Annotated in this window: 47 protein-coding genes; 30 read left to right on the forward strand and 17 right to left on the reverse strand. The window is 59.0% G+C overall.

Translation table 11 applies throughout. The features are described from left to right. Window positions 1–145: 145 nt before the first annotated feature. The gene (locus AAEZ03_RS16865) at window positions 146–1,207 is read right to left on the reverse strand and encodes an RHS repeat-associated core domain-containing protein (protein WP_350580141.1); all 1,062 of its coding nucleotides are present in this window, start codon (window positions 1,205–1,207) and stop codon (window positions 146–148) included. Window positions 1,208–1,715: 508 nt separating this feature from the next. On the opposite strand from AAEZ03_RS16865, the gene AAEZ03_RS16870 reads away from it, so the two are divergent. Further along, on the forward strand, window positions 1,716–2,063 hold the full coding sequence (locus AAEZ03_RS16870) for a DUF6124 family protein (RefSeq protein ID WP_350580144.1): 348 nt from the start codon (window positions 1,716–1,718) through the stop codon (window positions 2,061–2,063). Between the two features lie 63 nt (window positions 2,064–2,126). On the opposite strand, the gene AAEZ03_RS16875 is transcribed toward AAEZ03_RS16870, so the two are convergent. Further along, window positions 2,127–3,215, reverse strand: coding sequence for an RHS repeat-associated core domain-containing protein (locus tag AAEZ03_RS16875; protein WP_350580146.1), 1,089 nt, complete (start codon window positions 3,213–3,215; stop codon window positions 2,127–2,129). 97 nt (window positions 3,216–3,312) lie between these two features. Then, on the reverse strand, window positions 3,313–4,689 hold the full coding sequence (locus AAEZ03_RS16880; RefSeq protein WP_350580148.1) for an L-serine ammonia-lyase: 1,377 nt from the start codon (window positions 4,687–4,689) through the stop codon (window positions 3,313–3,315). A 332-nt stretch (window positions 4,690–5,021) separates the two neighbouring features. On the opposite strand from AAEZ03_RS16880, the gene AAEZ03_RS16885 reads away from it, so the two are divergent. From AAEZ03_RS16885 to choV, 3 genes are all read left to right on the forward strand, one after another. Next, window positions 5,022–5,969 carry a choline ABC transporter substrate-binding protein gene (locus tag AAEZ03_RS16885; RefSeq protein WP_350580150.1) on the forward strand — a complete coding sequence of 316 codons (948 nt, stop codon included), beginning with the start codon at window positions 5,022–5,024 and terminating at the stop codon, window positions 5,967–5,969. 68 nt (window positions 5,970–6,037) lie between these two features. Next, a complete protein-coding gene (gene choW / locus AAEZ03_RS16890) occupies window positions 6,038–6,883 on the forward strand; it encodes a choline ABC transporter permease subunit (RefSeq protein ID WP_048373962.1) in 846 nt (281 codons plus the stop codon). Then, the gene (choV, locus tag AAEZ03_RS16895; protein ID WP_350580152.1) at window positions 6,880–8,058 is read left to right on the forward strand and encodes a choline ABC transporter ATP-binding protein; all 1,179 of its coding nucleotides are present in this window, start codon (window positions 6,880–6,882) and stop codon (window positions 8,056–8,058) included. The genes choW and choV overlap by 4 nt, the downstream gene beginning before the upstream one ends. Window positions 8,059–8,169: 111 nt before the next feature. Here choV and AAEZ03_RS16900 read toward each other — a convergent pair whose 3' ends face one another. After that, window positions 8,170–10,107, reverse strand: coding sequence for a BCCT family transporter (locus tag AAEZ03_RS16900; RefSeq protein ID WP_350580186.1), 1,938 nt, complete (start codon window positions 10,105–10,107; stop codon window positions 8,170–8,172). A 404-nt stretch (window positions 10,108–10,511) separates the two neighbouring features. On the opposite strand from AAEZ03_RS16900, the gene betI reads away from it, so the two are divergent. The 10 genes from betI (at window position 10,512) to AAEZ03_RS16950 (ending at window position 24,726) form a co-directional block, all read left to right on the forward strand. Next, window positions 10,512–11,105, forward strand: a complete 594-nt coding sequence (gene betI, locus AAEZ03_RS16905; protein ID WP_048373954.1) for a transcriptional regulator BetI — start codon at window positions 10,512–10,514, stop codon at window positions 11,103–11,105. A gap of 110 nt (window positions 11,106–11,215) precedes the next feature. Further along, complete coding sequence (gene betB / locus AAEZ03_RS16910) at window positions 11,216–12,688, forward strand: betaine-aldehyde dehydrogenase (RefSeq protein WP_123750845.1); 1,473 nt, start codon at window positions 11,216–11,218, stop codon at window positions 12,686–12,688. A gap of 124 nt (window positions 12,689–12,812) precedes the next feature. Then, the gene (gene betA / locus AAEZ03_RS16915; protein WP_048373952.1) at window positions 12,813–14,516 is read left to right on the forward strand and encodes a choline dehydrogenase; all 1,704 of its coding nucleotides are present in this window, start codon (window positions 12,813–12,815) and stop codon (window positions 14,514–14,516) included. Window positions 14,517–14,734: 218 nt separating this feature from the next. After that, complete coding sequence (locus AAEZ03_RS16920; RefSeq protein WP_048370833.1) at window positions 14,735–16,177, forward strand: TldD/PmbA family protein; 1,443 nt, start codon at window positions 14,735–14,737, stop codon at window positions 16,175–16,177. Next, on the forward strand, window positions 16,177–17,514 hold the full coding sequence (locus tag AAEZ03_RS16925) for a TldD/PmbA family protein (RefSeq protein ID WP_048370835.1): 1,338 nt from the start codon (window positions 16,177–16,179) through the stop codon (window positions 17,512–17,514). Before AAEZ03_RS16920 ends, AAEZ03_RS16925 begins: the two co-directional genes overlap by 1 nt. Window positions 17,515–17,651: 137 nt before the next feature. Continuing rightward, on the forward strand, window positions 17,652–19,082 hold the full coding sequence (gene mdtD / locus AAEZ03_RS16930) for a multidrug transporter subunit MdtD (RefSeq protein WP_048370838.1): 1,431 nt from the start codon (window positions 17,652–17,654) through the stop codon (window positions 19,080–19,082). A gap of 200 nt (window positions 19,083–19,282) precedes the next feature. Then, window positions 19,283–20,620, forward strand: coding sequence for an ATP-dependent RNA helicase DbpA (gene dbpA, locus AAEZ03_RS16935; protein WP_241486415.1), 1,338 nt, complete (start codon window positions 19,283–19,285; stop codon window positions 20,618–20,620). A 118-nt stretch (window positions 20,621–20,738) separates the two neighbouring features. Then, the gene (locus AAEZ03_RS16940) at window positions 20,739–21,917 is read left to right on the forward strand and encodes a BaiN/RdsA family NAD(P)/FAD-dependent oxidoreductase (protein WP_123750932.1); all 1,179 of its coding nucleotides are present in this window, start codon (window positions 20,739–20,741) and stop codon (window positions 21,915–21,917) included. 107 nt (window positions 21,918–22,024) lie between these two features. Beyond that, window positions 22,025–24,199: a YccS family putative transporter gene (gene yccS / locus AAEZ03_RS16945; RefSeq protein ID WP_048370844.1), complete on the forward strand. Its 2,175-nt coding sequence runs from the start codon at window positions 22,025–22,027 to the stop codon at window positions 24,197–24,199. A 74-nt stretch (window positions 24,200–24,273) separates the two neighbouring features. Continuing rightward, entirely contained in the window at window positions 24,274–24,726 is a 453-nt protein-coding gene (locus AAEZ03_RS16950) for a GNAT family N-acetyltransferase (RefSeq protein ID WP_123750840.1), read from the forward strand. Here the strand turns inward: AAEZ03_RS16950 and AAEZ03_RS16955 are convergent. Next, window positions 24,723–25,019, reverse strand: a complete 297-nt coding sequence (locus AAEZ03_RS16955; protein WP_123750839.1) for a winged helix-turn-helix domain-containing protein — start codon at window positions 25,017–25,019, stop codon at window positions 24,723–24,725. The two genes, AAEZ03_RS16950 and AAEZ03_RS16955, sit on opposite strands and share 4 nt — an antisense overlap. 42 nt (window positions 25,020–25,061) lie before the next feature. Further along, window positions 25,062–25,556: a YgjP-like metallopeptidase domain-containing protein gene (locus AAEZ03_RS16960; protein ID WP_048385012.1), complete on the reverse strand. Its 495-nt coding sequence runs from the start codon at window positions 25,554–25,556 to the stop codon at window positions 25,062–25,064. Between the two features lie 189 nt (window positions 25,557–25,745). On the opposite strand from AAEZ03_RS16960, the gene AAEZ03_RS16965 reads away from it, so the two are divergent. Continuing rightward, window positions 25,746–26,138 carry a hypothetical protein gene (locus AAEZ03_RS16965; protein ID WP_048385015.1) on the forward strand — a complete coding sequence of 131 codons (393 nt, stop codon included), beginning with the start codon at window positions 25,746–25,748 and terminating at the stop codon, window positions 26,136–26,138. Window positions 26,139–26,267: 129 nt separating this feature from the next. On the opposite strand, the gene fba is transcribed toward AAEZ03_RS16965, so the two are convergent. The 5 genes from fba to tkt form a co-directional block, all read right to left on the reverse strand. Continuing rightward, entirely contained in the window at window positions 26,268–27,332 is a 1,065-nt protein-coding gene (gene fba / locus AAEZ03_RS16970) for a class II fructose-bisphosphate aldolase (RefSeq protein WP_007913760.1), read from the reverse strand. 225 nt (window positions 27,333–27,557) lie between these two features. Then, window positions 27,558–27,776, reverse strand: a complete 219-nt coding sequence (locus AAEZ03_RS16975; protein WP_278941113.1) for a hypothetical protein — start codon at window positions 27,774–27,776, stop codon at window positions 27,558–27,560. A 32-nt stretch (window positions 27,777–27,808) separates the two neighbouring features. After that, complete coding sequence (locus AAEZ03_RS16980) at window positions 27,809–28,972, reverse strand: phosphoglycerate kinase (RefSeq protein ID WP_278941111.1); 1,164 nt, start codon at window positions 28,970–28,972, stop codon at window positions 27,809–27,811. A 26-nt stretch (window positions 28,973–28,998) separates the two neighbouring features. Next, window positions 28,999–30,054, reverse strand: a complete 1,056-nt coding sequence (gene epd, locus AAEZ03_RS16985; RefSeq protein WP_048370861.1) for an erythrose-4-phosphate dehydrogenase — start codon at window positions 30,052–30,054, stop codon at window positions 28,999–29,001. Window positions 30,055–30,175: 121 nt separating this feature from the next. Next, window positions 30,176–32,173 (reverse strand): transketolase, encoded by a 1,998-nt coding sequence (gene tkt / locus AAEZ03_RS16990; protein WP_153350593.1) that lies wholly within the window; start codon window positions 32,171–32,173, stop codon window positions 30,176–30,178. A gap of 261 nt (window positions 32,174–32,434) precedes the next feature. On the opposite strand from tkt, the gene AAEZ03_RS16995 reads away from it, so the two are divergent. The 4 genes from AAEZ03_RS16995 to AAEZ03_RS17010 all read left to right on the forward strand — a co-directional run bounded on the left by AAEZ03_RS16995 (window position 32,435) and on the right by AAEZ03_RS17010 (window position 36,996). Beyond that, the gene (locus AAEZ03_RS16995) at window positions 32,435–33,430 is read left to right on the forward strand and encodes an ArsR/SmtB family transcription factor (RefSeq protein WP_048370865.1); all 996 of its coding nucleotides are present in this window, start codon (window positions 32,435–32,437) and stop codon (window positions 33,428–33,430) included. A gap of 19 nt (window positions 33,431–33,449) precedes the next feature. Continuing rightward, complete coding sequence (gene metK, locus AAEZ03_RS17000; protein ID WP_048385023.1) at window positions 33,450–34,640, forward strand: methionine adenosyltransferase; 1,191 nt, start codon at window positions 33,450–33,452, stop codon at window positions 34,638–34,640. Between the two features lie 234 nt (window positions 34,641–34,874). After that, window positions 34,875–36,512, forward strand: coding sequence for an NAD-dependent DNA ligase LigB (gene ligB / locus AAEZ03_RS17005; protein ID WP_350580162.1), 1,638 nt, complete (start codon window positions 34,875–34,877; stop codon window positions 36,510–36,512). An 88-nt stretch (window positions 36,513–36,600) separates the two neighbouring features. Next, complete coding sequence (locus AAEZ03_RS17010; RefSeq protein WP_048370869.1) at window positions 36,601–36,996, forward strand: DUF1090 domain-containing protein; 396 nt, start codon at window positions 36,601–36,603, stop codon at window positions 36,994–36,996. A gap of 98 nt (window positions 36,997–37,094) precedes the next feature. Here the strand turns inward: AAEZ03_RS17010 and AAEZ03_RS17015 are convergent, their stop codons facing one another. Continuing rightward, window positions 37,095–37,544: a c-type cytochrome gene (locus tag AAEZ03_RS17015; protein ID WP_273221856.1), complete on the reverse strand. Its 450-nt coding sequence runs from the start codon at window positions 37,542–37,544 to the stop codon at window positions 37,095–37,097. 129 nt (window positions 37,545–37,673) lie between these two features. Here AAEZ03_RS17015 and mltA point away from each other — a divergent pair, with 129 nt between their 5' ends. After that, window positions 37,674–38,816, forward strand: a complete 1,143-nt coding sequence (mltA, locus tag AAEZ03_RS17020; RefSeq protein ID WP_153368282.1) for a murein transglycosylase A — start codon at window positions 37,674–37,676, stop codon at window positions 38,814–38,816. 187 nt (window positions 38,817–39,003) lie between these two features. Continuing rightward, a complete protein-coding gene (gene queC, locus AAEZ03_RS17025) occupies window positions 39,004–39,705 on the forward strand; it encodes a 7-cyano-7-deazaguanine synthase QueC (protein WP_350580166.1) in 702 nt (233 codons plus the stop codon). Between the two features lie 67 nt (window positions 39,706–39,772). On the opposite strand, the gene AAEZ03_RS17030 is transcribed toward queC, so the two are convergent. Then, window positions 39,773–40,648, reverse strand: coding sequence for a queuosine precursor transporter (locus tag AAEZ03_RS17030; RefSeq protein WP_273221861.1), 876 nt, complete (start codon window positions 40,646–40,648; stop codon window positions 39,773–39,775). Further along, window positions 40,638–41,237, reverse strand: a complete 600-nt coding sequence (locus tag AAEZ03_RS17035) for a helix-turn-helix transcriptional regulator (RefSeq protein WP_278940769.1) — start codon at window positions 41,235–41,237, stop codon at window positions 40,638–40,640. The genes AAEZ03_RS17030 and AAEZ03_RS17035 overlap by 11 nt, the downstream gene beginning before the upstream one ends. A 354-nt stretch (window positions 41,238–41,591) precedes the next feature. Here AAEZ03_RS17035 and AAEZ03_RS17040 point away from each other — a divergent pair, with 354 nt between their 5' ends. After that, complete coding sequence (locus tag AAEZ03_RS17040) at window positions 41,592–41,981, forward strand: DUF3077 domain-containing protein (protein ID WP_350580169.1); 390 nt, start codon at window positions 41,592–41,594, stop codon at window positions 41,979–41,981. 45 nt (window positions 41,982–42,026) lie between these two features. On the opposite strand, the gene AAEZ03_RS17045 is transcribed toward AAEZ03_RS17040, so the two are convergent. Then, on the reverse strand, window positions 42,027–42,413 hold the full coding sequence (locus AAEZ03_RS17045) for an MAPEG family protein (protein WP_153329421.1): 387 nt from the start codon (window positions 42,411–42,413) through the stop codon (window positions 42,027–42,029). A 309-nt stretch (window positions 42,414–42,722) separates the two neighbouring features. On the opposite strand from AAEZ03_RS17045, the gene AAEZ03_RS17050 reads away from it, so the two are divergent. The 3 genes from AAEZ03_RS17050 (at window position 42,723) to AAEZ03_RS17060 (ending at window position 46,507) form a co-directional block, all read left to right on the forward strand. Next, a complete protein-coding gene (locus tag AAEZ03_RS17050; RefSeq protein WP_273221868.1) occupies window positions 42,723–43,988 on the forward strand; it encodes a cation:proton antiporter in 1,266 nt (421 codons plus the stop codon). A 154-nt stretch (window positions 43,989–44,142) separates the two neighbouring features. Then, entirely contained in the window at window positions 44,143–44,514 is a 372-nt protein-coding gene (locus AAEZ03_RS17055) for a hypothetical protein (RefSeq protein ID WP_048370882.1), read from the forward strand. A gap of 1 nt (window position 44,515) precedes the next feature. Beyond that, the gene (locus AAEZ03_RS17060; protein WP_273221870.1) at window positions 44,516–46,507 is read left to right on the forward strand and encodes a pyrroloquinoline quinone-dependent dehydrogenase; all 1,992 of its coding nucleotides are present in this window, start codon (window positions 44,516–44,518) and stop codon (window positions 46,505–46,507) included. A gap of 183 nt (window positions 46,508–46,690) precedes the next feature. On the opposite strand, the gene AAEZ03_RS17065 is transcribed toward AAEZ03_RS17060, so the two are convergent. Continuing rightward, window positions 46,691–47,614, reverse strand: a complete 924-nt coding sequence (locus AAEZ03_RS17065; protein ID WP_350580175.1) for a LysR family transcriptional regulator — start codon at window positions 47,612–47,614, stop codon at window positions 46,691–46,693. Between the two features lie 24 nt (window positions 47,615–47,638). Between AAEZ03_RS17065 and AAEZ03_RS17070 the strand changes: the two genes are divergently transcribed. Genes AAEZ03_RS17070 through AAEZ03_RS17080 form a run of 3 tightly spaced genes read left to right on the forward strand, consistent with a single transcriptional unit; the run spans window position 47,639 to window position 50,274 of the window. Next, complete coding sequence (locus AAEZ03_RS17070; RefSeq protein WP_350580178.1) at window positions 47,639–48,964, forward strand: D-amino acid dehydrogenase; 1,326 nt, start codon at window positions 47,639–47,641, stop codon at window positions 48,962–48,964. Window positions 48,965–48,994: 30 nt separating this feature from the next. Then, entirely contained in the window at window positions 48,995–49,345 is a 351-nt protein-coding gene (locus tag AAEZ03_RS17075; RefSeq protein ID WP_123750824.1) for a RidA family protein, read from the forward strand. 26 nt (window positions 49,346–49,371) lie between these two features. Further along, the gene (locus AAEZ03_RS17080; RefSeq protein WP_048385050.1) at window positions 49,372–50,274 is read left to right on the forward strand and encodes a transporter substrate-binding domain-containing protein; all 903 of its coding nucleotides are present in this window, start codon (window positions 49,372–49,374) and stop codon (window positions 50,272–50,274) included. Between the two features lie 9 nt (window positions 50,275–50,283). Here AAEZ03_RS17080 and AAEZ03_RS17085 read toward each other — a convergent pair whose 3' ends face one another. Then, a complete protein-coding gene (locus tag AAEZ03_RS17085) occupies window positions 50,284–50,925 on the reverse strand; it encodes an HD domain-containing protein (protein ID WP_123750823.1) in 642 nt (213 codons plus the stop codon). Between AAEZ03_RS17085 and AAEZ03_RS17090 the strand changes: the two genes are divergently transcribed. Continuing rightward, the gene (locus AAEZ03_RS17090) at window positions 50,924–51,088 is read left to right on the forward strand and encodes a hypothetical protein (protein WP_185059640.1); all 165 of its coding nucleotides are present in this window, start codon (window positions 50,924–50,926) and stop codon (window positions 51,086–51,088) included. The genes AAEZ03_RS17085 and AAEZ03_RS17090 overlap by 2 nt on opposite strands. Window positions 51,089–51,116: 28 nt before the next feature. Continuing rightward, complete coding sequence (locus tag AAEZ03_RS17095) at window positions 51,117–52,082, forward strand: GlxA family transcriptional regulator (protein WP_350580183.1); 966 nt, start codon at window positions 51,117–51,119, stop codon at window positions 52,080–52,082. The last annotated feature ends 67 nt before the right edge of the window (window positions 52,083–52,149 follow it).

A 52,149-nucleotide genomic window follows, 5' to 3' on the forward strand; every position in this document is an offset into this window, starting at 1 on the left:
TGTATACGCTCGTCGTGTACAAGTACGCTCAGCTTGCACCGGCGCTGCACAGCTGCCTACTGGCAGATCTGCTAGGTCCCCCCCTGACTGTGGCGCTTTTTCGGCCGCAGTTTTAGGGTGGGCGTGCGATGAACGCAACTACTATTCACGTCTCCCGAATGGGGTTAAATACTTTTGATTTAAAAGATTGAAAAGAATTCTCCTGTCCTTTTGGCACGTTTACCCGCGACTTTAGAACAAACTCTTCTTTTGGAACATAGACACCGTCCATCTTCCCCAACGGCACACCATACCGATGCTCAAACAACACCTTTATCTGCTTCAAAGAATAAAGGGTCATCACATTATTCACATAACCTTTCACAGGAAGCCCTATGGCAGTCGACAGTTGCTGCGCATATGAACTTTCTGCCCCCATGGCTGTTTTACACGATATAAGCCTAATGGACGAATAGTCATCGAGACCGCTATCCTCAATGGAAGCCACCAACTTTTCGATCGAAAGGGCGCGATTATCCGCGCCATATACCATGCGTCCCTTAGAACTATGCCCGTTGATCACTAAACGGATATTTCCATCTTTCAACCTCTCTTTGGCCGCCAACACACTTGGTAAAAGCTCGGTAAATTCACTCAGCTTTACATACCCTTTTTTTGCACCTGAATAGCTGACCTTAGGAATAATGGTTGTAACTCCATTAAGCATTTTAAAAAAATAGCTAGCATGGCCAAGTGAATCGACTTGGTTTGCCGGGTCTCCCCCACAATACCCATACGCATTAATCCCGCCTTTCCCAAACGGGCTCCAACTGTCCGGGCTGTTAAAACGCATCAACACCGGGTTAAACGCCCGATACCCATTGCCCAACAAGTAATGCCCCGTCACCGGGTCAGCCCGTTCGCCATTAAAGCCCAGCACACTGGCCACGCCGCTTTCAGCCGGGCGATGGCCATACACGCTGTAAGCAATGGGTTGAGTTTTATCGGGGTTAACCGTGTGCAACACCGAACGTTGCAGGTCGGTGGCCAGCAGGTTGCTGCCACCCGCCCCGCCCTCGGCCAACACGTGATCGCCCACCTGAAACACACTGCGCTGCACCGCGCCCTCAATTTCGGTAGTCATGCGCGAGCGGTTGTAAAAGCGCCGAATACCCGCCGTCTGGATCAAGCGGTCCAGTGGGTCGTAGGCATAGAGGACTGTGGGCATGTGTATACGCTCGTCGTGTACAAGTACGCTCAGCTTGCACCGGCGCTGCACAGCTGCCTACTGGCAGATCTGCTAGGTATAAACCTCTGTACGAGCGAGCTTGCTCGCGATCTTTTAAAAGATCAAAAGATCGCGAGCAAGCTCGCTCCTACAAAAAACGTGAGCCCCCTTGGAACCGTGAAAATCAGCCGTTTCGTACGACGTTTCGCTTTCAATCCAAGGACACTTCCGAGAAAATCCCGTTCGCTTGCGTCCACTCCATTCGGGGCATAGTCTCGGCCATCGCTGCCAAAAACAGCGGTCGGGTTTAGTAGCCCGGTTTAGTTCGGCGCAAGGCGCCACCTCCGCGAGGCGCTTTTTTACGGCCTGCGTTTTATGGTGGTCGTGCGCAGGGCGCCTTCGGGCGCGCCGGGTCCCGAACTTACCGGTCTACTAACCTGCGTGCGGCTGCCACCTTCGTTTAGTAGCGACAGGTACAGCTCCTTTAATTAAGTTCGGAGTTGTAACCATGAAAAAACTGACACCCGATCCACCTGTCACATCCCCCGATGCCGTTGAGCGCACGTCACAGTTACTGGACCGTGCGGCGACTGATCGCGCCCTTGATTACTACCTGCACAACCATAAGCCTCCACGGCACATGGATCAGGCCATGTATGCCATACCCGGCAGCGTCAATTTAGAAGCGGCTTTGGCCCAGGCGTCAGACTTGTTGCGCTGTATGGTTGCTTCGGCGAGTGAGGCGGGGAATGGTTTGAGCGGCAATCAGCACGATGTGGTGCTGTCCATCGGGCACTTGGCGGAGCTGGCCAAGACCTTTGTCGATACATCGCTGGACCGTCTGGTCACGCACTAAACGGCACGCGCCTGAGTGCAAGCAGGCGCGTTAAAAGCACTGCGTATTGGATTGAAATCGGGCTTATCCGGGTGTAAAAGTTACTGGTCTATAGTAATCACTGGATAACCCTTGCCTGATAAGAGCTGCTCTATCTGAAACCATTGAACTCACGCGTACATAGCGAGCCATTGGATCGGCTGCGGTACTATCAACAACATCCAGCAGGTAACTTGAAGGCCTGCGCTGTACCTCCCCCTTGTAACCCGTTACGGGTACATTCAAATAATCAGAGAGTTCTTGAGCAAAAGATTTTCCCGTATAGCTGGCCACATCTGCAGAATGACACATTATTAAATTGACCTCTTTGGCCTTCTTCATAAGCCCATTTGACACTAGCGCTTTACCCAGTTCTTCTGCTGTAAACGCTTGGCCACTAGAAGCAATAACGCCTACCTGTTTACCACCGTGTTCATAAAAACCACCATGCCCTACTACCTCAAGCCTCGAGAATTTATGATCATTGGCTACTGTTCGGCCCGCATAAATATTCGGCATTAACACTTTAAAATCCATCATTAACTGGCTCTCCAGGTCGATTGAGCTACGTCTGGCAATGACGGGAGCCGCCTGTACTGCGAGAGATCTTTTACTCCCTGACTTAAACAACCAATTTTTCAACGCACGCCAAAAATGCCCGCTGGGATCAACCCGATTAACCGGATCGCCCCCCGCATACCCATAACTATTAATCCCGCCTCGCCCAAACGGGCTCCAACTGTCCGGGCTGTTAAAGCGCATCAACACCGGGTTAAACGCCCGATAGCCATTGCCCAATAAATAATGCCCCGTCACCGGGTCAGCCCGTTCGCCATTAAAGCCCAGCACACTGACCACACCGCTTTCAGCCGGGCGATGGCCATACGCGTTGTAAACAATCGGTCGGGTTTTATCGGGGTTTACTGCGTGCAACACCGAGCGTTGCAGGTCGGTGGCCAGCAGGTTGCTGCCACCCGTCTCGGCCTCGGCCAATACGTGATCGCCCACCTGAAACACACTGCGCGGCACAGAGCCCTGGATTTCGGTGGCTAAACGGGCCTGGTTGTAGAAGCGCTGGTGATCGGCAACGGCTGTCAGTCGATCAAGTGGGTCGTAACGGTAGAGGCGGAGCATAGACACATCCATAGGTCAGCAAATGCCATTACCTTGTGCCCTGCACGACTCATTGCCTACTGGCAGAACTGTTAGGTACAGCTCGCTCCTACAGCTATCAGCATTCCACGGCACTTACAGCCAGACCGCCGCGTGAGGTTTCTTTGTATTTGTCGTGCATGTCGGCGCCGGTGTCGCGCATGGTGCGGATCACCCGGTCCAGTGAAATGAAGTGCTGACCGTCCCCGCGCAGGGCCATTTGCGCGGCGTTGATGGCTTTGACCGCCGCAATGGCGTTGCGCTCGATACACGGCACTTGCACCAGCCCGCCCACCGGGTCGCAGGTGAGGCCCAGGTTATGCTCCAGACCAATTTCAGCGGCGTTGCACAGTTGCTCGGGGCTGGCCCCGAGGATTTGCGCCAACCCGGCCGCGGCCATGGCGCAGGCCGAACCGACCTCGCCCTGACAGCCCACTTCGGCGCCCGAAATCGAGGCGTTCTTTTTGCACAAAATGCCAATCGCCGCTGCGCTTAATAAGTAGTCGACGACGTTGGCTTCGCTGACCTCGTCGCTGAACTTCATAAAGTAGTGCAGCACTGCCGGGATGATGCCCGCCGCGCCGTTGGTGGGCGCCGTGACCATGCGCCCGCCCGCGGCGTTTTCTTCGTTGACCGCCAGGGCGAACAGGTTGACCCATTCCATGGCGCTCAAGGTTGAGCCGATCACGTTGGGCTTGCCCAGTTCCTGCAAGCTGCGGTGCAAACGGGCGGCGCGGCGGCGCACGTTGAGGCCGCCGGGCAGGATGCCTTCGTGTTTCAAGCCGTGCTCGACGCAGTCCTGCATGGCGCGCCAAAGCTTGATCAGGCCACAGCGGATTTCATCTTCGCTGCGCCAGGTGCGTTCGTTGGCCATCATCAAGGCGGCCACGCTCAGGTGATGTTCGCGGCACAAATCAAGCAGTTCCACAGCGCTGCCAAAGTCATAGGGCAATTCGGTACGGTCCATGTCCATGACACCGCTGGCCGCTTGCGCCGCATCCACCACAAAGCCGCCGCCCACCGAGTAGTAGGTGTCGCGGTGCAGTTCGCCGCTCGCCGTCTCGGCGATCAGGGTCATGGCGTTGGGGTGGAACGGCAGGTTTTCGTCGAGCAGGCGCATGTCGCTGGCCCACACAAACGGGATGGGCAAATAACCATCGAGCAGCAAGGTCTGGCTGTCGTGCAGCTCAGCGATGCGCGGGGCGATCTGCGCCGGGTCAATGGCGTCTGGCCACTCGCCCATCAGGCCCATGATCACGGCGTTGTCGCTGCCATGCCCGATGCCGGTGGCCGACAGGGAACCGTAAAGCTGCACCTCAATGCGTCGCACCTGTTGCAGTTGGTCGCGTTCGCGCAACCCCTGCACAAACAGCGCAGCAGCCCGCATGGGCCCCACGGTGTGGGAGCTGGAGGGGCCAATGCCGATCTTGAACAGGTCAAACACGCTGATAGCCATGGGGACGAGCCTCGTAATGAGTGCTTGCATCATGGTCGGTTTCCAGCCCCTGAAAACGTCCAGCAACGACTCGCTATTGTCTGCCAGCGCCGTCGCCGTTTTATGCGGATCAGACGCGGGAAAAGTGCGGTTTTTGGGGAGGAAACGTCCAAATGCGACCTCGCAGGTATCAGATACGACCCTGCCTGTACTGGATGCGACGCGGGCGGTAGGCGTTTGATTTTGGCTGTTACATGATCAGTCTCGACTCGATTGCCAGATGCCAACCGGCATCACCCGAGGGGGCGGCTTTTCGATCGAAAACTGCCACCCAGACACACAGGAGTCGTTGCATGAAACATTCCTACCCTTTGCTGTTGGCTGCCGTACTGAGTCTGCCCGCCATCGCCCAGGCCGCCGAGCCTGCGCAGTGCAGCACGGTTAATTTTTCGGACGTGGGCTGGACCGACATCACGGTCACCACGGCGGTCACCAGCGCAGTACTGGATGCACTGGGCTACAAAACCAAAACCACCATGATTTCGGTGCCGGTGACGTACAAGTCCCTGGCCGATGGCAAAAACATGGACGTCTTTTTGGGCAACTGGATGCCCACCATGGAAAACGACATCAAGGCCTACCGCGATGCGGGCACCGTTGAAACGGTGCGCGCCAACCTGGAAAACGCCAAGTACACCCTCGCCGTGCCGCAGGCGCTGTATGACAAGGGCCTTAAAGACTTCGCTGACCTGCCTAAATTCAAGAAGGAACTGGACGGCAAGATCTACGGGATCGAGCCGGGCAACGACGGCAATCGCACGATTCAAAGCATGATCGACAAGAACGCATTTGGCCTCAAGGACGCAGGCTTCAAGGTGGTTGAGTCGAGCGAAGCCGGGATGTTGTCGCAAGTCGAACGCGCTCAGCGGCGCGGCACCGACGTGGTGTTTTTGGGCTGGGAACCGCACCCCATGAACACCCGCTTCAAAATGAAGTACCTCACCGGTGGCGATGATTTTTTTGGCCCCAACTACGGCCAGGCCACCATCTACACCAACACCCGCAAAGGCTACACACAGGAATGCAGCAACGTTGGCCAGTTGCTGAAAAACCTGGTGTTCACCCTCGACATGGAAAGCACGCTGATGGGCAAGGTGCTGGACGACAAGATCAAGCCGGATGTGGCTGCCAAAGCCTGGCTTAAACAGAACCCGCAGGTGCTCGACACCTGGCTCGCGGGCGTGACCACGGTTGATGGCAAGCCGGGGCTTGAGGCGGTCAAGGCCAGCCTCGCGAAGTAATCGCGGACGCCAGGCGGCTTGCCGCGCTGGCCCCGTTTTAACTCCACTTGCATGCGGACGTTCATACCATGCTGATAGATCACAAAATCCCGTTGGGCGAGTACATCGCCGACTTCGTCGACTGGCTGACCAAACATGGCGCCAATATCTTCGATGCCATTGCGACCACACTCGAAGCCATGATCCATGGCGTAACGTTTGCGCTGACCTGGTTCAACCCGCTGGCGTTTATCGGGTTGATCGCATTGTTTGCCCACCTGATTCAACGCAAGTGGGGGCTTACGGTCTTTGTTGCGTTGTCGTTTTTGCTGATCCTCAACCTGGGGTATTGGCAAGAGACCATGGAAACCCTCGCGCAGGTGGTGTTTGCCACCTTTGTGTGCGTGATCATCGGTGTGCCGCTGGGCATCGTCGCCGCGCATAAACCGGCGGTGTATACGTGCATGCGCCCGGTGCTGGACTTGATGCAAACCGTGCCGACGTTTGTATACCTCATCCCTACCCTGACCCTGTTTGGTCTGGGGGTGGTGCCGGGGCTGATTTCGACCGTGGTGTTTGCGATTGCCGCGCCGATCCGCCTCACCTACCTGGGCATTCGTGACGTGCCCCATGAACTGCTGGATGCCGGCAAGGCGTTTGGCTGTTCGCGCCGCCAGTTGCTCACCCGTATCGAACTGCCCCACGCCATGCCGAGCATCGCGGCCGGGGTGACCCAGTGCATCATGCTGTCGCTGTCGATGGTAGTAATCGCCGCGCTGGTGGGTGCTGATGGCCTGGGCAAACCGGTGGTCAACGCCCTGAACACGGCTGACATCGCGCTGGGCTTTGAAGCCGGGCTGGCGATTGTGTTGTTGGCGATCATGCTCGACCGGATCTGCAAACAGCCGGACGCCAAAAAAGGAGCTGACGCATGAGTATTATTCGCTTCGACAAGGTTGACGTGATCTTCGCCAAAAAACCGCGTGAGGCGCTGAGGCTGCTGGATGAGGGCCTTTCGCGGGATCAGATCCTGAAAAAAACCGGGCAGATTGTCGGCGTTGAAAAGGCCAGCCTGGACATCGACAAAGGTGAAATCTGCGTGCTCATGGGCTTGTCCGGTTCGGGCAAATCCAGCTTGCTGCGCTGTATCAACGGCCTCAACACGGTGAGCCGTGGCCAGTTGTTTGTGGAGCACGAAGGCAAGCAAATCGACATCGCCTCGTGTACCCCCGCCGAGCTGAAAATGATGCGCACCAAGCGCATCGCCATGGTCTTTCAAAAGTTCGCCCTGATGCCCTGGCTGACGGTGCGCGAGAACATCAGCTTTGGCCTGGAAATGCAGGGCCGCCCTGAAAAAGAACGCAAGGCGCTGGTGGATGAAAAGCTGGAGTTGGTGGGCCTGAGCCAATGGCGCAATAAAAAGCCCGACGAATTGAGCGGCGGCATGCAGCAGCGTGTTGGCCTGGCGCGGGCGCTGGCGATGGACGCCGATATTCTGCTGATGGACGAACCCTTCTCGGCACTTGACCCGCTGATTCGTCAGGGCCTGCAAGACGAGTTGCTGGAACTGCAACGCAAGCTCAGCAAGACCATCGTGTTTGTCAGCCACGACCTGGATGAGGCGCTGAAACTGGGCAGCCGCATCGCGATCATGAAAGACGGCAAGATCATCCAGTACAGCAAGCCGGAAGAAATCGTGCTCAACCCGGCCGATGACTACGTGCGCACGTTTGTCGCGCACACCAACCCGCTGAACGTGTTGTGCGGGCGCAGCCTGATGCGCACGCTGGACAACTGTAAACGCATCAACGGCTCGGTGTGCATCGATCCGGGGGATGATTCGTGGATCGACCTGCACGAAGGCAACACCATCAAAGGCGTGCGCAATGGCGCGGGCGTGGTGGACTTACAACAGTGGCGCAGCGGGCAATCGGTCGACAGCCTGGGCCGCAGGCCGACGCTGGTGGACTCTAATATCGGCATGCGCGATGCGCTGCAAATTCGCTACCAGACCGGTAACAAACTGGTGCTGCACGACAATCAGAAAGTGGTGGGGATACTGGGTGATACCGAGTTGTACCACGCGTTGTTGGGCAAGAATTTGGGTTAAGCCATCATGTAGCCGCTGCCGAAGGCTGCGATAAGGACCGCAGGGCCTTCAACAGCAGGGTCGCTTCGCAACCCATCGCAGCCTGCGGCAGCGGCTACATGCTCGATGCTCTTAGCTGTAAACCCGCCCAAGGAGCTGGCGATGGCTTTCAAACTGGTCAAGCACATCGCGGCAGATTTGCTCGTCAGTGAAGCCCATCAAGTCGTACTCCTGGTTGCCGTTGTGCAGGTACACCTCGGCCCGGTAGTAACGGCTGCGCACTTCGTCTTGCCCCGAGTCGCTCGGCGCGGCCAGGTAGCCGTCCAGGCTCACTTCGTAGACAAACGGGTTGCCTTCTTCCATGTCTACCCGCACGCCCATGCAGCGCTTGGCGGCGCCCAACAGGGTTTGCACTTCCAGGCCTTGTGCACGCAGTTGCGCTGCCGCTTCTTCCAGTGCCGGGGTCACGTGCCTGTCCATAAAGCGCTGCACCACCGCTTGGGTCGGTTGCAGGTCCTGGGTGGTCAAACGCTCGCTGAAACCACGACGACCACGGGCCGCCAGTTCCGCTTGCTCTTGTTCCACCAGGGTGTCCTGGCGCATGGCTTTGTGCAGGCCAAACATAAACAGCACCAGCACCACCGAGAACGGCAGGCCCGCCAGCACCACCATGGTTTGCATGGCCGCAAAGTTACCGGCAAACAGCAAACCGATGGTCACCAGGGTGATCACCACCGACCAGAAAATGCGCAGCCAGTGCGGCGCGTCTTCGTCTACGTCGCCGCCTTTGCACGACAGGTTGGCCATCATCACCGCGCCCGAATCCGCCGGGGTCAGGAACAACACGAAGCCAACAAAAATCGACACACCAATCACGATTTTCGACGCGGGGTAATGCTCAAGCAGTTGGTAAATCGCCATCGACGGTTGTTCAAGGGCGGTTTTGCCCAGCTCTACCGCGCCCTGGTTCACCACCAGGTCCAGTGCCGAGTTACCGAAAATCGACAGCCACGCCAGGGTAAAGCCCAGCGGAATCAACAGCACGCCGGCTACCAGTTCACGCACGGTACGACCACGGGAAATACGCGCGATGAACATGCCCACAAATGGGGCCCAGGAAATCCACCAGGCCCAGTAGAACAGGGTCCACAGGCCCAGCCAGCCTTCGGTTTTCTTGCTGTCGCCTTCGTACACGTACAGGTCGAAGGTTTTCATGATGATGCCGTTGAGGTAATCACCCACGTTCTGCACAAAGCCGTTAAGCAGGTGCAAGGTAGGGCCAAACAGCAGCACGAAAATCAGCAGGCCGCTGAACAGGATGATGTTCAGGTTGGACAGCCGACGAATGCCGTTTTCAACACCCGAGACCGCCGCGATGGTGGCCACGGTGCTCATCACGATGATCACGATCAGCAGGTTGGTGTTGCTGTGCGCCATGCCGAAGAGGTTTTCCAGCCCGGACGACACTTGCATCGAGCCGATGCCCAGGTTGGTCACCAGGCCCAGCAGGGTCACGAACATGCCGAAGCCGTCGACCGCGTGGCCCGCCGCGCCTTTGACCCAACGCTCACCCATCAGCGGGTACAGCGCCGAACGCAGCGCCAGCGGCTGGTTGTGGCGATAGGCAAAGTACGCCACGGCCAACCCAACCAGTGCGTAGATCGCCCAGCCGTGCAGGCCCCAGTGCAAAAAGGTCAGTTGCAACGCCTGACGCGCCGCTTCATGGCTGGCCGACACGCCTTCTGGCGGGTTGAAGAAGTGGTCCAGCGGCTCGGACGCGCCGAAGTACAGCAAGGAAATGCCGATACCCGACGAGAACAGCATCCCGGCCCACGCGCCGTAACTGAAGTCGGGCTTGTCTTGCTTGGTGCCCAGTTTCAGTTTGCCGTAGGACGAGAACGCCAGGCCCACGACAAAAATCAGATAGGCGGCAATCACCACCATGTAGTACCAGCCGAAGCTGCGCGACAGCCACTCTTGGGCAACGCCCAGAATGTGCCCGGCTTCTTCAGGGAAGGCGATCAAGATGGCAGTCAACAACAGTATCAAGGCGGTAGAGGTGTAAAACACCCAACCATTGACCGTCACCTTTTGTGGCGGGGTCTTTATAAGAGAGGCAGAACTCATTGCACGGGTGCTCCAGGCAAGTGCGACACAAGGACTAAAGGCAACGCACCACTCGACCAATCGGTTACATAGCGACCAACGGTCGAGTGATATAAAGACACCGCTAAAAAAACCGGACCCTGCCTGTCCCTGTAGGAGCGAGCATCGCTCGCGCCTACCGGCTCTCTGCATCCGGCGGTATTTACCGTGTCGTTTTCGGCACTTGTTGTAGGAAAAGCACCACAGCACGCGACGAATTGTCGCAGATCTTATTCTTTGTTGATTGAACGTTCAATCAAAACAAAATAGACTGGCCGTCGTTCAGTGATTGTCATGCGCTGCGCGCCGGCCCCAAGGAGATGCACACAATGCCCAAGGTCGGTATGCAACCCATACGCCGCCAGCAGTTGATCGAAGCCACGTTGACGGCGGTCGATCAGGTCGGGATGGCAGATGCCAGCATTGCGCTAATCGCCCGTTTGGCGGGCGTTTCAAACGGCATCATCAGTCACTATTTCAAGGACAAGAACGGTCTGATCGCCGCCACCATGCGGTATCTGATGAACGTTTTGATCGATAACGTCGCCGAGCGCCGCCAAGCACTCGACGATGACAGCCCAAGGGCGCACTTGAAGGTGATCGTTGAAGGCAACTTTGACGCGAGCCAGGTCAGTGGCCCGGCGATGAAAACCTGGTTGGCCTTTTGGGCAGCCAGCATGCACCAACCGTCGTTGCACAGATTGCAGCGGATCAACGATCACCGCTTGTACTCCAATCTGTGCTGCCAATTTCGTCGCGTGTTGCCGCAGGCTCAAGCCCGCAACGCCGCACGGGGCCTGGCAGCGCTCATCGATGGTCTATGGTTGCGGGGTGCTCTGTCGGGTGACGCTTTCGACACCGAACAGGCACAACGCATCTGCTACGAATACATGGATCTACAACTGGCGAAACAGGTGAGTTAGGCCTCAATTAACGCTTAACCCCTGAACTGTCGTGAATCTGCGGTGCCACAGTTAGATGGCACCCGATTGACGATTAACGCCCACCACTTGTCTGCACTTGCGAGGATTTTATGGCCCGTTTCGAATTGCAAAAACTCTACATCGACGGCGGCTACACCGACGCCGGTAGCGACGCTACTTTCGATGCCATCAACCCGGCTAACGGCGAAGTCCTCGCACAAGTGCAACGTGCGACCAAGGAAGACGTCGAGCGCGCTGTTGTCAGCGCTGAAAAAGGCCAGAAAATCTGGGCCGCCATGACCTCCATGGAGCGTTCGCGCATTCTGCGTCGCGCCGTTGAGATCCTGCGCGAGCGCAACGATGAACTGGCGGCTCTGGAAACCCTGGACACCGGCAAGTCGTACTCCGAAACCCGTTACGTCGACATCGTCACCGGCGCCGACGTGCTGGAATACTACGCAGGCCTGGCGCCCGCCATCGAAGGCGAGCAGATCCCGCTGCGCACCACCTCTTTCGTTTACACCCGCCGCGAGCCGCTGGGCGTTGTGGCCGGTATTGGCGCCTGGAACTACCCGATCCAGATCGCCCTGTGGAAATCCGCACCCGCCCTGGCGGCCGGTAACGCCATGATCTTCAAGCCAAGCGAAGTCACCTCGCTGACCACCTTGAAGCTGGCCGAGATCTTCACTGAAGCGGGCCTGCCAGACGGCGTGTTCAACGTTCTGACCGGCAGCGGCCGTGAAGTCGGCACCTGGCTGACCGAGCACCCGCGCATCGAGAAAATCTCGTTCACCGGCGGCACCGACACCGGCAAAAAAGTGACCTCCAGCGCCACCAGCTCTTCCTTGAAGGAAGTGACCATGGAACTGGGCGGCAAGTCGCCACTGATCATTTTTGACGACGCTGACCTGGACCGCGCGGCTGACACCGCGATGATGGCCAACTTCTACAGCTCGGGCCAGGTGTGCACCAACGGCACCCGCGTGTTCGTGCCAACCGCACTCAAAGCCGCTTTCGAAGCCAAGATTCTGGAGCGCGTTGCGCGCATCCGCATCGGCAACCCGGAAGACGAAAACACCAACTTCGGCCCGCTGGTCAGCTTTGCTCACATGGAAAGCGTGCTGGGCTACATTGCCAAGGGTAAAGAAGAAGGTGCCCGCTTGCTGTGCGGCGGCGAACGTCTGACCGAAGGCGCACTGGGCAAAGGCGCCTTCGTGGCCCCGACCGTGTTCACTGACTGCACCGACGAGATGACCATCGTCAAAGAAGAAATCTTTGGCCCGGTGATGAGCATCCTGACGTACGACACCGAAGAAGAAGTGATCCGCCGCGCCAACGACACCGAGTTCGGCCTGGCCGCCGGTATCGTCACCAAAGACCTGAACCGCGCGCACCGCGTGATTCATCAGCTGGAAGCGGGCATTTGCTGGATCAACGCGTGGGGCGAGTCCGACGCAAAAATGCCGGTGGGCGGTTACAAGCAATCGGGCATTGGCCGTGAAAACGGCATCAGCTCGCTGGCCCAGTACACCCAGATCAAATCGGTACAGGTAGAGCTGGGCGATTACGTTTCGGTGTTCTAAGCCCTGTGGGAGCGGGCTTGCCCGCGATGGAATCGCTGCGGTCTGCCTGACAGACCGCGTCGCATGAATCGCGAGCAAGCCCGCTCCCACGGTTTGTGCCACAACTTCAAAGAGGGTGCATTTTATGTCCCAAGAATTCGACTACATCATCATTGGTGCCGGCTCTGCCGGTAACACCCTGGCGACCCGTCTGACTGAAGACCAAGGCGTCACCGTGCTGCTGCTTGAAGCAGGCGGCCCGGACTACCGTTTCGACTTCCGTACCCAAATGCCTGCCGCGCTGGCGTTCCCGCTGCAAGGCCGTCGCTATAACTGGGCGTTTGAAACCGACCCGGAACCGCACATGGACGGCCGCCGCATGGAATGTGGCCGCGGCAAGGGCCTGGGCGGTTCGTCGCTGATCAACGGTATGTGCTACATCCGTGGTAACGCGATGGACTACGACGGCTGGGCAAAAAACCCTGGCCTGGAAGACTGGTCGTACCTGGACTGCCTGCCGTATTTCCGCAAGGCAGAAACCCGCGACATCGGCCCCAACGATTACCACGGTGGCGATGGCCCGGTCAGTGTGACCACGCCTAAAGCCGGTAACAACGTGCTGTTCCACGCCATGGTTGAAGCAGGCGTGCAAGCCGGTTACCCGCGCACCGAAGACTTGAACGGCTACCAGCAAGAAGGCTTCGGCCCGATGGACCGTACCGTGACGCCAAACGGCCGTCGCGCCAGCACCGCTCGCGGTTACCTGGACATCGCCAAACAACGCCCGACGTTGACCATCGTCACCCACGCCCTGACCGACAAGATTATCTTTGAAGGCAAGCGTGCGGTCGGCGTGCATTACATGACCGGCGACAACCACGTGCGCATTGAAGCCAAGGCGCGCAAAGAAGTCCTACTGTGCAGCGGCGCCATCGGTTCGCCGACTGTACTGCAACGCTCGGGTGTAGGCCCGGCCGAACTGCTCAACAGCCTCGACATCCCGGTGGTGCATGACTTGCCGGGCGTTGGCCAGAACCTGCAAGACCACCTTGAGCTGTACCTGCAATACGCGTGCACTCAGCCGGTGTCGCTGTACCCGTCGCTGCTGTGGTGGAACCAGCCGGCCATTGGCGCCGAGTGGCTGTTCGCCGGCAAAGGCATTGGTGCCAGCAACCAGTTCGAAGCCGGTGGCTTTATCCGCACCCGCGAGCATTTCGACTGGCCGAACATTCAGTACCACTTCTTGCCGGTGGCGATTAACTACAACGGCAGCAACGGTGTGAAAGAGCACGGCTTCCAGGCGCACATGGGTTCCATGCGTTCGCCGAGCCGTGGCCGGGTCAACGTGAAGTCCCGCGACCCGCGTGAATACCCGAGCATCCTGTTCAACTACATGTCCACCGAGCAAGACTGGCAAGAGTTCCGCGACGGCATCCGCCTGACCCGTGAAATCATGCAGCAACCGGCACTGGACGCTTACCGTGGCCGTGAAATCAGCCCGGGCATCGACAAGCAGACCGACGAAGAGCTGGACACGTTTATCCGTGAACACGCCGAAACGGCCTTCCACCCGTCCTGCTCGTGCAAAATGGGCACCGACGAGATGGCCGTGGTTGACGGCGAAGGTCGCGTGCATGGCCTGCAAGGTCTGCGTGTGGTCGATGCCTCGATCATGCCGCTGATCACCACCGGTAACCTGAACGCGCCGACGATCATGATCGCCGAGAAAATCGCCGACAAGATCCGTGGCCGCCAGCCATTGCCGCGCAGCACCGCCGACTACTACGTCGCAGGCGATGCCCCGGTGCGTGGCAAGCCCCTGCGCGAAGTGAGCCGCACCGCGCAGTAACACCCCTGTAGCCGCTGCCGCAGGCTGCGATCGAGCCCGAAGGGGTCGCGCTTTTTAAAAGCGAAGACCCTGCGGGCCTTATCGCAGCCTGCGGCAGCGGCTACACACGTTTCATTCTCCCCCGCTTGCCCCCACCTCTACGCAGGCCTACTCTAGGGCCTCGTTTCGCGTCTCACTCCCCGCTGTACACCCGATTTCCCGCTTTCGGAGGTCCGTGCATGTTCGATTTCCACCCTCAGCTCAAGCAGCGCTTCGCCGCCCTGCGTACCCGAGCCGAGTTCTTTTCGCTGCGTTATGTACGTGAATCCGGGCAATACCTGTCGGTACGCAAGAACATCGCAGAACCGCCTTATTTCAATCACGATCAAGGGGCGATGCTGACCGTCCGGCTCAAGGGCGTGGAAGCCTACGCGGCCACCAACGATTTATCCCAGGCGGGGCTGCAAGCCGCGTTGGAACGTGCCGAAGCCCAGGCCCAGTTGATCGCCGACCACGCGCTGCTCGACCTGAGCCACGAGCCGGTGTCTAACGCCAAGTTTGATTACTGCTCGCCCGATCTCGACCAGGCGTTCCCGTCCCTGAGCGACTGCTATGCGCTGCTGGGCGCCGAGTCAGCCGCCGTGCCCAAGGACGAGCGACTGGTCAGTTGGGTCGCCTCGCTGGGGCTGACCCATGTCGAGCAGATCTACCTCAACAGTGCAGGCGCCGAGCTGCGTCAGGCGCAACGCTTTGTCTTCCCCGGCATGAGCGTGACCGCCTACGACGGCCAAGACAGCCAAAGCCGCACCCTGGGCCGCGATAACTTTGGCCAGCAAGGCGGCGCCGATGTGATCCGCCGCTGCGGGCTGATCGGCGCAGGCCCCACGGTGGCCGACCAGGCGCTGCAATTGCTGCTCGCCCCCAACACCCCGCAAGGCACCCGCGACCTGCTGCTGATGCCCGACCAGATGATCCTGCAGATCCACGAGTCCATCGGCCACCCGCTGGAGCTGGACCGGATCTTGGGTGACGAGCGCAATTACGCTGGCACCAGCTTCGTCAAAACCAGCGACTTCGGCAGCCTGCAATACGGCTCCAAACTGCTCAACGTGACGTTCGACCCGACGATTCCCGAGCAGCTCGCCAGTTACCGCTTTGACGATGACGGCACCCCGGCCAGCAAAGAATTCTTGATCCGCGAAGGTCTGCTCCTGCGCCCGCTGGGCGGCGCGCTGTCGCAGTTCCGCGCAGGCCTCGAAGGCGTGGCCAACAGCCGCGCGTGCAGCTGGAACCGCGCCCCGATTGACCGCATGGCCAACCTCAATATCGAGCCGGGCGATCAGTCCATGGCGCAGTTGATTGGCGGCATTGAGCACGGCATTTTGATGGCCAACAACCGCTCATGGTCGATTGACGATGCCCGCAACAAGTTCCAGTTCGGCTGCGAATGGGGCCAGTTGATCGAAAATGGCGAACTCAAGGGTGTGGTGAAAAACCCCAACTACCGGGGTATTTCCGAGCAGTTCTGGCGCAACCTCAGCGCCGTGGGCGACGCCAGCACCTTTAAAGTGCTGGGCACGCCCAACTGCGGCAAAGGTGAACCCAACCAGGTGATCCGCGTGGGGCACGCGTCCCCGGCCTGTGTGTTCAGTCAAATTGATGTGTTTGGAGGGGATGCCTGATGGGTACGCCAATGAGTCAGGCCGAGCAGTTCGAAGGGTTGGTGGCGTGGCTGCGCAAGGCGCTGGTCAGCCCCGAGCAATTCACCGTGGGCTACAACGCCGAAACCTCGGAATTTATTCGCTTCAACAAAGGCAAAGTGCGCCAGGCCGGTGTGGTTCAGCAGGCCAGCCTTAGCCTCAAGCTGATCAACGAAGGCCGCCATGCCAGCGTCAACGTGACCCTGGCCGGTGAGCCTGCGGTTGACCAACAACGCGTGGCCGATGCGCTGAAACAACTGCGCGACACCGTGCCGCTGCTGCCGGTCGACCCGTACCTGCTGCTCAACCCCGAGCCGTGGCACAGCCACACCGAGCAGGCCGAAGCGTTGCCGGACACGGCGCAGGTGCTGGATGAAATCCGCCGCGCCGCCCACGGGGTCGATCTGGTCGGCTTCTACGCCAGCGGCCCGATCAGCTACGGCTACGCCAGTTCGCAAGGCGCGTTGGGCTGGCATGAGGCCAACAGTTTCAACTTTGACTGGAGCCTGTTCCACAGCAACGGCCAAGCGGTTAAAGCCAGCTACGCCGGTGCCCAGTGGGACAGCGAGCGCTTCGCCCAGCGCATGCAACTGGCCCGCGAGCAGTTGGCGTTTCTCGACCGCCCGGCCCACGTGCTGGCCCCCGGCGAGTACCGCGCTTACCTGGCCCCTGCGGCACTGGAAGAAGTCATGAGCATGCTCTGCTGGGGCGGCTTCTCGGCCCAAGCGCTGGCCAGCAAATACAGCCCGCTGCAAAAGCTCTATGGCGGTGATGCCGAGCTGAGCCCGCTGGTGTCGCTGGACGAACACGTAAGCCAGTCGTTAAGCCCGGCGTTTTCCGGCGAGGGCTACCCGCGCCAGGACTTGTCGCTGGTCAAACACGGCAAGGCCGCCGAGCAACTGGTGAGTTCGCGCAGCGCGGCCGAATACGGCCTCAAGGTCAACGGCGCGCCGGGCAGCGAAGCACCCAGCGCACTGGCGATGGCGGCCGGTCAACTGGCGCAGGCCGATATCCTCAAGCAGTTGGGCACCGGGCTGTACATCAGCAACCTGTGGTACTTGAACTACTCTGATCAACCAGCAGCACGCCTGACCGGTATGACCCGGTTCGCCACGTTCTGGGTCGAAGACGGCGAGATCAAGGCCCCGGTGAATACCATGCGGTTTGATGACAGCGTGTACAGCCTGCTGGGTTCGCAACTAGAAGCACTGACGGCAGAGCGGGAGCTGCTGGTCTCGGCCAGCACCTACGACCAACGCCAGACTGCATCGAATCTATTGCCGGGTGCGGTGGTCAAAAAACTCACGCTCACGTTGTAAGAGGCAGCATCACTCCAAATTGTGGGAGCGGGCTTGCTCGCGATGGCAGCGGCACGATGATGCAGGCATACCGAGTCGCCTGCATCGCGAGCAAGCCCGCTCCCACAGGTTTTTGAATGATCACAACAAGAGGTCCTATGCCCGAACGTCCGGTTCTCACGCCCGAAATTTTACGGTGGTTGCCTTGGGTGGTGGCCATCGCGTTTTTCATGCAGTCGCTCGACGGCACGATCCTCAACACCGCACTGCCGGCCATGGCCAGCGACCTCAAGGAAAACCCGCTGCGCATGCAAGGGGTGATCGTTGCCTACATGCTCACGGTGGCCTTGCTGATCCCGGCTTCGGGCTGGATTGCTGACCGCTTCGGCACCAAAAAAATCTTCTTCAGCGCCATTTTGCTGTTCAGCCTCGGCTCGCTGCTGTGCGCCTTGTCCGGCACGCTCAATGAATTGATCGCCGCCCGTGTGCTTCAAGGGCTGGGCGGTGCCTTGATGGTGCCGGTCGGGCGGCTGGTGGTGCTCAAGGCCTACCCGCGTTCGGAGCTGGTGCGGATCATGGGCTTTATTACCATCCCCGGCCTGCTCGGCCCGCTGATCGGCCCCACCCTGGGCGGCTGGATGGTGCAGTACCTGAGCTGGCACTGGATCTTTTTGATCAACCTGCCGGTGGGCATGCTGGGCTGCTGGGCGGTCTGGAAAATGATCCCCGACTTGCGCGGCGACGGGCGCTCACGCTTCGATGCCTGGGGCTTCTTGCTGTTTGGCGCGGCCATGGTGTTTATCACCATCGCCATGGAAGGCCTGGGCGAACTGCACATGCCGCACCTGCGGGTCATGTTGCTGCTGTTTGCCGGGCTGGCGTGCCTGGCGGCGTACTGGCTGCGGGCCGCCAACATCAGCAACCCGCTTTTTTCCCCGACGCTGTTTAAAACCAAAACCTTTGCCGTGGGCATTTTGGGCAACCTGTTTGCCCGCCTGGGCAGCGGCGCCTTGCCGTTTCTGGTGCCGTTGCTGCTGCAAGTGGCGCTGGGCTATTCACCGTCAGACGCCGGCATGAGCATGTTGCCGCTGGCAGCCGCCGCCATGCTGGCCAAGTGGGGCGCACGGCCGTTGATCGAGCGTCTGGGTTATCGCACGATCCTGACCGGCAACACGCTGGCACTCGGCATCATGCTGGCCAGCATGGGCCTGGTCACGGCTCAAACCCCGTACCCGCTGCTGCTGACGATGCTGGCCATTCTGGGTGCCATCAACTCGCTGCAGTTCACCGCCATGAACACCGTAACCCTGATCGACCTTGACGATGCCAGCGCCAGCAGCGGCAACAGCTTGCTCTCGGTGGTGGCGCAGTTGTCGTTGAGCCTTGGGGTTGCCTGTGCCGGTGCCTTGCTGGGCGGGTTCTCGGGCGACGGCGCCGGTGACGACGTGCACACCGTGCTGGGGGCGTTCCAGTTGACCTTCCTGACCGTCGGCATCATGGCCATGCTGGCAGCGGCGATCTTCTTGCAACTGTCACCGCAGGACGGTCGCAAGCCCAAAGCCAACTCGGAGCATGAGCTGGATCATTAATAGGGCCTTTGTCTCGCGATCTTTTGATCGTCTAAAAGATCGCGAGGCAAGCTCGCTCCTACAGAGAAGGTGATGACTTCTCGTCCAGAATGTTCGGGCATTGGGCAACGGGCTGTTACACTGCGCGACATTTTGTTTTGCAGGCCAGTCCCGTGACCACCATTGCCACCGCTTTCAACACGCTCCCCCTGTCCGCCGCCATGCTGGCTAACCTCGACTCCCTCGGTTATGCCCAGATGACGCCGATTCAGGCGCAGAGCTTGCCGGTGATCCTCAAAGGCATGGACCTGATCGCTCAGGCCAAGACCGGCAGCGGCAAAACCGCCGCCTTCGGCATCGGCCTGCTGAACCCGATCAACCCGCGCTACTTCGGCTGCCAGGCGCTGGTGATTTGCCCTACCCGCGAACTGGCTGACCAGGTGGCCAAGGAAATTCGCCGTCTGGCCCGCGCCGAAGACAACATCAAAGTGCTGACCCTGTGTGGCGGCGTGTCGTTCGGCCCGCAAATCGGCTCGCTGGAGCACGGCGCGCACATCATTGTCGGCACGCCGGGGCGTATCCAGCAGCACTTGCGCAAAGGTTCGCTGGTGCTCGACGGCCTGAACACGCTGGTGCTCGACGAAGCCGATCGCATGCTCGACATGGGCTTCTACGACGCCATCGAAGACATCATTGTGCAGACCCCGGCACGTCGCCAGACCCTGCTGTTTTCGGCCACTTACCCGGTGGGCATCAAGCAGTTGGCCTCCAAGTTCATGCGCGACCCGCAGCAAGTCAAAGCTGAGGCGCTGCACACCGACAGCCAGATCGAGCAGCGTTTCTACGAAATCGCCCCCGATGAACGCATGAGCGCCGTGACCAAAGTGCTGGGGCACTTCCGTCCGCAGTCGTGCGTGGCGTTCTGCTTCACCAAGCAGCAGGTACAAGAAACCGTTGATCACCTGACCTCCAAAGGCATTTCGGCTGTTGGCCTGCACGGCGACCTGGAACAACGCGACCGCGATCAAGTGCTGGCGATGTTCGCCAACCGCTCGACCTCGGTGCTGGTTGCCACCGACGTGGCCGCCCGCGGTCTGGACATCGACGCGCTGGATATGGTGATCAACGTTGAGTTGGCCCGTGATTCGGAGATCCACATTCACCGCGTTGGCCGTACCGGCCGTGCAGGCGAAAAAGGCATCGCGATCAGCCTGGTGGCGCCGTCTGAAGCGCACCGCGCCCAGGCCATCGAGCAACTGCAAAAGGCCCCGCTGAACTGGGAGTCGCTGGACACCCTGACCTCCAAGGGCGGCGCCCCGTTGCTGCCCGCCATGAGCACCCTGGTGATTGGCGCAGGCCGCAAAGACAAAGTCCGCCCGGGCGACATTCTGGGTGCCCTGACCGGCGACGCAGGCATCCCCGGTGCCCAAGTGGGCAAAATCGCGATCTTTGACTTCCAGGCCTACGTGGCCGTGGATCGCACTGTTGCCAAGCAGGCTTGCCAGCGCTTGAGCGAAGGCAAAATCAAAGGCCGCTCGCTGCGCGTTCGGGTGTTGTAATTCCCCCCACCCCGTCCCTGTAGGAGCGAGCTTGCTCGCGATCTTTGCTTTTAAAGATCAAAAGATCGCGAGCAAGCTCGCTCCTGCAGAGTTCCCCGCCGTATTTGAGGACACCGCTTTGCGTACCACCGACGTTGTGATTATTGGCGCTGGCGCCGCAGGTTTGATGTGCGCACTGACCGCTGCCGGGCGTGGGCGCAAGGTGTTGCTGATCGACCACGCCAACAAGGCGGGCAAAAAGATCCTGATGTCGGGCGGTGGGCGCTGCAACTTCACCAATATGTACACCGAGCCTGGCAACTTCCTGTCGCAGAACCCGCACTTCTGCAAGTCGGCGCTGGCCCGCTACACCCAATGGGATTTCATCGAGCTGGTGAGCAAGCACGGCGTGCCTTACCACGAGAAAAAACTCGGCCAGCTGTTTTGCGATAACAAGTCCAGCGACATCCTTGAGATGCTCCTCAGCGAGTGCCAGCAAGCCGGTGTCAGCCTGCACCTGGACACCTCGGTCGAGCAGATCGAAAAAACCGACAGCGGTTACAGCCTCAAAACCACACTGGATCAGTTGAACTGCCAGTCGCTGGTGATCGCCACCGGCGGCTTGTCGATCCCGACGCTGGGCGCCACCGGGTTTGGTTACCAAGTGGCCAAGCAGTTTGGCCACACCTTGCTGCCGACCCGCGCAGGGCTGGTGCCGTTCACCATCACCGATCAGCTCAAAGAGATTTGCAGCGAACTGTCGGGCACCTCGGTGGACTGCCTGGTGAGCTGCAACGATCAGAGTTTTCGCGAGAACATTCTGTTCACCCACCGCGGCCTGAGCGGCCCAGCGATTTTGCAGATCTCGTCGTTCTGGAACAGCGGTGACACGGTTGAGATCAACCTGTTGCCGGATCTGGATGCGCTGAGCTGGCTGCAAGCGCAACAGGCCGAGCGCCCGAACAGCGAACTGAAGACCCTGCTCGGGGAAATCTTCACCAAGAAGATGGCCAACTTGCTGGCCGAGCATTGGTTCGTGTCCAAACCCATGAAGCAATACACCCCAAGCGAACTGGCCGACGTGGCTAACAAGCTGGCGTGCTGGACCGTCGTGCCCGCCGGGACCGAAGGCTATCGCACCGCCGAAGTCACGCTGGGCGGCGTGGACACTCGCGAAGTGTCGTCCAAGACCATGGAATCGTTGAAAAGCCCCGGGCTGTATTTTGTCGGCGAAGTGCTGGATGTAAGCGGCCACCTGGGCGGTTTCAACTTCCAGTGGGCGTGGGCATCCGGGTATGCCGCAGCGCAGTTTGTTTGACACGCCCCCTGCACTAAAAATATTTTCTGTTCGATGTGAACAGTGCCATTGCACTAGCGTCTTATCTGGCTCAATTTAGCGAATCACGAGCCAGGCACCGCCACTCCATGTCATCGACCTCTTTCAGCCAATCACTGCGCCGCTTGTGGGCGCGGGACAAGTTCAGTTACAGCGTCCGGGTGTTCATCGCTCTGACCGGCAGCATGGCTTTTTGCTGGTATCAGGACGAGATGTCGCTGCTGATTCCTTTGTTCCTGGGGATTATTGCCAGCGCCCTGGCCGAAACCGATGACAGCTGGCAAGGCCGCCTGAATGCGTTGCTGGTCACGCTGGTGTGCTTCAGCGCCTCGGCGCTCAGTGTCGAATTACTCTTCCCCTACCCTTGGCTGCTGGTCATCGCGCTGGCCCTGGCCAGTTTTGCCCTGACCATGCTCGGGGCGCTGGGTGAACGGTACGGGGCGATTGCCTCGGCCACGTTGATTCTGGCCGTGTACACCATGATCGGCGTGGACCAGCGCGGTGGCGAAGTCACTGACTTCTGGCACGAGCCGCTGTTGCTGGTGGCCGGTGCAGCCTGGTACGGGCTGCTCTCGGTGCTGTGGCAAGCGCTGTTTTCCAACCAGCCGGTGCAGCAAAGCCTGGCGCGGCTGTTTTGGGAGCTGGGCTTGTACCTCAAGCTCAAGTCGGCGCTGTTTGAACCGGTGCGCAAGCTGGATGTAGAAGCAGGCCGCCTGGAGCTGGCCCGGCAAAACGGCCGCGTGGTGGCCGCGCTCAATACCGCCAAAGAGATCATTTTGCACCGGGTCGGCAACTCGCGGCCGGGCTCGAAAATCAGCCGTTACCTCAAGCTGTACTTCCTCGCGCAGGACATTCACGAACGCGCCAGCTCGTCGCACTACCCGTACAACGCACTCGCCGACGCGTTTTTCCACAGTGACGTGATGTTCCGTTGCCAACGCCTGCTGCGCCAGCAAGGTGTGGCCTGCCAGCGCCTGTCGGAGTCGATCAAGCTGCGCCAGCCGTTTGTCTATGACGACAGTTTTGCCGAGGCCTTGGGCGACTTGCACGCCTCCCTCGAACACTTGCGCATTCAGAGCAACCCGGCCTGGCGCGGGCTGCTGCGCTCACTGCGCGCGCTGGCGGCCAACCTCGGCACGCTGGACCGTTTGCTCAGCGATGCGAGCAACCCCGACGCCCTGGCCGATGCCACCGACAGCAGCCTGCTGGACCGCTCGCCGCGCAACCTCAAGGACGTGTGGTCGCGCCTGCGCCAGCACCTCACACCGACCTCGCTGATCTTTCGCCACGCCTTGCGCCTGCCTTTGGCGCTGAGCATCGGCTTTGGCATGGTGCACTGGATTCACCCAAGCCAAGGCTACTGGATCATCCTCACCACGCTGTTTGTCTGCCAGCCGAGCTACGGCGCGACACGGCGCAAGTTCAGCCAGCGGATTATCGGCACGGCCATTGGTCTGGCGGTGGGCTGGGCGCTGTTCGACCTGTTCCCCAACCCCATCATTCAGTCGCTGTTTGCGGTAGTGGCCGGGGTGGTGTTCTTTACCAACCGCACCACGCGTTACACCTTGAGCACGGCCGCCATTACTTTGATGGTTCTGTTCTGCTTCAACCAGGTGGGCGACGGTTACGGGCTGTTCTTGCCACGGCTGTTCGATACCTTGGTGGGCAGCGTGATTGCGGCGGCAGCGGTGTTCCTGTTCTTGCCGGACTGGCAGGGCCGTCGGCTCAATCAGGCGCTGGCCAATACCTTGAGCTGCAACAGCCAGTACCTGCGCCAGATCCTCCAACAATACGCCCAGGGCAAAAGCGATGACCTGGCCTATCGTCTGGCCCGGCGTAACGCCCACAACGCCGATGCGGCGCTGTCGACCACGCTGGCCAACATGCTGATGGAGCCGGGGCATTTCCGTAAGGACGCCGACATGGGCTTCCGCTTTCTGGTGCTCTCGCACACCTTGCTCAGTTATTTGTCGGGGCTGGGTGCGCATCGCGGCACTGAGCTGCCGGCAGAGCTGCGCGAGCAGTTGATCGAAGGCGCCGGGCGGCGCATTGCTGACAGCATCGACCAGATTGCCCAGGGCTTGAGCGCCAAGCTGCCGGTGCCGGTGCAAAGCGACGAGGAAGAAAAACTGGCCAATGAGCTGGAGCAGATGCCGGATGACATTGATGAAAACCTGCGGCTGGTGCAAACCCAGTTGGCGCTGATCTGCCGTCAACTCGGCCCATTGCGCACCCTGGCTGCACATTTGGTCAAAGCTCCGTAGGATTTATCGCAGCTTGGCGCCAGTCAGTATCACGCCTACTATCGGGCCATCGTTTCGATAACAAGGACAACACCGTGACCACTGACTGGCTCTGCAAACACCACGACGATCTGGGCAAAGAACAGCTCTACGCCATTCTGGAGCTGCGCTCGGAAGTCTTCGTCGTTGAACAAAAATGCGCGTATCAAGATGTCGACGGCCAAGACCTGTCGGGCGATACGCTGCACGTAATGGGCTGGCAAGACGACAAGCTGGTGGCTTACGCCCGCTTGCTCGACCCCGAATCCCAGGGCGGCGACGTGGTCATTGGCCGGGTGATCATTGCACCCCGGGGCCGTGGGCAAAAGCTTGGGCACCGCCTACTGGAAGTGGCGCTGGAAAACATCGAAGAGTATTGGTCCGGGCAACCGATTTTCATGTCCGCACAAGCACACTTGCAGCCATTTTATGAGCAGCACGGGTTTCGGGCCGAAGGCGAGACGTACCTTGAAGATGACATCCCGCACATCGGCATGCGCCGGGCTTAAGGGTAACCGAGCACCTGCTTGATCTGCTCCAGGTGCTGGCCGACCCAGGCTTTGTCGATCGGCCCCCAGCTGTGAATCAGGTAGCGCCCGGCATGGTTGCGGGCGCCGTCCAGTTGTTCAAACTCACACACGATGTCCAGATCGGCCAGGGCGGCAATGGTGTCCTGGGCCGTGCGGCGCGGCATGCCGGTGACGTCGGTCAGCGCTGGCACACTGCTGGCGGTTTGGCTGTCGATCAACCAGGCCACGTACAAACGCCGGTAAAAACTGCTTTTGGTTTTACTGACTTCCATTCAGAACTCCCGTTATGTAGTACGCCACCTGTAGGTGCGAGCTTAAGTGCGGGCATCGCGCCAGGTCAGGTACACCCGCAGGTCAAACTCCAGTTGGTGATAACCCGGCAGCATGTGTTCGCACAGTTTGTAGAACGCCTTGTTGTGGTCGGACTCTTTGAGGTGCGCCAGTTCGTGCACCACGATCATCTTCAAGAACTCTGGCGCAGCTTCCTTGAACAACGAGGCCACGCGCAGTTCTTTCTTGGCCTTGAGCTTGCCACCCTGCACCCGCGAAATAGTTGTGTGCAAGCCCAGCGCACGGTGGGTGAGGTCGAGGCGGTTGTCAAACAGCACCTTGTCAAAGGACGGCGCGTTGCGCAGGTATTCCTGTTTGATCTCGTGCGCGTAGGCATACAAGGCCTTGTCGCTCTGCACCGCATGGCGCTGTGGATAACGCTCATTCAGGTAGCTGCCCAATTGGTCGCGCTCGATCAATTGGCGCACTTGATCCTGCAACGATTGGGGGTAAGCCTGGAGGTATTTGAGCACGGTCATGGGGCGTCAACGCACAGCGTAAAAGTTCGCCAGTGTAGCGAATCCAGCTTTTATGGCTACCTTGTCAGACGTTTACGTTGCCAAGAGGCGGACACTTCCGAGAAAGCGTGGGGACCGCAAGCGCTGCTTGCGGCGTGGAAAGGCCGGGGGCTATCTTCTTGAGTCGCCGATGATCCCCGTGGAAGAGACATGAAAAAGACGACGCCCGACGGTCCTAAAGCAAAACGCATCCAGCGTGATGATCATCTGCACGATGATGCAACCCAAGACCTGCTCAAACGCCTGCGCGAAGACCCTCCCGTAGACCTGGAGACCTTGCAGCCGACGCAAGCGCAAGGCATCAGCCCTGAGTCACCGTTTGCCGTGCTGGCAGATGTTCGCGCCCTGCAAGCCTTGCAGCACGTGTCGATCATGCTCAAGGGGGCAGAAGAGGTGTCGGATGAAATCACCGAAATGGCCAGCGGCATCGAGCGCGGGCTGGTGTGGTCGCTGGTGCACTCGGTCGAGATGGCCCGCTCACTCGTAGACGCCCTGCTCAAGGGCAACGGCATAGATCCCGAAAAAATACACCACACCTTGTAGGAGCGAGCTCGCCTCGCGATCTTTTGATCGTTTAAAAGATCGCGAGACAAGCTCGCCCCTACAGATGAATCCGTGTGCCAGGCACAAAAAAGCCCGCATCGCTGCGGGCTTCTTCATGACGCTTAAGGCTTAGTTGACCTTGGCGTTCAGCTCACCTTTGAGGTAACGCTGGTACATGGCTTCCAGGGAGATCGGTTTGATCTTCGAGGCATTGCCAGCGGTGCCGAAGGCTTCGTAACGTGCGATGCACACGTCGCGCATGGCCGTCACGGTAGCGCCGAAGAATTTGCGCGGGTCGAACTCGCTTGGGTTGGTTGCCATCAGGCGACGCATGGCACCCGTCGAGGCCAGACGCAGGTCGGTGTCGATGTTGACCTTGCGCACGCCGTACTTGATGCCTTCAACGATTTCTTCAACCGGCACGCCGTAGGTTTCTTTGATATCGCCGCCGTACTGGTTGATGATCGCCAGCCACTCTTGTGGCACCGAAGACGAACCGTGCATCACCAGGTGAGTGTTGGGGATGCGCTTGTGGATTTCTTTGATGCGGTCAATCGCCAACACGTCGCCGGTAGGTGGCTTGGTGAACTTGTAAGCGCCGTGGGAAGTACCGATGGCGATGGCCAGGGCGTCCACTTGGGTGCGTTTTACGAAGTCTGCGGCTTCTTCCGGGTCGGTCAGCATTTGGCTGTGATCCAGAACGCCTTCAGCGCCGATACCGTCTTCTTCGCCCGCCATGCCGGTTTCCAGGGAACCCAGGCAGCCCAGCTCGCCTTCAACCGACACGCCGCAAGCGTGCGCCATGGCAACGGTTTGCTGAGTGACGCGAACGTTGTAGTCGTAGTCGGTAGGGGTTTTACCGTCTTCGCCCAGGGAGCCGTCCATCATGACCGAGCTGAAGCCCAGCTGGATGGAGCGCTGGCAGACGTCAGGGCTGGTGCCGTGGTCCTGGTGCATGCACACCGGGATATGCGGGAATTCTTCGATGGCCGCCAGAATCAGGTGACGCAGGAACGGCGCACCTGCGTACTTGCGCGCACCGGCCGAAGCCTGAACGATCACCGGGGAGTCAGTCTTGTCAGCGGCTTCCATGATCGCGCGCATCTGCTCAAGGTTGTTGACGTTGAAGGCTGGAACGCCGTAGCCGAATTCGGCGGCGTGGTCCAACATCTGGCGCATGCTGATAAGTGCCATTGTGTGTGTCTCTCCCGGACAAGGGTCGTTAATCGTGCAAGCCTGCCGTAGCGGCGGCTGCGATTCAAGTTATTGCAGATCGGGGGTTGGCCCCGGTGCTGCGAATTCGATGCAGCTGAAACGTTACAGCTCCAGCTATAGCTTTACCGCTGTCTGTAGGAGCGAGCTTGCTCGCGATTTTTTAAAAGCTCGCGAGCAAGCTCGCTCCTACAGGTATTGCGAACGCTATGGGCACCCGCGCCCTTTTGAGGGTTGCGGGGTCTCGTATTTTTCCAGCGCTTCAGGCCCTGAGCGTTTATTGACCAGTGGCACGCTCTGCGCCTGCCAGTCGGCCTGGTAGCAACCACTCTCTTCGGGAGTGGCGGCCTCTGCCGGCGGCGGGGCCGAACCGGCGCAACCGGCCAAAAAGCCCGCAACTATCAACAGCGGTAACAACTTGACCATGTCCATGCTTCCTTTCAGGGCCTGAGTCATAGTCAGGCTTTGGCGCGGCTTTCCAGAATTTCAACAGCAGGCAGTACCTTGCCTTCGACGAACTCCAGGAAGGCACCGCCGCCTGTCGAGATGTACGAAATTTGATCAGCAATGCCGTATTTGTCGATGGCCGCCAGGGTGTCGCCACCACCAGCAATCGAGAAGGCTTCGCTCTCAGCAATGGCCTGGGCCAGCACTTTGGTGCCGTTGCCGAACTGGTCAAATTCAAACACGCCTACCGGACCGTTCCACAGAATGGTCTTGGACGATTTCAGCAGGTCAGCGAAGTGCGCTGCAGTTTGTGGACCAATGTCCAGAATCATGTCGTCAGCGGCCACGTCGCCGATCAGTTTGACGGTCGCTTCGGCGGTTTCTGCGAATTGCTTGGCAACCACAACGTCGGTTGGCAACGGCACGTTGACCTTGGCCGCGATGGCGCGGGCTGTGTCCAGCAGGTCGGGTTCGTACAGCGATTTGCCCACCGGGTGACCAGCAGCCGCCAGGAAGGTGTTGGCAATGCCGCCGCCAACGATCAGCAGGTCGCAGATCTGGCTCAGGCTGTTGAGCACTTCAAGTTTGGTCGACACTTTGGAGCCGGCAACAATGGCCGCCATTGGCTTGGCCGGGGCGCCCAGGGCTTTGCCCAGTGCTTCCAGTTCAGCGGCCAGCAACGGGCCCGCAGCGGCAACCTTGGCGAACTTGGCAACGCCGTGGGTCGAGCCTTCAGCGCGGTGCGCAGTACCGAAAGCGTCCATCACGAACACGTCGCACAGGGCGGCGTATTGCTTGGCCAGTTCGTCAGCGTTTTTCTTTTCGCCCTTGTTGAAGCGCACGTTTTCGAACAACACGATGTCGCCCGCTTTAACGTCGACGCCGTTCAGGTAGTCGCTGACCAGCGGCACTTCGCGGCCCAAGGCTTTGCTCAGGTAGTCAGCGACTGGCTTGAGGCTGTTCTCGGCCGAGAACTCGCCTTCAGTCGGACGCCCCAGGTGCGAGCAGACCATAACCGCTGCGCCTTTTTCCAGGGCCAGCTTGATGGTCGGCAGCGAAGCAAGGATGCGCGCATCGCTGGCGACAACACCGTCCTTCACCGGGACGTTGAGGTCTTCGCGGATCAGTACGCGCTTACCTTGGAGATCGAGGTCGGTCATCTTCAACACGGTCATGGGTCGCAGTTCCTGAGTTTCTAATGTTAGAGAGCGGGTTTAGGGTGAGTGATGTGCAAATAGTGCTCGGCCACATCGATCATTCGATTGGCAAAACCCCATTCGTTGTCGAACCAGGCCAGCAGGTTCACCAGCCGTGGGCCGGAAACGCGGGTCTGGCTGGCATCGACGATGGCCGAATGCGGGTCGTGGTTAAAATCGCAACTGGCGTGCGGCAACTCGGTGTACGCCAACAGGCCTTTAAGCGGGCCGCTGGTCGCCGCCTCGCGCAGTACACGGTTAACTTCTGTGGCGTCGGTGTCACGCGCCGTGACCAAGGTAATGTCCAGACATGACACATTCAGGGTCGGCACACGTACGGCTTTGGCTTGAATCCGCCCGGCAAGTTCCGGCAATAAACGCTCAATGCCTTTGGCGAGGCCGGTGGACACCGGAATCACCGACTGAAACGCCGAGCGTGTACGACGCAGGTCTTCATGGTGGTAGGCATCAATCACCGGCTGGTCGTTCATGGCTGAGTGAATCGTGGTAATCGATACGTACTCAAGACCGAATGCTTCATCGAGCAGGCGCAACAGCGGCACGCCGCAGTTGGTGGTGCACGAGGCGTTGGACACCAGGCGCTCGTCGCCGGTAAGGGTGTGCTGGTTGACGCCATACACGATGGTCGCGTCAACATCGGCTTCGCTGGCCATCGGCTGCGAGAACAGCACACGGGGTGCCCCGGCATCGAGAAAACGCTGGCCGTCGGCACGGGAGTGATAGACGCCGGAGCATTCCAGCACCAGATCCACGCCCAGCGCGGCCCAGTCGATGCCTTCGGGGGTGGCACTGCGGAACACTTTCACGCAGTCGCCATTGATATGCAGGCAGTCGCCTTCGATCCGTATGTCGCCGGGGAACCGGCCATGGGTGGAGTCGAAGCGCGTCAAATATTCGAGGCTGGCCATATCGGCCAAATCATTCAGTGCAACAATTTCAAACCCGGCAGCCGCCCCTCGCTCAAACAACGCACGCAAGACGCAACGACCAATCCGGCCGTAGCCGTTGAGTGCAACTTTGTAAGGACGCAGTTGAGGCATGGGGTTCTCTTATCAGGGTGTAAACACAACGATCCCCCGTAGGAGCCGCCGCAGGCTGCGATCTTTTGATTTTTAAAAGATCGCAGCCTTCGTACCTCGGCAGCTCCTACGGGGGGATTGCTTAGTCTTCCAGCAGCTCTTCAGCCTGACCCAGGATGTTTTCCACGGTGAAGCCGAACTCTTCGAACAAGGCAGGCGCAGGCGCCGACTCGCCGTAGGTGGTCATGCCGATCACGCGGCCTTCCAGGCCCACGTACTTGTACCAGTAGTCTGCGTGGGACGCTTCGATCGCAATACGCGCGCTAACCTGCAACGGCAGAACCGACTGCTTGTAGCCTGCATCTTGAGCTTCGTACACGCTGGTGCACGGGATCGACACCACACGAACCTTGCGGCCTTGTTCGGTCAGTTTCTCGTACGCCTGAACGGCCAGGCCGACTTCGGAACCGGCCGAGATCAGGATCAGCTCAGGCTCGCCTGCGCAGTCCTTGAGCACGTAACCACCGCGGTTGATGTTGGCGATCTGGCCAGCATCACGGGTTTGGTGGTTGAGGTTCTGACGCGAGAAGATCAACGCGGACGGGCCGTCGTTGCGCTCCAGGGCGTATTTCCAGGCCGCTGCAGATTCCACTGCGTCGGCTGGGCGCCAGGTATCCAGGTTCGGCGTGGTACGCAGGCTGGTCAATTGCTCAACCGGCTGGTGCGTCGGGCCGTCTTCGCCCAGACCGATGGAGTCGTGGGTGAACACATAGATCACACGCTGCTTCATCAGGGCCGACATGCGGATGGCGTTGCGGGCGTATTCCATGAACATCAGGAAGGTCGCGCCGTAAGGCACCAGGCCGCCATGCAGGGCAACGCCGTTCATGATGGCGCTCATGCCGAACTCACGTACGCCGTAGTACACGTAGTTGCCGCTGGCGTCTTCAGCGCTCACGCCTTTGCAACCTTTCCACAGGGTCAGGTTGGAACCGGCCAGGTCAGCCGAGCCGCCCAGCAGTTCAGGCAGCAGCGGGCCAAAGGCGTTCAGGGTGTTTTGGCTGGCTTTACGGCTGGCGATGGTTTCGCCTTTGGCCGCGACTTCAGCGATGTAGGCGCTGGCCTTGGCATCGAAGTCGGCAGGCAGCTTGCCGCTCAGGCGACGGGTCAGTTCACTGGCCAGTTCCGGGAACTCGGCAGCGTAGGCGGCGAAGCGCTTGTCCCACTCGGACTCAACGGCAGCACCGGCTTGCTTGGCATCCCATTCGGCGTAGATATCGGCCGGGATTTCAAACGGGCCGTGGTTCCAGTTCAGCGCAGTGCGGGTCAGGGCGATTTCGTCGTTGCCCAGTGGAGCACCGTGGCAATCTTCTTTGCCTTGCTTGTTCGGCGAGCCAAAACCGATGGTGGTTTTGCAGCAGATCAGCGTTGGCTTGTCGCTTTTACGCGCGGTGTCGATGGCGGTTTTGATTTCTTCCGGGTCGTGACCGTCAACATTGCGGATCACTTGCCAGTTGTAGGCTTCGAAACGCTTTGGCGTGTCGTCGGTGAACCAGCCTTCAACTTCACCATCAATCGAGATGCCGTTGTCGTCGTAGAACGCGATCAGCTTGTTCAGGCCCAAGGTGCCGGCCAACGAGCCAACTTCGTGGGAAATGCCTTCCATCATGCAGCCATCACCCAGGAACACGTAGGTGTGGTGATCGACAACGTTGTGGCCAGGGCGGTTGAACTGCGCGCCCATGACTTTTTCAGCCAGGGCAAAGCCCACGGCATTGGCCAGGCCCTGACCCAGCGGGCCAGTGGTGGTTTCTACGCCCGGCGTGTAACCGAACTCCGGGTGGCCCGGGGTACGGCTGTGCAGTTGGCGGAAGTTTTTCAGGTCGTCGATCGACAGGTCATAGCCGGTCAGGTGCAACAACGAGTAGATCAGCATCGAGCCATGGCCGTTGGACAGCACGAAGCGGTCACGGTCAGCGAACGAAGGATTGCTCGGGTTGTGCTTCAGATAATCGCGCCACAGTACTTCGGCGATATCCGCCATACCCATAGGGGCACCTGGATGGCCGCTGTTGGCTTTTTGCACGGCATCCATGCTGAGTGCACGAATGGCGTTGGCACGCTCACGACGGCTGGGCATCGCTGTTCTCCTGGGTATTGAAAGTTAAATCGAAACGGAAAAAAGGCGAGCATTTTCCCTCACCCACCGCCTTCGGGGCAATGACAGATAGTCGCTTGAAGCGTTTTTCATGCGCTTAACCGTTCAACCTGTTGAAGATCGGACATTTCATTTCGTTATTGAGTGCAAGACATCCGACCAACGAACCAGTTATCGATCAATATCAAAAAGTTTTGATATTGAACTTGCGAGGTGTGAGACGGGTAACTAGACTGCGCCCCCATGAACTTACGCGTGCCTTCTATCCGCCATGACGATTGCGACGAGCTCTCCGCCCTGTGCAAGGCCGGAGGTGACCCGCTGCGACTCAATGTGCTGCGCGCGTTGGCCAACGATTCATTTGGAGTGCTGGAACTGACGCACATATTTGCCACCGGCCAGTCAGGCATGAGCCACCACCTCAAGGTGTTGTCCCAGGCACAACTGGTGGCCACGCGTCGCGAAGGCAATGCCATTTTTTATCGTCGTGCCCTGCCCCACACCGAACTGCTGGGCGGCAAGTTGCATGCTGCATTGCTGGAGGAGGTCGACAACCTGACCCTGCCCGCCGACGTGCAAGCGCGCATCAGTGCCGTACATGGACAACGAGCAGCGGCCAGCCAGGACTTTTTCTCGCGTATTGCCGAGAAATTTCGAGCTCAACAGGACTTGATCGCTGGCGTGCCACAGTATCGGGACAGCGTGTTGACGCTGCTCGACAAACAGAGCTTCAGCCCAGCTGCCACGGCCCTTGAAGTCGGCCCCGGAGACGGCAGTTTCTTGCCCGACCTGGCCCAACGCTTCCAGCACGTCACGGCACTGGACAACAGCTCGGTAATGCTTGAGCTGGCCCGCCAGCTGTGTGAACGCGAGTCACTGAACAACGTCAGCCTGCTCCTGGCCGACGCGCTGCACGATGCGCACCTGCAGGCCGATTGCGTGGTGGTGAACATGGTCTTGCACCATTTCGCGGCACCGGCCGATGCACTCAGGCAACTGGCCACCTTGTTGAAACCTGGCGGTAGCCTGCTGGTAACAGAGTTGTGTAGCCATAATCAGGCGTGGGCCCGCGAGGCTTGCGGCGATCTGTGGCTAGGTTTTGAACAAGATGATCTGGCCCATTGGGCCACCGCTGCGGGACTCGTTCCCGGGGAAAGCCTCTATGTAGGCTTACGTAATGGTTTCCAGATTCAGGTCCGCCACTTTCAGCGGCCAGCTGGCGACACTCACCATCGGTAAATATTAGGAAACCGTCGAGATGAGCGAATACTCCCTTTTCACCTCCGAGTCCGTGTCTGAAGGGCATCCGGACAAAATCGCCGACCAGATTTCTGATGCGGTGCTGGACGCCATCATTGCTGAAGACAAGCACGCCCGTGTGGCCTGCGAAACTCTGGTGAAAACCGGCGTGGCAATCATTGCAGGCGAAGTCACCACTTCGGCCTGGGTTGACCTGGAACAGATCGTTCGTGACGTGATCACCGACATTGGCTACACCAGCTCCGACGTCGGTTTCGACGGCGCGACCTGCGGTGTCATGAACATCATCGGCAAGCAGTCCCCTGACATCAACCAGGGTGTTGACCGCGCCAAGCCTGAAGACCAGGGCGCCGGTGACCAAGGCCTGATGTTCGGCTACGCCAGCAACGAAACCGATGTGCTGATGCCAGCACCGATCACCTTCTCGCACCAACTGGTTCAGCGTCAGGCTGAAGCCCGTAAATCCGGCCTGCTGCCGTGGTTGCGCCCGGACGCCAAGTCCCAAGTAACCTGCCGTTACGAAAACGGCAAAGTGGTTGCCGTTGACGCCATCGTGCTGTCGACCCAACACAACCCGGAAGTGTCGTACAGCGACCTGCGCGAAGGCGTGATGGAGCTGATCGTCAAGCACGTACTGCCGGCTGAACTGCTGCACAAAGACACCCAGTTCCACATCAACCCGACTGGCCAGTTCATCATCGGTGGCCCGGTAGGCGACTGCGGCCTGACTGGCCGCAAGATCATCGTTGACACCTACGGCGGCATGGCCCGTCACGGCGGCGGCGCGTTCTCGGGTAAAGACCCGTCCAAGGTTGACCGTTCGGCGGCTTACGCCGGTCGTTACGTGGCCAAGAACATCGTGGCTGCCGGCCTGGCTGAGCGTTGCGAGATCCAGGTTTCCTACGCAATCGGCGTCGCTCAACCGACTTCGATTTCGTTGAACACCTTCGGCACTGGCAAGATCTCTGACGACAAGATCATCAAGCTGGTACGTGAAGTGTTCGACCTGCGTCCATACGCAATCACCACCATGCTTGACCTGCTGCACCCGATGTACCAGGAAACAGCCGCTTACGGTCACTTCGGCCGCACGCCGCAGACCAAAACCGTGGGCAACGATACCTTCACCACGTTCACGTGGGAGCGTACCGACCGCGCTGAAGAACTGCGCAGCGCTGCTGGTTTGTAAGTAAGCCAGAAGCCCCGGACAGGTCACTGTCCGGGGCTTTTTTGTGCCTCACAACATCTGCCCCTGTGGGAGCGGGCTTGCTCGCGATGGCATCGACGCAGTTTGTCTGACACACCGCGCTGCCTGAATCGCGAGCAAGCCCGCTCCCACAGAAACACCCGGCAATCTTCTGCCCAAGCGCCACGGCCGTCCTCCACTAGCCTTAAGCATTCACTCCGGGCAAGGACGCTCATGATGCTGGCCATACTCCGCGTTTTCACTGGGCTTTTACTCGCGTTTCTCAGTTTCAACAGCCTCGCCAACCCCTGCGCCGACGAGCAAGCCTTACGCCAGCAACTCAAGGTGTGGGACGACAGTTACCACCGCCTGGGGGTTTCTCTGGTCAGCGATGCGGTATACGACCAACTGCGCAGCCGCCTGGAACACTGCCGTGCTGTGGATAACCCACTGCTAACGGCAAGCGGCCCGGTGGCTCATCCCGTGGCGCAAACCGGGCTGGCCAAGCTGGCAGATGAACGCGCCGTTGAACGCTGGATCAAGGGCCGTCAGGACCTGTGGGTACAACCCAAAGTGGATGGCGTGGCCGTTACGCTGGTCTACCGCCAAGGGCAACTACAGCACGTCATCAGCCGCGGCGACGGGCTTAGCGGGCAGAACTGGACGGCGGCTGCACAGGTGATCAGCGCCATCCCACAACGCTTGCCACAGCCTGTGGACATGCTATTGCAAGGTGAACTCTATTGGCGGGTGCCCGGGCATGTTCAGGCCAAGGCGGGCAGCGTCAACGCGCGCAGCACCGTGGCCGGGTTGATGGCCCGCCATGCGCTAAGCCCTGAACAAGGCCAGGGCATTGGCCTGTTCGTGTGGGATTGGCCTCAAGGCCCGCACGCCCAAAGCGAGCGGCTGGCCCGTTTGGCCGAGCTGGGTTTTACCGACAGCCAAACCTACAGCCAGCCCATCGACCATCTGGACCACGCCCGGCACTGGCGCGAGCATTGGTTTAACACCCCGCTACCGTTCGCCAGCGATGGCGTGGTGTTGCGCCAAAGCCAGCGCCCGGCCGCCGAACGCTGGCAAGCCAAACCACCCAACTGGGCCGCCGCGTGGAAATACCCGCATGCCCAGGCGCTGAGCGAAGTACGTAAGGTTACATTCAACATTGGCCGCACCGGGCGCATCACGCCCATGCTGGAGCTGACCCCGGTGCGCCTTGATGACCGCACGATCAAACGCATTAGCGTGGGCTCACTGCAACGCTGGCAAGATCTGGATATTCGCCCCGGCGACCACGTGGCCATCAGCCTGGCGGGCATGACCATTCCTAGACTCGACAGCGTGGCCTTGCGCGCCAGTGAACGAGTTGAAGTCCTCGCGCCCCAGCCCAATAACTTCCATGCCTTGAGCTGCTGGTCGGCAACACCGGGCTGTGAACGTCAGTTTTTGGCGCGGCTCAATTGGCTCAGCAGCAAGAAAGGTTTGGCCATGCCGTTTGTCGGGCCCGGCACCTGGAATACGCTGATTCAAGCCGGTGAGGTCAATAACCTGCTCGATTGGTTGACCCTGGACGCCGCCCGGCTTGCTAACATTGGCGGCTTCGGCGAGCGCAGCAGCGAACGATTGCTCGCCAGTGTGTACGCGGCACGGCAACAACCGTTTGCTCAATGGGTCAAAGCGTTGGGCTTGCCGCCCACCGGCGATGCGCCGTTGGGGCAATCATGGCAAGCGCTGGTCGCGCGCGATGAACAGGCCTGGCAGGCGTATGCCGGGATAGGTGCCCAGCGTGCTGCGCAATTGACTGAATTTTTGCGTGAGCCGAACGTACAGGCTTTAAGTGAACAGTTACGGGCTGCCGGGATTGCCGGTTTCGACTAGAAACTGCCCACAGCGTTACGCGAGGCGTATGCTGCGTCCGGGTTTTTGAATTGTGTGTATTGTCATTATTTTTGTCACGGAGCTTTTTATGAAACGTTTTTCACCGCTTGTTCTCTTGACTGTTTGCGGCCTGCTGGCCGCCCCTGTGATGGCTGCCGACCCTGCTCCAGAGCTGACCGGTTGCGCCGCTAAAAAACAAGCCATCACCCTGCAACTTGAACAGGCACGCGCCCACGGCAACAGCAACCAAGCAGCCGGCCTGGAAAAAGCCCTGAGCGAAGTGACGGCGAACTGCACCGACGCGGGCCTGCGCAAAGAGCGTGAAAACAAGGTGCTCGACGCCAAGCATGAAGTCAGCAAGCGCCAGGCCGACCTGGACAAAGCCATGAAAAAAGGCGATCCGGAAAAAATCGACAAGCGCAAAACCAAGCTCGCCGAGTCACGTAAAGAGCTGCAAGAAGCGCTGGATCAGCTGGACAAGTAAGTCGCTGAACTACCCTGTGGGGGCGAGCTGGCCGCGCGATCTTTTAAACAATCAAAAGATCGCGAGGCAAGCTCGCTCCTACAGGGGCTTGTGCCCACTCAGTGATTCCTGAATGCCTTGTGGCACGCACTGCACGTGTCCTGAACCTTCTGCACCGCAGGCGTCAGGTGGCTGGCTGAGTACGGCTGTTGCTGGCTGGCGACCACCAGCGCTCCCGTCGCCGCTTCCAGCTCGCGGGCCAATGCTTCAAACCGTGCCTGTTGCTGCCAGACTGCGTCGGTGGCGCTGGTTTTATCGGAGTCCTTTACCTGCGGAAAATGCGCCCACGGCTGATACGCCAGCGCATCGAGCTGCATGGCGGCTTCAGCAAAGCGCGGACCGTTAAACGGTACCCGGCCCTTCAACATGCCGCTCAGCTCTTCACTGGTACTGAGCATTTGTTTGAAAATCGCTTTACGCTGACCCAGCGGTGAGTCCGGATCAATGCCGCCACACGCCGACAGCGTCAGGCAGGCCAGCAACACAATGCAACATTGTTTAAAAGTCATGGTGGCTTCACGTCACGAAAATCGGTCGCCAGTATCCTCGTGTCACTCGCAAAGACCAATACCCCTATTAAATATACGGGTTGCCTCGACGGTTATCTGACCTCGGCAACTCTTGAAGGAACCTCGCTGATGAGATCACTTTTCAAGCCGCTGGCGTGGGCGCTGCCGATTGTCATGCTGCTGGCCGGGTGCAATGGCACCGACAAAGACACCGCCAAACCGGCCCCGCACACCACCTACAGCAAAGCCGACTGGAGCGCGCTGCCGGAAGTGACCGGCGTCGACCTGCAAAACGGTTTCGCCTCATGGCGCAGCGCGTGCACACGGCTCAAGGCCGACCCTAACTGGGGCAACCTGTGCAGCGCTGCCGCCAGCTTGCCGGCCAACCCGAGCGTGGCTGAAGTCAGCAGTTTCCTGCAAACCCACCTGGACGTGTACAGCCTGCGCTCGGCCGAAGGCAGCAGCGACGGCTTGATCACCGGCTACTACGAGCCGGTCTACCCTGGCAGCCTGAAACAGACCACCGCGGCCCATGTGCCTATTTACGGCGTGCCGTCTGATTTGATCGTGGTGAACCTGGACAGCATCTACCCGGAACTCAAGGGCAAACGCCTGCGCGGTCGCCTTGAAGGGCGCGTGCTCAAGCCGTACGACACCGCCGAAACCATCAACAACCAAGGCCTCAATGCGCCGGTACTGGCCTGGCTGACCGACCCGATGGACCTGCAATTCCTGCAAATTCAGGGGTCGGGCCGCGTGCAACTCGACAATGGCCGCCAACTGCGCATCGGCTATGCCGACCAAAACGGCCATCCGTACAAACCGATTGGCCGCTGGTTGGTGGAACAGGGCGAGCTGAAAAAAGAAGACGTCACCATGGGCAGCATTCACGCGTGGGCAGTGGCTCACCCTGAACGCGTGCACGAACTGCTGGCCAGCAACCCCAGCTACGTGTTTTTCACGCAAAACCCTGACAGCAACGAAGGCCCGCGCGGCTCGCTGAACGTGCCATTGACCGCAGGTTACAGCGTGGCAGTGGATCGCAGCGTCATCCCGCTGGGCAGCTTGCTGTGGTTGTCGACCACCCAGGCAGACGGCCAGCCGATCGTACGCCCGGTTGCCGCCCAAGACACTGGAGGCGCCATTGCCGGTGAAGTGCGGGCAGACTTCTTCGTCGGCACCGGCCCGGAAGCCGGGAAAATCGCAGGGGACATGAAGCAGAAAGGCAACATCTGGCTGTTGTGGCCCAAAGGCGCAGCGTTGCCGCAATAACACCTGATGCCTCTGTAGGAGCGAGCTTTTGATCTTTAAAAGATCGCGAGACAAGCTCGCTCCTACACGGCGGGGAGTCAGATTAGTCTTCTTCTCGGCCCGGAAAACTCCTGCAAATCCTCCCCCGCTTGTTCCTGCCCACCTCGCAGAATAGTCTCGACGTTCGCCCTATTTATCGAGACCTTACATGACTAACAAAGCGGTTATCGTCTTCAGTGGCGGGCAAGACTCGACGACGTGTCTGTTACAGGCGCTGCCCCTGTATGACGAAGTGCACTGCATTACCTTTGACTACGGCCAGCGTCACCGCGCGGAAATTGACGTTGCACGGGTGCTTTCCAAGCAACTGGGCGCCACTAAACACACCGTTCTGGATGCCTCACTGCTCAATCAATTAACGGTCAGCAGCCTGACCCGCGAAGATATGGACGTGCCCGACGCCTCAGCACCTGAAAACGGTTTGCCGAGTACCTTCGTGCCAGGGCGCAATATTGTGTTTCTCACACTGGCGTCTATTTATGCCTACCAGGTGCAGGCCAAAACCGTGATTACCGGCGTGTGCGAAACAGACTTTTCAGGCTACCCGGACTGCCGCGACGCGTTCGTCAAATCACTGAACCGGGCCATCACCTTGGGCATGGCCTACGACGTACGCATCAAAACGCCACTGATGTGGCTAAACAAAGCCGAAGTGTGGGCGCTGGCCGATGAGTACCAACAATTGGCCGTGATTCGTGACCAAACCCTGACCTGCTACAACGGCATCCAGGGCGCAGGCTGCACTCACTGCGCCGCCTGCAGCTTGCGGGCAAAAGGGTTGGCCGAGTACTTGAGCGACACAGCAGGTGTTCGCCAACGCTTGCAGGCAAAGCTGCAAAAAGCCGCATAGCGCCTTGCACGTCAGCCACTATCAACACGCTGGGCGTGTTGATAGTCAGCGAATCATTGCCGGGCGCTTACCTGCTCTCCACCGTCATGTATTTGCTTAACAGCGCCCTCATGCCATACGCCGGGAACACGTTAAAAAATGCAAAGCTCACTTTGATAAGAATCTGGATAACGATCATGTCAAGGATGACACTGGTTTCCATAACGCCATAAAACGCCAGAAAGCAAAAAAGAAAGCTGTCAATAATGACCGCGATAAAAGTGCTCAGGAACACCCGGAGAAACAAGAACCTCGAATTCGTCAATTCTTTAATCTTGCACAGCAAGTAGGTATTGACGTACTCCGATACCAAAAATGAAATTAACGACGCGATCAGCACTGAAGACAGGTGACCAATCACCTGGTTATAGGGCTCATCCAGTTTCCAGTCAGACAGCCCTGGCAGATAAGTCGTTACGCTGAGCATGGCAATAATGAGTGCATTACTCACAAAGGCAAAAAATATGGCCCTTCTTGCAAGCCTGAGGCCATAAGACTCATTGAGCACATCCACAATAAGAAAGGTCAACGGGTATAAAAAAGCCCCCGGTGTTACCACAATGCCCGGCCACTCCAGAAAAATAGGTTTGGTGGCCGCAATACTGGTGAATATGTAGAGGGTAAATAACAGCAGATTCAAAACAACATAGATCATCCATGAACGTTCGTGACGGTCTTTGAAGTCGTAGGCGGTCACAGAGCCCTCTTGTGAGTAGAGCTTTTTATGAATTGTCTTGACCTCGGCCGGATTAAAATTATCCATCACCTCGCTGCTTATTAGCTCAGACAATTTAACTTTGATCACTTTACCGGTTGCCACCACCATGACAATGACCCGGCTTTTATGATTATCGAAGCCAAGCAGTTTGTACCTGGAGTTATCCGCCTCACACTTACAGGTCATTGAAACGCTCCTCGACGATATACCCGATCACACATAGCCCACTCGATTCAATCGACTGACCGTCCACGATACTGAGCCGCAAAGTGCCCGTGTCGTATGCCAAGTGGTCGCCAATCCTGTTCACGCAGCCCTTGTGAACGATCAAGACATCACCGGCCCCATAAGATGCATAACGTCGATATTCCAAAATAACAGCCACCATGTTATGAGCCGAGCCGAAATAGTAAGTGAGTGGAAAACGCGTTACCAATTCACCAATTGGTTTGTCAAGACAACTGATTAATTGCCCTTCTTTTAGAATGGGTACAGCCGCCGGATTCATGTTCCCTTCGATTGAAGCACTCCGCTCCAGCGTTTCTTTTTCTTCAAAATCTATTCGTTCTATTTCTTCGTAAGACACACCAAAAAAATTAGATATCTTGCGCACGGTGGAGTGCTGAACATTGGATACCTTACCTTCTAAAATATTGTAGATCGTGGTTCGTGTCAGGCCACTGGCAACACACAGTGACACCTGAGTTTCTCCGCGACTCTTGATCAAATAGCGAATATTACTTTTTAAATTTTTATTCTTTTCTTTTCGATGCATCTTGCCCCCTTCACACTGTACACGCCGAGCCTACGACTTACCTTCAACGCTTGAGACGGACTCATAGTGCAAATGTTTCGCCCATAAAACCAGCAAGAAAAACAAGACAAAAAATTTCATCACGCGTGCAGTCTTTTTATCACGAACGAACTATCCGCCTAGCATGTAGGCAACTTGCACAGCCATAGCGTTAAAAACACGGCGAATTATCTGCACATATTTTTATTATTGATTACTTGAGATTAACCATTACTTTGGACACGTGTTAACTTTTATGAAAAGTACGTTTAATACTTATTGCACGCAGAACTGACACTCACCCAATAGCCATCCTCCCTACGCTTGGGGTTTCCCGTGAAAAAAACATCTCCGGCTTCAATCGACTTTGTTCCAGAAGGCTCTGCAATTGACACGCTTGTGCTGGACCGCGCAGCCGCTGATCGGGCGCTCGACTTCTATCTGCCCGATACATCACTGCTCGATGTGTCACCGTCAGCCATTACGACACTTAAGGACAGCGCCAACCTTCAAGCCGCCTTGAGCTGTGCGTCTGATTTGCTGCGTTGCGCAGCACGATCGGCCAATGAAGTGAGCAATGCGCTAAAAGGGGTACAACGTGATCACGCGTTACAGATCATCAACAGGGTCGAAAAAGCCAGACAGCACATTGAAAACTCTCTGGCCGGGCTCACAGCTTCGTGGGAAATGATCCCTGGCCAAACCGATTGGCAGGCAACTGAGTGACTGACAGGGGGGCACTGGTTCGCCCCCGGCAGGACACACGCGTCGTTACATCGACACAAAAAAGAAGCTGACAATCAGCCCCATGCCGATAAACCAGACAATCGAGCGCAACAGCGCCCAGTCGGCCAGGTAGCAGATGATGTACAGCAGGCGGCTGGTGATGAATAGCACCGCCAGCACATCAATGGTCACTGGCTGGGCGTTGCCCACGATGTCGGCAATGATCACCGCCGCCGCAAAGGCCGGGGTTACTTCAAAGCTGTTGAGCTGGGCGTTGTGGGCGCGTTTGGCAGACCCTTCGAGGGTGGCGAGAAACGCGCGCGGGTCATGGTTTTGTCGGGGGCCGAACTTGCCTTGGCTGAACTTGGCAATGCCGGTACAGACGTACGGCAAACACAGGGCAATCAGTACACACCAGAAGGCAACGGTCATGGGACTTTCCTTTTTAGAGTTTCATCACGAGCATGCCGATCAGCACCCGTCCACAGGCTAAGAGCCTCGGGCGGGCAAAAGGTTCTTGGCGCTGCTGGCGCTCGCTTGGTTGTAACAGCAGCGGTCTAAACTTCCAGCGATCTTTTGCGCTTTGCGTGGGTCCAAACAAACCACCGCCACCTGCACCAACGCCTACGCTTAACCCAGAGTGTGCCAGGTAAAGATGTGTCCCTGAGCGCTGCGATTACATCAAACACACAGTCCGACCCGTTCGGGCTTCCATTCACTCACGCCACCACAGGATCCCGGATGCTTGAGCTTGTTGCTGCGTTTATCTGCCTGACTTCACTACTCACGTATGTGAATTACCGTTTTATCGGCCTGCCGCCAACGATTGGCGTCATGGTCACTGCCCTTATGTTTTCGCTGCTGTTGCAGGGTTTGAGCTTTCTCGGCTATCCGGGGCTCGAAGACCGTGTGCAAGAGCTGATCGGCCAGATCGATTTCAGCGATTTGCTGATGAACTGGATGCTGTCGTTCTTGCTGTTTGCCGGCGCCTTGCACGTTAACTTCAATGACGTGCGCAGTTATCGCTGGCCCATTGGCCTGCTGGCCACCTTCGGTGTGCTGATCGCGACCACGGTCATCGGCAGCCTCGCTTATTACATTTTCGAGCTGTTCGGCTGGCATATCAGCTTCCTGTATTGCTTGCTGTTTGGTGCGCTGATTTCCCCGACCGACCCGATCGCGGTACTCGGTGTGTTGCGTACGGCCAACGCGTCCAAGCCGCTGAAAACCACCATTGTGGGCGAGTCGTTATTTAATGACGGCACCGCGGTCGTGGTGTTCACCGTGTTGCTCGGCATCGTGCAACTGGGCGAAACCCCGAGCCTGAGCTCGACCGCCATGCTGTTCGCCCACGAGGCCATAGGCGGCGTGGTGTTTGGTGGCCTGATCGGGTACCTGGTGTACCTGATGATCAAAAGCATTGAGCAGTATCAGATCGAGGTGATGCTGACCCTGGCGCTGGTGATCGGCGGCTCGGCCATGGCCAGTGAGCTGCACGTGTCTGCGCCGATTGCGATGGTGGTGGCCGGTTTGATCATCGGCAACCTGGGCCGCAACAAAGCCATGAACGACATGACCCGCCGCTACATGGACGGCTTTTGGGAACTGCTCGATGACATGCTCAACGCGCTGCTGTTTGCGTTGATCGGTATGGAACTGTTGCTGCTGCCATTCTCGTGGCTGCACTTGCTGGCGGCCGGCGTATTGGCCCTGGCGATTCTGCTCTCGCGCCTGCTTACCGTGGCCCCGGCCATTGTGCTGCTGCGTCGCTGGCGCACCGTGCCGCGTGGCACCATCCGCATTCTCACTTGGGGTGGCCTGCGTGGCGGTGTATCGGTAGCCTTGGCCCTGGCGTTGCCGTTGGGCCCGGAGCGCGACTTGATCCTGAGTATCACCTACATCGTGGTGCTGTCTTCGATCCTGCTTCAAGGCCTGACCATCGGCAAACTGGTCAGCCACGTCACCAAAGATGCGCCAGCACCTGCTGAATCCGAACACGCGCATTAAGCCTCAAAGCCCCCGCTCTACCGGCCCGGGCTGCGATTGTTGATCTTCAACAATTGCAGCCCGGCGCTCATTTCGTCCTGTTCCCGGCGTTTCCCGTCAGCTTGGCTACACTCCTTTCAAAATGTAAAAAAGTACGTCACGAAAGGAGAAAGTGATGAGTTCGTCTGCTGCCTATGCACCACCCCGGCGCCATCTCGGCGCTTACATCGTGATCATCACCGCGTTGATTGCTTTGTGTATCACTGCGTGGCGGTTCTTTACGCCGTTATCCGGGATAACCGATTCCGGTGGCGCGATGGTCGCCATGCTGGCCGAGTTTGTGCTGTTCATTCTGGGCCTGTTACTGATCAAGACAGAGGCCGGAGGGGCCAGGGCTTTCTTCCTGTTCCTGGCTTGGGTAGGTGTTATCGGGACGTTTTTTGCCGCCTTGTTGCTACATGGCTGGTGGACTGCCGCCGTGCTGGTTGTGTGCGCTGTAGGTGTCCTCATTGAAACGTTTGGCAGCAAGCCAACAAGGAGCGCGTGAGATGAGCACAATGAAAAAGAACCTTTTGGCAGCACCTGCCCTTTGTATGCTTGCGGGCATTTCTACAGCCCATGCAGACACCACCTACGTGGTTCCACCACCGCTTCTGGCGCAGTCCAGCGTCTCTGCTGAAGACGCCAAGCTGCCGATTCCTACCGGTAAAGAGTGGGACACCTTCCACGGCCAGCTCAGCTCACAGAAGTACTCGCCGCTGACGCAAATCAACAAGGACAACGTCGGGCAGTTGAAGAAGGTCTGGCAGTATTTCACCGGGGACATGTCTGACGGCACCGGTAAAACCCCGGCCACCGTCTGGTCCGCCACGCCTATCTTCGCCAACGACACGCTGTACGTGGGCACGCCGTTCTACCGCATCATTGCCCTTGAGCCCGAGACCGGCAAAGAGAAGTGGGTGTATGACACCAAGTCCGCATTGGTGGCCGAAACCCAGCCCGCGCTGAAGTCCCGTGGTGTGTCCTACTGGCAGGAAAAAAACCCGCAAGCGGGTGTTGCCTGTCAGAAGATGGTGTACCTGGGCAACATGACCGCGCAGTTGTACGCCGTCGATGCTGACACCGGCAAACCGTGCGAAAACTTCGGCAAAAATGGCGTTGTGGACGTTAACCAGTGGAACAAGCAGAACAACAAATGGCCGTTGTCGCAGTTGCAACCGCCTACCGTGATCGGCGACAAGCTGATCGTGGGCTGGGCCGGTAAAGACTGGGAGTACGAAGTCGAATCGCCAGGCTCGCTGTTTGCCCTGAACGCCCGCACTGGCGAGCTGGAGTGGGAATTCAAGCCGATCCCTGAAGAAGAAGCCGGCAAAACCGGTACCGCCAATATCTGGACCGCCATGTCCTATGACCCGGCGCTGGGGTTGCTGTACATCCCTGTGTCCTCGCCGTCGCCCAACTACTGGGGCGGCAACCGCACCAACCCTATTCCGCTGGGCACCTCAACCACGGCGTTGGATATCAACACGGGTAAAGTCGTGTGGTCGCGTCAGTGGGTTCACCACGATATCTGGGACTACGACATCAACTCTGCGCCGACGCTGATGGACATCACCGTTAATGGCAAACCTGTGGCGGCGCTGGTACAAGCGACCAAAATGGGCTTCCTGTTTACCGTGGACCGTCGCACCGGTGAAGACGTGTGGCCGATTGAAGAACGTCCGGTGCCTAAAGGCGAAGCCAAGGGTGAAGTCTACTCACCGACCCAACCGTTCCCGACCAAGCCTGAACCGCTGCTGGACCAGTCGAAAAAACCGGCCATCTGGAAAATTGCTGACATTGTCGGCTTTGGCCAGTGCAGCAAGATGTGGGACGGCCTGGAATACAACGGCATGTACTCGCCGCCCGGCCTCAAAGGCAATGGCGTGCTGGCCTACCCGGACAGCGCCGGTGGTGTGCAGTGGGGTGGCGTAGCGTTCGACCCGGTCAGCCAGGTCGCCATCGTCAACACCTCGCACATCGTGCAGATGATCAAGCTGTGGGATCGCGAGGCCTACGACAAACAGCCTAAAGAATCTGGCAACGAAAACGGCTTCTACCCACAAATCGGCGCGCCTTACGGCATGTCGTTGGTCAACGCGCAGAACTGGGCCGGCATGCCGTGCTGGGCTCCGCCGTTCGGTGAACTGGTGGCGATCAACATGCAGACCGGTGACGTGAAATGGCGTCGTCCGATGGGGGCTGTTCAACAGTGGGGCTGGTACATGCCGCCAGACATGGGTTCGCCAACCATTGGTGGCCCGGCGGTGACAGCCGGTGGCGTGGTGTTCATTGGCGCCTCGATGGACGCCAAGGTACGCGCCTACGCACTGGATGACGGTAAAGAACTGTGGTCTGACATCGTCATGGCCCCTGCCGTCGCCAACCCTGCGGTGTACGAATACAAAGGCAAGCAATACGTGGCTTTTGTCGCAGGCGGCAACTCGATCATGAAAGATCAAGTGGGCGACCAAGTGGTGGTGTACGCGCTGCCGAAGTAAACGCGAAGCCCTCACAGGGTCTATGACCCTGTGAGGCACCTCGTAGCAGCTGTCGAGTCTGCGAGACTGCGTCCGATTGCGAAGCGATCGTAAACCCACAAAACCCGATTTAACTGAAGAACCTCGATAACCCGTTTACGACGGCTGCGCCGCCGGACGTAGCCTCGCAAAGCTCGTCAACTGCTACGCGATTTGTACCCCTCTCTCTATCCGCCGCAGCTGTTCATTGGCTCGCTCGGCGAACAATTCCAGTAACCCTTCCAGCAGATGCACCGGCGCTTCGTCGGCGCGGGTCAGGGCGTACAGGGTGATCGGCAATGCCGGGCTCAACGGGCGGATGACGGTGCTTGCCGCTGAGGCGCCCAGGGCGGTGAACGGGTCTATCACGGCCAACCCAGCTCCCGATTCCACCATCGCTCGCGCCAGCGAGTAGGTCTGCACCGCAATGTTGATGCGCGGGGGCGGCTCGATGGTTTTCAGGTAACTGTCCAAACGCGCAAACAACGGGTCGGCGCTGCTAAGGCCAATCAACGGTGCGTCCGCCAGTTCATGCAGCGCCAGCGGCTCGCCCTCACGGTCCTCGCTCCAATAACCCCGTGGCGCCAACGCGACCAGCACGCTGTGGGCCAACGCCTGGGCCTTGAGCCCCGGGTGGTCGGGCAGTTTTAAAGTCAGCGCTACGTCCAGCTCACGCATCAGCAGGCTTTGCACCAGTTCACGACTGTGTGCGCTCGCCAGTTCGCAGCGGCTGTCGGGATAGCGGCGCGTCCACTCGCCAATCACTGGCGGCAACAAGGACAACGCCAACGCAGGCGTGCTGCCGATGCGCAAGCGATGCCCCGGTGTGCGCCGCAAGCTTTCGGCCAGACGCTGCACGCCTTGCACGCTCTCGCTGACTTTTTCGACCTCGCGCTCCAGCAGCAGCGCCTCGGGGGTAGGCTGCAGTTTGCCGCGCACGCGCAAAAACAACGGGAACCCCAGTTGCATCTCGGCATGCTGCAGGACTTTGCTCACCGCAGGTTGCGAGACATGCAGCAACTGGGCGGCGGCGCTGATGGAGCCGGTCTGACGAATAGCCTGAAAAATTTCGATGTGGCGCAAGCGCATGGTGGCAGTCCATAACCTTTGTTTATGGGTGAAGCATCTTTAATCATTGTTCAGCGCCTGTCACCTGCCCCTAATCTGAAACCCGCACAACAGTGGGTAAGGACTGACATGGCACAGCGCGTTTGCATCATCGGGGGTGGGGTTATCGGGCTGGCAACGGCGTATGCGCTGGTGCGCGAAGGCTTTGACGTGAGTGTGATCGAAGCCCGCCCGACCCTCGGCAGCCAGACCAGCTTTGCCAACGGCGGCCAATTGTCGTACCGCTATGTCGCCCCGCTGGCCGATGCTGGCGTGCCATTGCAGGCGCTGGGCTGGATGTTGCGCAGCGACTCACCGCTCAAACTGCGCCCGCGCATGGATCCGGCGCAATGGCGCTGGCTGGCCTCGTTTGTGGCCGCCTGCCGGGGGTCGGTCAATCAGCGCAATGGCGCACACCTGCTGCGTTTGGCATTGCTGAGCCAGGCCACGTTGCAGCAATGGCGCGAGGAAGACCACCTGGACGGGTTCCAGTGGCGCCGTAACGGCAAGCTGGTGGCTTTTCGCGAACCGTCGCACTTCGCCAAGGCCCGGCAAAACGTTATCCACAGCTCATTTCAGCAAGCGCTCTCTGCCAGCGAATGCTCGGCTCTGGAGCCCGGTTTGCAGGGTTCCACGTTTGTCGGTGGCATTTACACCCCCGATGAAGAGGTCGGCGATTGCCACGCCTTCTGCCAACAGTTGTTCGCCCGTTTACAGGCCTCGGGGCGCTGCACATTTTTGCTGGGCAAAACCGTCACCCGTTTGCATCACGAGCACGGTGAGGTCAAGGCCGTGCACATGGGCGACGAGGTGCTGCCGGTCGATCAACTGGTGCTCGCAGCGGGGCATAACAGCCCGGCCTTGAGCTTGCCGGGGCTGAATCTGCCGCTGTATCCGCTCAAGGGTTACAGCCTCACATTGGCGTTGAGCGATCCCGGCAAAGCCCCCGACGTGAGCATCACCGATTACGACCGCAAGATCGTGTACGCCCGCATTGGCGAGCAATTGCGCATTGCCGCGATGGTCGACATCGTCGGTTTTGATGCCTCACTCGACCCCAAACGCCTCGCGCAAATGCGCCAACTGGCCCAAAGCACCTTCCCCGAAGCGGGCGATTACCAACACGCCATTGAGTGGGCAGGCATGCGCCCGGCCACCCCCAGCGGCGTACCGATTCTGGGCGCCAGCGGCTATCGCAACTTGTGGCTCAACCTGGGCCACGGCGCGCTGGGCTTTACCCTGGCCTGCGGCAGCGGGCGCTTGCTGAGCGAGTTGATTGCACAGCGCAAAACCTCCATTGACCTGCAAGGTCTGGCCTTGCACGCCGCCTGACCATTGACCCACACCTCAAGGAAATGCCCGATGACGATTCACCGCATTCACAGCAATGACCGTTTAAGCGCCGCTGCGACCTATGAGGCGCTGGTGTTTCTGTCCGGGCAGGTGCCGACCGGTAGCGAAGACATTACCGCGCAGACCGAAGAAGTCCTGAGCAAGATCGACGCCTTGTTGGCCGAAACCGGCAGCAGCAAGGACCACATCCTCAACGCCACGATTTACCTGCAAAACATTGAGCGCGACTTCGCGCCCATGAACGCGGTGTGGTCTGCCTGGCTGTCTGCAGGCAAGGCGCCGACGCGCACAACACTGCAAGCGCAACTGGCCCGACCGCAGGTGCTGGTGGAAATCAGCGTGATTGCTGTCCGTCGCTAATCAGCTTGAAACCGGAGAATAAGAAGATGAAAAAGCTCACCTTGATCAGTTGCACGCTGGGCCTTTTGCTCAGCCACTCACTGCACGCCAGCGAAGCGCCGTTGCAGGGCACGCTCAAAAAAGTCGCTGATTCCGGGAGCATAACCCTGGGTTATCGCGATGCATCGGTGCCTTTTTCCTACGTAGGCGATAACACAGGCAAGCCGATGGGCTATTCAGTGGAGCTGGCGAACAAAATCGTCGAGCGCATCCAGCAGCAAGTCGGCGGCGCGCCACTGAAGGTCAAATACAACCTGGTGACTTCGCAAACCCGGATCCCGCTGGTGCAAAACGGCACGGTTGATCTGGAGTGCGGCTCAACCGGTGTGACGGCCGAACGACAAAAACAGGTAGCGTTTTCGTATGGTTTTATCTACGTCAAAGGCCAGTTGCTGACCGCCAAAAACAGCGGCATCCAGGGCTTTGATGACCTGCGCGACAAGAACGTCGTGACCACGGCGGGCACCACCAATGAGCGCTTTCTCAAGAGCTACAACGCTGACCACAAAATGAACATGAACGTGATCAGTGCCAAAGACCACGGCGAGGCATTCAAGATGCTCGAAACCGGCCGTGCCGTGGCCTTTTACATGGATGATGCGCTGCTCTACGGCGAACGTGCCAAAGCCCGCGACCCGCACAACTGGGTGGTGGTGGGTCACGAGCAGTCCCGCGAAATCTACAGCTGCATGGTGCGCAAGGACGATCCACAGTTGCTGGCGGTGGTGAACCAAGCGCTGGCGGATCTGTATCAGTCGGGCGAGATCAACGGCATCTATCAGCGCTGGTTTGAGCAGCCGATTCCACCGAATGGCCTGAACCTGGAGTTCCCGATGACCGCCGAACTGAAGCAGATCATCGCCAAGCCGGTGAGCGATCCGGTGGAGTAAACCCGGGGCTTACGACACCCACGGCGACGTGCGGATGATCTCGACGAAGTTCAGCGGTTTGAAGCTTGGGTCGATGTCCACCAGCACGTCGGCGTTAACCGTGCCGAACGTGGTGTCGGGGCGATGTTTAAAGCCGTTGGCGAAGGCGCAAAGAATGCATTCCTTGAAGCCTTCACCACGCGGGTGCGCATGCACCACGGCTTCGCGCTGCTCAGTGGGGAACGCCGCGTAATCAATGCCCAGCACGTCCATTTCTACGCCCGCTGTCACCAGCGCCACGTTTGGTCGCAGGTGTTGCGGTACACCCGGCGTGGTGTGCAGCGCAATGGACAACCACACTTGCTCAACATCGTCGTCGCTCAGGCCAAACGGTTTCATGAAGGCTTTGGCGTTGTTGGCGCTGTCGACTTCAAAACGCTCGGTGTCTGTGCGATGGCCTTCAACCAGGCCCAGATCATGGAACATCGCCCCCACGTACAAAAGCTCCGGGTCATAGGCCAATTGCTTGCGTTGGCCGCTCAGCGCGCCAAACAAAAACACGCGACGCGAGTGGTTGTAGAGCAAATCGGACTCAACATCACGGATGTATTCAGTCGTGGCTTTGGCCAAGGCGCTGTCCGGAATGACGATGCCTGCGATGGTCTGACTCATGGCGAACTCCTCGATCAAGCGCCGGGGTGGCGCTGTTGAGTTCAGTGTGGACCGCGCCCCCCATGGCAACAATCGTCACGCAGGTGCGATTCGTGCCAATCAGGTGGCAATGCCGGCCACCCCTTTAAACAGGCTTGCCACACCGGGCGGCGGCGGTATTTGATGTATCACCCCTCAGACGGCGACCCCTGATGACCTTGAAGATCGCATTGATCGTTTTCCCCGGCGTGCAGGCCCTGGATGTGACCGGCCCCATGGATGTGTTTGCCGAGGCCAATGTGTTTCTGCCGCCTGCTCAGCGCTATCAACTGGAGGTGCTGGGCCTGGAGGCAGGCTTGCTGGCCTGCTCCAACGGCTTGTCGATCCAGGCCCATCGGCATTTCACCGAAGCCAGCACAGCCTACGACCTGGTCTTGAGCGCTGGCGGCCCGGCGCTGCCCACTCAGGATTTCGGTCCGGTGTTTTATAGCTGGTTACGCACGCTGTGCCGCCGCTCGCGTCGCTTTGGTTCGATCTGTAACGGGGCGTTGATGCTCGCGCGCGCAGGCTTGCTGGACGGCCGACGGGTGACCACCCACTGGGGCGATGTCGCAGCCCTGGCGCGCCTGTGCCCGAGCGCCAAACTGGAAGCCGATCGCTTGTATGTGCAAGACGATAACTTGTTTACCTCAGCCGGGGTGACGGCCGGGATTGATCTGTCGCTGTATGTGTTGAGCCAGGATCATGGCCCCGAGGTTGCGCTCAGCGTGGCCAAACGGCTGGTGGTGTTTACCCAGCGTTCGGGCGGGCAGTCGCAGTTCAGCCCGTTTTTGACCGCAGCCACCCCGGACGATTCGCCGGTGGCGGCGGTGCAACGGTTTGTGCAGGCCAACCTGCGTGCGGATCTGACCATCAGTGAACTGGCGCAAGCGGCCAACATGAGCCCGCGCAATTTCTCTCGGGTATTTGCCCGTGACACTGGAATTACCCCAGCACAATTTGTTGAGGGTGCGCGGGTAGATGCCGTCCGCGCCTTACTGGAAAACCCGGCACTGGCCCTCAAGACCGTGGCTTACGAATGCGGTTTTCGCGATGCGCATCACCTGCGCAGCGTGTTCATGCGCAGGCTGGGCGTCTCGCCGCAGCAGTTCCGGGCGAACTTCGCAGTGATGGCGTAACGAGTATTCCTGTAGGAGCGAGCTTGCCTCGCGATCTTTTAAAGATCAAAAGATCGCGAGGCAAGCT

Origin of the sequence: Pseudomonas sp. HY2-MNA-CIBAN-0224, assembly GCF_040310285.1 — a bacterium.
Lineage (GTDB): Bacteria > Pseudomonadota > Gammaproteobacteria > Pseudomonadales > Pseudomonadaceae > Aquipseudomonas > Aquipseudomonas helleri.

Excerpts from the sequence above, each read along its gene's own strand:
- AAEZ03_RS16865 (WP_350580141.1), bottom strand. The coding sequence starts at position 1,207 with ATGCCCACAGTCCTCTATGCCTACGACCCACTGGACCGCTTGATCCAG.
- AAEZ03_RS16870 (WP_350580144.1), top strand. The coding sequence starts at position 1,716 with ATGAAAAAACTGACACCCGATCCACCTGTCACATCCCCCGATGCCGTT.
- AAEZ03_RS16875 (WP_350580146.1), bottom strand. The coding sequence starts at position 3,215 with ATGCTCCGCCTCTACCGTTACGACCCACTTGATCGACTGACAGCCGTT.
- AAEZ03_RS16880 (WP_350580148.1), bottom strand. The coding sequence starts at position 4,689 with ATGGCTATCAGCGTGTTTGACCTGTTCAAGATCGGCATTGGCCCCTCC.
- AAEZ03_RS16885 (WP_350580150.1), top strand. The coding sequence starts at position 5,022 with ATGAAACATTCCTACCCTTTGCTGTTGGCTGCCGTACTGAGTCTGCCC.
- choW (WP_048373962.1), top strand. The coding sequence starts at position 6,038 with ATGCTGATAGATCACAAAATCCCGTTGGGCGAGTACATCGCCGACTTC.
- choV (WP_350580152.1), top strand. The coding sequence starts at position 6,880 with ATGAGTATTATTCGCTTCGACAAGGTTGACGTGATCTTCGCCAAAAAA.
- betI (WP_048373954.1), top strand. The coding sequence starts at position 10,512 with ATGCCCAAGGTCGGTATGCAACCCATACGCCGCCAGCAGTTGATCGAA.
- betB (WP_123750845.1), top strand. The coding sequence starts at position 11,216 with ATGGCCCGTTTCGAATTGCAAAAACTCTACATCGACGGCGGCTACACC.
- betA (WP_048373952.1), top strand. The coding sequence starts at position 12,813 with ATGTCCCAAGAATTCGACTACATCATCATTGGTGCCGGCTCTGCCGGT.
- AAEZ03_RS16920 (WP_048370833.1), top strand. The coding sequence starts at position 14,735 with ATGTTCGATTTCCACCCTCAGCTCAAGCAGCGCTTCGCCGCCCTGCGT.
- AAEZ03_RS16925 (WP_048370835.1), top strand. The coding sequence starts at position 16,177 with ATGGGTACGCCAATGAGTCAGGCCGAGCAGTTCGAAGGGTTGGTGGCG.
- mdtD (WP_048370838.1), top strand. The coding sequence starts at position 17,652 with ATGCCCGAACGTCCGGTTCTCACGCCCGAAATTTTACGGTGGTTGCCT.
- dbpA (WP_241486415.1), top strand. The coding sequence starts at position 19,283 with ATGCTGGCTAACCTCGACTCCCTCGGTTATGCCCAGATGACGCCGATT.
- yccS (WP_048370844.1), top strand. The coding sequence starts at position 22,025 with ATGTCATCGACCTCTTTCAGCCAATCACTGCGCCGCTTGTGGGCGCGG.
- AAEZ03_RS16955 (WP_123750839.1), bottom strand. The coding sequence starts at position 25,019 with ATGGAAGTCAGTAAAACCAAAAGCAGTTTTTACCGGCGTTTGTACGTG.
- AAEZ03_RS16960 (WP_048385012.1), bottom strand. The coding sequence starts at position 25,556 with ATGACCGTGCTCAAATACCTCCAGGCTTACCCCCAATCGTTGCAGGAT.
- AAEZ03_RS16965 (WP_048385015.1), top strand. The coding sequence starts at position 25,746 with ATGAAAAAGACGACGCCCGACGGTCCTAAAGCAAAACGCATCCAGCGT.
- fba (WP_007913760.1), bottom strand. The coding sequence starts at position 27,332 with ATGGCACTTATCAGCATGCGCCAGATGTTGGACCACGCCGCCGAATTC.
- AAEZ03_RS16975 (WP_278941113.1), bottom strand. The coding sequence starts at position 27,776 with ATGGTCAAGTTGTTACCGCTGTTGATAGTTGCGGGCTTTTTGGCCGGT.
- AAEZ03_RS16980 (WP_278941111.1), bottom strand. The coding sequence starts at position 28,972 with ATGACCGTGTTGAAGATGACCGACCTCGATCTCCAAGGTAAGCGCGTA.
- epd (WP_048370861.1), bottom strand. The coding sequence starts at position 30,054 with ATGCCTCAACTGCGTCCTTACAAAGTTGCACTCAACGGCTACGGCCGG.
- tkt (WP_153350593.1), bottom strand. The coding sequence starts at position 32,173 with ATGCCCAGCCGTCGTGAGCGTGCCAACGCCATTCGTGCACTCAGCATG.
- AAEZ03_RS16995 (WP_048370865.1), top strand. The coding sequence starts at position 32,435 with ATGAACTTACGCGTGCCTTCTATCCGCCATGACGATTGCGACGAGCTC.
- metK (WP_048385023.1), top strand. The coding sequence starts at position 33,450 with ATGAGCGAATACTCCCTTTTCACCTCCGAGTCCGTGTCTGAAGGGCAT.
- ligB (WP_350580162.1), top strand. The coding sequence starts at position 34,875 with ATGCTGGCCATACTCCGCGTTTTCACTGGGCTTTTACTCGCGTTTCTC.
- AAEZ03_RS17010 (WP_048370869.1), top strand. The coding sequence starts at position 36,601 with ATGAAACGTTTTTCACCGCTTGTTCTCTTGACTGTTTGCGGCCTGCTG.
- AAEZ03_RS17015 (WP_273221856.1), bottom strand. The coding sequence starts at position 37,544 with ATGACTTTTAAACAATGTTGCATTGTGTTGCTGGCCTGCCTGACGCTG.
- mltA (WP_153368282.1), top strand. The coding sequence starts at position 37,674 with ATGAGATCACTTTTCAAGCCGCTGGCGTGGGCGCTGCCGATTGTCATG.
- queC (WP_350580166.1), top strand. The coding sequence starts at position 39,004 with ATGACTAACAAAGCGGTTATCGTCTTCAGTGGCGGGCAAGACTCGACG.
- AAEZ03_RS17030 (WP_273221861.1), bottom strand. The coding sequence starts at position 40,648 with ATGACCTGTAAGTGTGAGGCGGATAACTCCAGGTACAAACTGCTTGGC.
- AAEZ03_RS17035 (WP_278940769.1), bottom strand. The coding sequence starts at position 41,237 with ATGCATCGAAAAGAAAAGAATAAAAATTTAAAAAGTAATATTCGCTAT.
- AAEZ03_RS17045 (WP_153329421.1), bottom strand. The coding sequence starts at position 42,413 with ATGACCGTTGCCTTCTGGTGTGTACTGATTGCCCTGTGTTTGCCGTAC.
- AAEZ03_RS17050 (WP_273221868.1), top strand. The coding sequence starts at position 42,723 with ATGCTTGAGCTTGTTGCTGCGTTTATCTGCCTGACTTCACTACTCACG.
- AAEZ03_RS17055 (WP_048370882.1), top strand. The coding sequence starts at position 44,143 with ATGAGTTCGTCTGCTGCCTATGCACCACCCCGGCGCCATCTCGGCGCT.
- AAEZ03_RS17060 (WP_273221870.1), top strand. The coding sequence starts at position 44,516 with ATGAGCACAATGAAAAAGAACCTTTTGGCAGCACCTGCCCTTTGTATG.
- AAEZ03_RS17065 (WP_350580175.1), bottom strand. The coding sequence starts at position 47,614 with ATGCGCTTGCGCCACATCGAAATTTTTCAGGCTATTCGTCAGACCGGC.
- AAEZ03_RS17070 (WP_350580178.1), top strand. The coding sequence starts at position 47,639 with ATGGGTGAAGCATCTTTAATCATTGTTCAGCGCCTGTCACCTGCCCCT.
- AAEZ03_RS17075 (WP_123750824.1), top strand. The coding sequence starts at position 48,995 with ATGACGATTCACCGCATTCACAGCAATGACCGTTTAAGCGCCGCTGCG.
- AAEZ03_RS17080 (WP_048385050.1), top strand. The coding sequence starts at position 49,372 with ATGAAAAAGCTCACCTTGATCAGTTGCACGCTGGGCCTTTTGCTCAGC.
- AAEZ03_RS17090 (WP_185059640.1), top strand. The coding sequence starts at position 50,924 with ATGGCGAACTCCTCGATCAAGCGCCGGGGTGGCGCTGTTGAGTTCAGT.
- AAEZ03_RS17085 (WP_123750823.1), bottom strand. The coding sequence starts at position 50,925 with ATGAGTCAGACCATCGCAGGCATCGTCATTCCGGACAGCGCCTTGGCC.
- AAEZ03_RS17095 (WP_350580183.1), top strand. The coding sequence starts at position 51,117 with ATGACCTTGAAGATCGCATTGATCGTTTTCCCCGGCGTGCAGGCCCTG.